This window comes from Massilia soli, from assembly GCF_016809835.1.
In the GTDB taxonomy this organism is placed as follows: Bacteria; Pseudomonadota; Gammaproteobacteria; order Burkholderiales; family Burkholderiaceae_D; genus Telluria_A; species Telluria_A soli.
Map to the genome: position 1 here is coordinate 1 of NZ_JAFBIL020000011.1, position 56790 is coordinate 56790.

Genomic DNA, 56790 nt, shown 5'->3' on the forward strand with positions numbered 1-56790 from the left:
AATTACGCCAAAACAGAAATTGGCCCTTGCCGCTTAACCTCTACTTTTAGCATGCTCTAAAAATGGGGGGATTACCACCCAGACACAAAGGGGCGAAGCCCTTGCCCAGCTCGATGCAAAAATCCTCGGCGAGCATATTAAATTAGGTAACATCACACCGGAAGCCGTTGCGCGGCGCGCGTGGGATGTTGGAAAAGCGATTGTCAGACCAGTGACCGCCCCCTGGGCAAAGGGGGACTACGTCGAATCGATCACCCGCGGTGCTACCGAGGTCGGCACCATTGGCTTAGGGTGGATAAATAGTAGCAACGCTGCGAAAGCAAAGAAGGCAGCTGAGGCGGCGAAAACAGGAAGAGCCAGTGCTGCAGCGGGGGCGAAAGCTGCAAGTGTTGCCGACGCCGCACGACCTGCCCAGACTCTGTCCAGCTACTTCGATGGCGTTCACATCGCACGCGCGAAGAGTCGTGTGTCTACGAAACCGAATACTGCTTTTTTTTGGTCTGGCAGAAGTGAAGATTTAGCAGGTAACAAGGTTGGCGGCGCCGAACGGGCTGCCGAGATTGCCCGCGACAACAAGGGGATTACACTCGAGACGTTGATTGAAGAACGAAAAATTGAAATGTCAAACTGGGACCCAAATAATCCGGTTGCTGTAAAGCAATGAGAGGATATATCAGCCGAGTACGCCACCGGAGTATCTGGCGAAGTGTCAGCTGTGATTGGAAATGACCTGCGTCCTGGCAATCGGATGAACAAGGAATTGCCGGCACTTATTAAAAATCCCAACGTGACAAAAATAACGACAATAGATCCAGTGACTGGCATTAAAACTGTAGTTTTCCCTTGATAAATTAAATGATATCAATCACTAAAGCAACGCCGAGTTCGATTACCGTGCTAGTTGACAACAAGACGGTCAAAGTATCCGGTGAATCGTTTCTGCGCGGTCACGGGTCACCTGACTTTATCATCGATATCGGTAGCATCAAAAAGTGGGATGCCCCGTTTGACATGGTTGCCATCACTGAGAGTGAACGCGCGGTCATTGTCGATTATTTGCTTAAGGAGTTGACAGCACGCCAGTGGTACGTAACTGCGGAATAGATCGGATGGTTGAACTCGCTAAGCGGCAAGAATCGCTCCAGAGGCAAAAATTTGATGATCAACCTTAGAGCATAAAGCAATCGAAACACCGCATTGCTCTGAAAGCCCAGATCATCGACAAGATAAATAGAGCGAATAATACGCATTCCTTTTACGCAAACACTACGCCTGTAGTTGATTCGCCGATTCGCGTTGAAATCAACGAATCCATGGACCTGGACGTGACGCCATTTACTATCACCATAAGCGTGAGGGATTGCTGGATACTGCCTATGATTCAGATTGCAAGAGCGGTTGCTGATATTTCAGCAACCCTTCAAAGGCTCTCGTTGGAACAGACGGAAATGATTATGAAAGACGGCATTGCGTATGTCCTGATTGACTTTGAAGAAGAAAGCGATTGGGCGCTAAGGTTACATACAAATGAGTTCTTTATAAATTGAATTTATAAGATTATTGCGATTTTCCAACGGGCTGAGACGTCATGTCCCAGCTACGTCAGATTTGCAAGTGGCGAAGTGACCTCTGATCGACGGTCATTAGGGCGGATCTGACGAAGAAGTGACGCTTCGTGAAGACTGTGCCATAATACGGGCCACCCGGGAGGTTAGCTCAGGGGTAGAGCACTGCATTCACACTGCAGGGGTCACAAGTTCGAAACTTGTACTTCCCACCAAAATTCGTTTGAGATCAAAGGCTTGCCACTCACGTCGCAGGCCTTTTTTACATTTTAGGACGAAGTACGGAAAAAGTACGGAAAACTTCGACGGACGTAAGCGGACAATCTGGGTGGTCGAGCGGCACCATCGACCGCGGCGCGAAGTTCATGATGGAACTAGAATGGCGTTAGGCGGCCGACGTTGTCCGGCGATCGATACCAGACCGGCGGACATTTTGCATGATCGTAGCGGGAAGATTGTTCGACATGCGAACAGCATGACTCAACTGCTCGGCTGTGCCCTGAGTAGTATCAAGTGGATAAGTACCAGACTGCGTTTTCGCAGCGTTACTCTGGTCTCGCCCAGCGCTGCGCGCAAGGCCGACCCAACGGCACTCCCAGCGCTGCGCGCAAGGCTGACCCCAACCGCACGCCCGGCGCTGCGCGGAAGGCTGCCCCAACGGCACGCCCTAAGCTACGCGCAAGGCTGCCCCCAACGGGACGCCGAGCGCTACTCGCTCGGCTACGACGGGCCAGCACTGGCTTTTCCGAGGACTTAAGGAAACATGCGGTGGTACTCTCGAAAAAGAGGCCGACCGCTTCTCACTCTGAATAGGACGGTTCAACTTAAGTCAGAGGTGTTCAATGGCGCAAGCCACCGTATTAAAGGCCAGTACCGGCATCTTATCCGTGTAACCAACGCCGTTAGTCGCGATCCCGAACGGGACGTTCTCGTCCTGCTGTTGGGTATCCATACGGGTCTCCGTGTGAGCGAGATCGCTCAGGTAGAGGTAGGCGATTTTTGTCTTTCCCTCTGGCCTGATCCGGCTCGAGGTTTCATTGAGGGCCGCGATTACGAAGGGCTGTCGCCAGCGGTGTGTACCCCATCAACCGCGATCTAGTGGCCGCCCCGGATGCATAACTATCCCTTCGCATAGAGCGACGATGGCGGATGAGCGATGACCCGAAGCGCTACCGTGGTCTGCGGCCAGATAGCAAGCTGATCCTCACGTTCAAGGGTTACAAGTTCTCGCTGAACTGCAAGCGTCGGATCAACCAGTCTGGCTCACAGGTTGATTACCTGGCCTGCGAGTCACTGCAAGCCCACATCTCGAAACTCTGCAAGGACGCGGGCATTCGTGGTGGCAGCAGTCACTCAGGCCGGCGCACAATGGCCTCAAGGCTGCTCGCGCAGGGACACGGATTGGGCACAGTGCAGCTGATGATCGGCCACGCTGAACTGGACCATGTTGACCCCTATCTTGAGGTAGACAAGAAAAGGCTACGCCAAGCATTCGCGGACGTATTGTGAGGGAATTTTGGTGATACATTGTATAAACAATGCGCTTGACATGGCACTTTGGATGAATCTACAATGTATCAACATTTGGAGGTTTTATGGAATTATCGGTTCAGAAATGGGGCAATAGCGCAGCGGTGCGTTTGCCCACTGAGTTGCTGGGCATGCTCAAGGTAACTTTGGGCGATAAGCTTAGCGTCAATGTGCAGCCTGATGGAGTGCTGCTGAAAGCCGCGCGCCCATCGTATTCGCTGGCTGATCTGGTGGCGCAATGTGATCTTTCCGCGCCGGAGCCAGCCGATTTGGCGGCGTGGTCCCGCGTCAAGCCTGTGGGACGTGAAGCGTGGTGAGCCGTAGTAAATTTGGGCGCGGCGACATTGTGATGGTCAAGCTCGATCCGACTGAAGGGCACGAGCAAAGGGGCATGCGGCCTGCGCTGGTGCTGTCTACAAGCGCGTTCAACGCGCTGGGCGTGGTACTGGTTGCACCGGTAACGCAAGGCGGCGACTTCGCCCGACATGCAGGCTTCGCAGCATCCTTGAGCGGTGCAGGCACAAAGACGCAAGGTGTAGCGTTGGTCAACCAGATTCGCATGTTGGACTTGGAAGCAAGGAAGGCAAAGCGAGTTGAGACTGTACCGGAGTATGTGGTTGAAGATGCGCTGGCTCGCTTGCGCGCAATTACCGACTAGAGGAAAAAGTATGTCACTCGTCGCCTTAGAATTGCCTTTGACCCCTTCAAACCCGGGGCGATTCACTTCCCACCAAAATTCGCGTTCCGTTCAATGGCTTGTCACATTCGTGGCAGGCCATTTCTGTTTCTGGATCATGTACGTGTTGTTCAAGCTGAGCCAGCACCGTGTCAGCCAGGAAATTGCAAGTGCTATACTAGACCGTCCCCGTTTCCGATATCGCTAGTGCAGGGGACGCGAGTTCGAAGCGTGTACTTCCCATCAGGTTTCGATTTAAGGCTTGCATCTTCGGACTGCAGGCCTTTTCATTTTTATAGCATGGCAGTAAGCCGGCGATGCCCAGTCCCCAGCAATAGGGGGCAGGCATCGACCCGCGATTCAGCTTTTGGAGGCAAGGTAGTGAGCATTTTCAGAACAAAGAACCTAGACAAAATGGTGGCGGCCAGCAAGGTCCCAGGCGGACTCAAGAAGGTCCTCGGGCCCATCGACCTGGTATTAATGGGCATCGGCGCGATCGTCGGCACCGGCATCTTCGTGCTCACCGGCACCGGCGCGGTCGCGGCCGGCCCAGCGCTCACCTTGTCATTCGTCATCGCGGCGCTGGCATGCGGCTTCGCCGCGCTCTGCTATGCAGAATTCGCCTCGACCGTCCCGGTAGCCGGCTCGATCTACACCTACACTTACGCCACCATGGGCGAGCTGGTCGCCTGGATGATCGGCTGGGACCTGCTGCTGGAATACGGCCTGGCCACTTCCGCGGTCTCGGTCGGCTGGTCCGGCTATTTCCAGTCGTTGCTGTCAGGCTTCGGGATTGCGCTGCCGACCGTGCTCACCGCCGCGCCAGGCGCTGTGCCCGGCGTGGAAACCTGGTTCAACTTGCCGGCACTGGTGATCATGCTGGTGCTGACGACCATGCTGTCGTGGGGCGTGCGCGAGTCGGCGCGGCTCAACAACGTCATGGTGCTGATCAAGGTTGGCGTGGTGCTGCTGTTCATCCTGGTCGGCGCGCGCCACGTCCAGCCTGCCAACTGGCAGCCATTCATGCCTTACGGGATGAACGGCGTGATGAGCGCCGCCGCACTGGTGTTCTTCGCGTTCATCGGCTTCGACGCGGTGACCTCCGCCGCCGAGGAAGTCAAACGCCCGGAGCGCGATCTGCCGATCGGCATCATCGGCTCGCTGGCGGCCTGCGCGATCCTGTACGTCGTGGTGTCCGCCATCATGACCGGTATCGTTCCGTTCAAGCAGTATCTTGGCATTGACCACCCGGTCTCGCTCGCGCTGCAATACGCCGGCGAAAACTGGGTGGCCGGCTTCGTCGACATGGGCGCCATCCTCGGCATGACCACCGTCATCCTGGTGATGGCCTATGGCCAGACTCGCGTGCTGTTTGCGATGTCGCGCGATGGATTGCTGCCGAAGAAACTGTCGAGCCTGCATCCGAAATACGGCACGCCATTCTTCGCAACCTGGGTCGTGGGGATTGTGTTCGGCCTGATCGCGGCCCTGGTCCCGCTCGGTGTGCTGGCCGAATTGATCAACATTGGCACGCTGGCCGCGTTCACCCTGGTATCGATTGCGGTGATGGTGCTGCGCGTCAAGCGTCCGGACTTGCCCCGGGCGTTCCGCTGCCCATGGGTGCCGGTGGTGCCGCTGCTGGCCATCGCGTTCTGCCTCGTCCTCATGGCGTTCCTGAGCGTGACCACCTGGATCGCGTTCGGCATCTGGCTGTTTATTGGCCTGGTCATCTATTTCGGCTATGCACGCCGCCGTTCGCTGCTGCACGAACTCGGGAACTAAAGCCAGGTTCGCCAACTCTGTCTAGGGTGGCGTACTTCCGGAGTGGATCATGAACGGCCCTCGCAAGCTCGATGGAAAGCGGATTGCCGTGATGGCAACCGACGGGTTCGAGAAGGTCGAACTCACTGCATCTGTCGACGCGTTGAAGCAGGCGGGCGCGCAGGTTGATATTGTTGCCTTGCATCCTGGCCGGATCCGCGGCATGAACGTGCACCAGCCCGCCGATCTGGTGCAAGTCGACAAGACCGTCAACGAGGTGAGCGCCACCGACTATGACGGCTTGCTGATCCCGGGCGGCTACATCAGTCCCGACCTGCTGAGGCAATCAGCGCTGGTGCGCGCATTCATGCGCGCGATGAGCGCGCTTGGCAAGCCGGTGGCGCTGCTGTCGCAAGCGCCGTCGGTACTCACGTCGTCCGGCCTGGCCCCGAGCCGCCGCTTGACCGCGTCGCCCGGCATGCGCGACGACCTCGTCAATGCAGGCGCGATCTGGCTTAATGAACCCGTCGTTCGCGACGGCGCCTGGCTCACGAGCCGCGGACCGCAGGATATCGACGCCTGCATCCGGGAGCTGATTCCCTTCTTCGAGGGTGCGCAGGCGCCCACCGTGGCGTCCGAAAAAGCCCTGTCCGATCCACCGCTGGAAGAGCCGTCCGGAACGCCGGGCCAAACACTGCACTGGTTGTCGACCCCGTCCGTTGGGGCTATGCTTGGCCTGGCATTGCTGGGTGTCGGCGTGGTGGCGGCCAATCGCGGCCGCCGCCGGAAGCTGGCCGAGGTTGCCGGGCCGGAACCGCCAGTGGCCTAGCTGGAGGAGACAACATGGAACGCAAGCGTATCGGATTGTTAACCGGCGGCGGCGACGCGCCCGGTTTAAACGCGGTCATCCGCGCCGTCGTGTTGTCGGCCGAACGGCGCGGGTGGGAGTGCTTCGGCATCCACGATGGTTTCAACGGGCTGCTTGCTCCCGAGCACTGCAGCGGCCAGCCAGTACGCCGGCTCACTGCCGGCGACGTCCATGGGATTGGCCACCTGGGCGGTACCATCCTCGGCAGCTCAAACCGCGGCAACCCCCTGCGCTTTCCGGTGCGTGGCGCCGATGGCAAGGTCAGCGAGCTTGACCGCTCCGATGACGTGCTCGCGCTGTGCAAACAGCTTGGCTTCGACGCCCTGGTGATCGTCGGCGGCGATGGGTCGATGGGCATCGCCAACCAGCTGCACCAGAAGGGCTTGCGGGTGATCGGCGTGCCTAAAACCATCGACAACGACCTGGACCGTACATTTTCGACCTTCGGCTTCGACACCGCCGTTGGTTTCGCCACCGAGTGCATCGACCGCCTGCACAGCACCGCGCAGAGCCATCATCGCGTGATGGTGGTCGAAGTCATGGGCCGCTACGCCGGGTGGATCGCCCTGCATGCCGGCATGGCGGCGGGCGCGCACGCCATCCTGATCCCGGAAATTCCCTTCGACATCGATAAGGTGGCCGATGCGATCCTCGAGCGCGAGGGCGGCGGCAAGCATCATTCGATCGTCGTCGTGGCCGAAGGCGCCCAGCCGATCGGCGGCGAAAGGGCCTTGCTCGCGCCGGCTACCGACGGACATTCGGAGCGCCTCGGCGGCATCGGCGCGCAGGTCGCGGCGCTGCTGGAACGGCGCACCGGCAAGGAATGCCGCTCGCTGGTGCTCGGGCACCTGTTGCGCGGCGGCAGCCCATCGGCATTCGACCGCGTCTGCGCGTCGCGCTTCGGCGCGGCCGCGGTGCGCGCCATCGTCGATGGCCACGGCGGCGTGATGGTCTCGCTCGACTACAGCTCGATCAAGCTGGTCGCACTGGCAGATGTGGCCGGCCATACCAAGTGCGTGCCGGTCGAGGGCGACACCGTGTCGACCGCGCGCGAACTCGGCATTGCTTTCGGTTAGACTTTTACCAACCACGGCATCCGTCACGCGCTGAGAGCAAGCATGCCTGCTTGAGCGAGCGCGCCGTAGAATGGCTGGGCATATTTATCAGGTCCCTCAATGGAAATCGAACTGAAACTGCTGGTCAGGCCGCAGGACGTGGCCCTCTTGCGCGAACTGCCCTTGCTGCAGCAGTACGCTGCGGGGCCGGTGCGCGAATTGCAGATGTTCGATACCTATTTCGACACGGCGGGCCACCAGTTGAAGGCGGCGGGCGCGGGCCTGCGCGTGCGCCGGGTCGACGGCAACCATGTCCAGACGCTGAAGGCCGGCGGCGATGCCAGTGCGGGCCTGCACCGGCGCTATGAATGGGAATCCAGCGTTCCCGGCGAACAACCGGACCTGGCGGCGCTGCGCGCTCTGGTCGACCGCAAGGCGCCGTGGAGCAAGTTGCTGCGCACATCGTCGATCGCCAGCAGCCTCGCGCCCATCTTTCAGAGCAAGGTCACCCGCACCCTGTGGGACTTGCGCCTGCCCGGCGGCGACCGCATCGAGTTTGCCCTCGATGTTGGCAAGCTGGAATGCGGCGACGAGGCAGTGCCGGTCAGCGAGCTCGAACTCGAACTGGTCTCGGGCAACGCCATCCACCTGTTCGACCTGGCACTCGCCATTCACGAGACCACGCCGATGCAGATCGGCACCTTGAGCAAGGCGGAGCGCGGTTATGCGCTGTGCCACCCGCACCCGGCAATGGCCACCGGCGCGCTGCCGGTGCAAATGGCAAAGCGCAGCAATGTCGAGCAGGCCTTCAAAGCGATTGCGTTCGGCTGCCTCACCCAGGTCCAGGCCAACGCCGAGGGGGTCGTGCGCGGCTACAATGCCGAAAGCCTGCACCAGTTGCGGGTCGGGCTGCGGCGCCTGCGCGCGGCGCTGGATGTGTTCAAGGACATCGTGCAGTTGCCTGCCGACCTGCAGCTGGATCTTGACTGGCTGGCAAACGAGCTTGGCAATGCGCGCGACTGGGATGTGCTGGCCGGATCAACCTTGCCGCTGTTGTCGAACGATGTGCAGGCGGCCGGGCCATTGCTGGACGTGACCCACGCGGCGCTCGACATCGCGCGCGACGCCCACCTTGGCGCCGCGGCCGCGGTCAATTCGCCGCGCTACACACGGATGATGCTTTCGCTCGGGCGCTGGATGTTCGGCAACGGATGGCGCGACCCCGGCAAGGGCAAAGGCAAAGGCCGGCTCGACGCGCCGGTGCCTGCATTTGCCAGCAAGGTCTTGCGCCGCGCACACAAGCGCCTGAAGCGGCGCGGCCGCGCGCTGGCGCAAGGCGATCCGGAAACCCGCCACCGGGCCCGCATCGCGGCCAAGAAAGCGCGATACGCAACGGAATTGTTTGCCTCGCTGTACCGCGGCAAACAGCTGCGGCCATTTCTTAAGGCGCTCACCGCCTTGCAGGATGAACTCGGCAAGGCCAACGATGCGGCGGTGGCCGAGCGCCTGCTTGGCCACATGGAAAACCAGCGGCAAGACCTTGCGGGAGCAATCGCCCGGGTACGCGGCGCGCTGGCGGAACGGGCAGTGGGCGGTGACAGACGGCTGCGCGCATTATGGAAGCGCTACGCCGCGGTCAAGCCGCCGCGCTAACGCCACTGGCTGCCGTACGACGATGCGCGCAGCTGCGCGCGCAGTTCGCCGGCCACCTTTCTGCGCATGTCATCGGAGACGTAACAGCCCACCTCCAGGCTGACCCCGCGCGACTCGATCCGGATCAGGCGCTGTTGCCGGCTCGGCAGGCTGATGCGGGTGAAGTAGGGGTCGAGCCGCACCTGTTCGCAGGCGCCTGCCTGCACCCGCTCGACCAGCAGGCAGCCATCGCTGAGTGCGATATGTTCGTGATCGAGCGCGTGGCGCGCGTAGTACAGCAGGGCGACGGCCAGGCCGCCGGATTCAAGGACCGCGTAAGCGAGCACCATCCACATGCCGCGCGCGGCGAACGCGCTGGCGATGGTGAAGGTAAACAGGCATAGCGTACCGTAGGCGATGGCGACCTGGCGCGGCGACATCGAACAGTTGCGCTTCAAAAACCATTCGTGCTGTAAGCGAGCCATGGGAGAGGATGGAGCAACAAGATGACCTGAGGCCAGTATAATCGCGCGCCCGGGAACCCGGCGCGCACACCGCCGCCCTCCGAATCCCTCAGGCCGGACCGAGCCGGGCGGTGGCGCCGTCGACGAAGGTGGCCGAATAGCTGCGCTGCTGGCGCGCGCCGCCGGTACCTGCGACCAGCCCGAACAGCATCTCCGCCGCCGTCTGCGCCATGCTCAGCAGCGGCTGGCTCATCGTGGTCAGGTTATAGCTGATCCAGCCGGAGGCGGCGATACCGTCGAAGCCGGTGACCGACATGTGCCCAGGCACATCGATGCGGAAGTCATGCCGCGCCGTGTCGAGGCAGCCGATGGCGGTCAGGTCGTTGCCGCACACGACGACATCGGGTATGCCGCCGAAGCGGTCGAGGATCTCGCGCAGGCCGCGTGCGCCGCCGTTGTAGTCGAGGCCGCCAGCGACGGCCATCGGCGCGGCCAGGCCCAGTTCGGCCAGCCGTCCGGCCATGCCGCGCTTGCGTTGCTGGGCGATGGGCGACTGCGCCGGGCCGTCGATCATGGCAAAGCGCTTGTGTCCGGCGGCAGCCAGACGGGTAACCATTGCGCGCGCCGCTTCTTCCTGGTCGCAGACCACGCTGTTGACGTCGCACCCGGCCACGCTGCGGTTGAACAGCACGATGGGTACGCGGCGCCGTTCGAATTCGGCCACCTGCTCAGCCGTCAGCCGCGCCGCGACCACCGCGCCGTCGACCTGGTGTAGCCAGACTTCGGCCAGGGTGAGGTCGATCTCGCTTTCGGATTGCAGGTTGAACAGGATGATATGCATGCCGCGCAGGCTGAATTGGCGGCTCAGTTCGGCAAGGACATCCGAATAATGCTGGGAAATGGCGCTCGGGACGATCACCGCCACCAGGTTGCTGCGCCGGGTGATCAGGCTGCGGGCGGCGGCGTTCGGCGTGTAGTCGAGGTCTTGGGCTGCCTGCATGACGCGCGCGTAGGTCGCTTTGGACACGCTGGCGCCGGGTTTGAAGCAGCGCGATACCGCCGACTGCGACACCCCTGCCAGGCTTGCCACGTCGTAGGACGTCACCCGGCGCGCTTCGCGCAGGATGATGGCCTTGATGTCGGCGATGGTATGGCTGGGCGTTGCTGTCAAAGTCGTCATCAGGGGCTGGCTGCTGGGTCAACCCGGGGCTCCGGGTGACCCAGTGTAGCGCAAGAACTTGCCGTAGCGCAATAAATTACCGTTCCGTCTTGGTGCGTTCTTACAAGCTGATGTTGCAAGATGGATACGTACCGTAAGGACTCTCCGCTCCCGGCGGCGACACCCCATACTTGTCCAGGTCCTTGGCCAGTGCCGGCAGCCAGAAGGCGTTTCGTGCGCGCGACTCGGTCCCGGCCACGGTGCCGGAAACCGTCAGCTCGACCCGGACCCAGTTGGCGCGGTCGCGCGGGTAGCGCAGCGACACCGTGGTCATGCCGAACGCATCGGTCTTGCCGTTGCTAACCACCGACAAGGGAATGCCGGGTTCCAGCACGCCATTGCCGTTGCTGTCGAAGGCCCCGTCGTACAGCCCGCGGCGCGCCACGTCTTCATTCGCGCAATCGGTGATCGGATTGTTGAGCACCCACATTCCCGGTTCCTGCAGCGGCGGGTTGTACTGCTGCCAGGCATAATTACCCTTGCGGTACATGGTCGGCCAGGCCGCCACCGAGATGACCACATCCTTGACCGGGCTACCGGCGCTGTCGGACACGAACACCGAGAAATCCTTCTGCAGCACCGCGGGCGAGTACTCGACCAAGGTGTTGCCGGTGCCAAACTGGATCGACAGCGCCTTCTTGTTGACGGTCACGGCGGTCGTCGCGGTCGCCGCTGGCAAGGCTGCCAGGCGGGCCTGGATCAGCGTGCCGTCCTTGCCGCCGTCAGCGGGGCCGGCCACGAAGGTCGCGCGGGCGATGCCGTCGCTGCCGGTGATGGCGGTGAAAGGCGACAACAGGTTGCCGCCGCTCGGATCGGCCACGATCGAGAATTGCACCAGCGCGCCCTTGACCAGGTTATTTGCCGGCGTGCCGTCGCGCACCACCGCAATCAAGCTGCTGCGCTCGCCGCTGCCGATGACGGCGACATCGGTTTGCAGGTTGACCTTCGACGAGGCGGCCAGCGGCGCGACGAATTCCAGCCGGGTCGATGCTGCCGCGCCGCCCGACACCACGGCATCGACCGTGCTGATGCCGGCGTTGTCGGAGCGGATGTAGGTGCGCGTCATGCTGCCGCCGTTGATGGCCAGCATGCCGGTCAATGCCTGGGTACAGCCAGGGTCGCTGAACAGCGCGCCGCGCGAGGCGGTCAAGGTCACGCTGCCGGCCTGCGACGTCATGTAGCGGCCGTCCAGCGGCGAGCAGATGCCGACCTGGATTTCCTTGAGCGTTTCGACGCCGCTGTCGCCAACGCTCACCGATGGCAAGAGCACCAGTTCGCTGCCCGACACGCGCACCGGCTTGGCCATGCTGGCGCCGAGCGCCGATACCGTCACTTGCTCGTCGCCGCGTTGCGATGCCTGCAGTTTCATCCGCACCTGGCCGCGGCTGTCGCTGACGGCGCTGGTATTGGCCAGCAGGTTGCCGTTCTTGACGCTGGCGGTGACGGTCTCGCCGCCGATCGGGCGGCTGGCCGAATCGACCAGGGTGGCGACCAGCTCGGCCGATTCGCCGAGGTTCAGGTGGCTCGGCCCGGCCATCGACAGGCGGGTGCCAACCACGGTCACCAGCGCTGTGGTGCTCTGGGCGCCGACTTTCGCCGTCACCTTGATCGCCCGGTTCAGGCGCGAGCCGCCGGTGCCGAGCACCGCGCTGGCCTTGCCGCTGCTGTCGGTCTTGACGGCGCCGACGGCCAGGAAGCCGGAATCGGCGGCGAAAGTGATTGGCGCATCGGCAACCGCGGTATTGTCCGCGGTCTTGACCAGCGCCGTCACCTTGACCTCGTCCTCAGGCAAGCCGGCCGAACCGAGTTCGCTGTTACTGAACACCAGGCTGATCGAGGCGGCCTTGCTGGCCGGGTCGGGCGGCGGCGGCGGGGTTGGCGCCGGTTCCGGCTGGGCAGTGCCGCCGCAGCCAGCGGGATTGGAAAGGGAGCAAGTATTCGGGCCGGCGGTGCCGCCGCCGCCGCAGCCAGCGAGCATAAGTCCGGCCAGCAAGATGCAGGCGCTATAGTGGTGTGTCCTCACAATGTTCCCCTGTTCAATGGTGGCTACCAGTCTGGAAGCGTAGCTTTTTAACCGTGGAAACTTTTTGATCCGAAGCAATCTTCTCGCGCGGCAGTAAAATGGCTGGCTCGCCGCGCAACAAATCTGGTAACATACCGCCCCTCTTGAACAGGAAGGGTCACATGGCAATTGCTTGCGGAGTCGACTTCGGCACCTCCAATTCCACCGTCGGCTGGATTGGCGAGCGCGCGCCCGCGCCATCGCCCGCCGGCCCGGCATCGGCGCTGCTGATGCTGGAAGACGGCAAGCCAACTTTGCCGTCGGTGGTGTTCTTCAATGCCGAGGATGAAGAGGTCAGCTACGGCCGCGCCGCGCTGGCCGGCTACCTCGCCGGCTATGAAGGGCGCCTGATGCGCTCGCTCAAGAGCCTGCTCGGCACCAGCCTGATCGACGGCCAGACCGAAGTGGCGGGGCGCTCGCTGCCGTTCCGCATGCTGCTGGCGCAGTTTATCGGCGAGGTCAAGCGCCGGGCGGAACTGGCAGCAGGGCGCGAATTCACCTGCGCCGTATTTGGCCGGCCGGTGTATTTCATCGATGACAACCCGGTAGCCGACCAGCTGGCGGAAGACACGCTGGCCGAAGTCGCCCGCTCGGTGGGTTTCCAGCACGTCGCTTTCCAGTACGAGCCGATCGCCGCCGCCTTCGATTACGAATCCCAGATCAGCCAGGAAGAACTGGTGCTGATCGCCGACATCGGCGGCGGAACCTCGGACTTTTCGCTGGTGCGCCTGTCGCCCCAGCGCGCGCTGAAGGCCGACCGCCGCGACGACATTCTCGCCACCGGCGGCGTGCACATCGGCGGTACCGACTTCGACAAATACCTGAGCCTGGACGCGGCGATGCCGCTGCTCGGCTACAAGAGCCTGCTGAAGAACAACAGCGAAATCCCGTCCAGCTACTACTTCAACCTGGCCACCTGGCACACCATCAACCAGGCCTACACGCGCAAGGCTGCCGCCCAGCTGGAAGACCTGGTGCGCGATGCGCAGGAGCCGGCCCGGCTGGTGCGGCTGCAAAACCTGATCGAAGACCGCTCGGGCCACTGGCTGGCGATGAAGATGGAAGAGGGCAAGATCGCATTGTCCGGCGCCGCCACCGCGACGCTCGAACTCGACCGCCTGTCGCCGCCCGACATGCTGACCGTGCAGCGCGACCGCTTTGAAGCGGCGACCGGCCATCTGGTATTGTCTTGCGAACAGGCCGTGACCACGATGCTGGCGCAGGCGGGCGTGGCGCCGGAAGCGGTCGACACCGTCTTCTTCACGGGCGGCTCCAGCGGCGTACCGATGCTGCGCGCGCGCCTGGGTGCGCTGTTGCCGAAGGCCCGCAAGGTCGAAGGCGACCTGTTCGGCAGCATTGGCGCAGGGCTGGCCCTCGATGCAGTACGCAAGTTTGGATAGACGATGATACAAAAACCGATCGTCATGATCGACTTCGAAACCACCGGGCTGTCGCCGGCGATGGGCGACCGGATCACCGAGGTGGCGGCGCTGCGCATCGTCGGCGGCCGTGTCACCGAGCGCTATGTGTCGCTGATCAATTGCGGCGCGCGCATCCCATCGTTTATCACGGCGCTCACCGGGATCAGCCAGGACATGGTCGACAATGCGCCGCCGGTGGCGCGCGTCATCCCCGATCTGCTGGACTTCATCGGCAACGACATGCTGTCGGCCCACAATGCCAGTTTCGACGAGAAGTTCCTGAAAGCGGAGAGCGAGCGGCTTGGCCTGGCCACGGCGCACAGCGGCCTGGTCTGCTCGCTGAAACTGTCGCGCCGCATCTTTCCCGGCATGCCGAGCTACAAGCTGGGGCAGCTGTCAGGCCAGCTCGGCATCCGCTTCCGCAGCGCCGCCCACCGCGCCGAATCGGACGCCGAAGTCGCCGCGGAAGTGCTGAGCCACATCGGCAGCCACCTGGGGGCGACTTACCGCCTGCCGTCGGTCGAGCCGCAGCTGCTGGTGTCAGTCAACAAGCTCGCCGCCGCCAAGGTGCAGGCGTACTTACATAAATACGCGCAGGAAAATACTGCTCCCCACGTATCCTGAGTCGCATTACAATGTCGGCAATATGAGTCGCCAACTGGTCAATCGCATCCTGCTGTCGTTGTTGCTGCTGCTGTCGCAGCAGATGGCGTTCGCGCATGCCTTGTCGCACTGGACCGGCACGCTCGATGTCGCCAGCGCCGAGCGCCATGCCTACGACGGCGACAGCAAGCTGTCGTCGGCGGTGGCCAAGGACCAGACCTGCGACCATTGCCTTGCGCTGGCCCAGCTGGCCGCGCCGCTGGGCGCCGCGCCGCGCACCTTCGTTGCCGGCGGCAATGGCGTCACCGCATTTATCTCCACCGACACCGGCACCCATGGCGCCCGGGTCGTCTGCGGGTTCAACCCGCGCGCCCCACCTCAAGCCTGACAGCGTTGCCCCTTCACAGCGCCCGGCGGCCGCATCGGCCCGCCCGGCGCTCGCCTGTCATATTGTTTTGCTTGAGGTAATCCATGAAATTCCAACGTACGCTGGCCGCCGCTGCGGTCCTGTCCGCTATATCGTCGCTGTCCCACGCCCAGACCATGCCGCAAGGCGAACAAGCGGCCATCCCGAAGGTCGTCGTCACGGCCACGCCATTCCGTGCCGCTGAAGGCGACCAGATCCTGACGCCGGCAAAGATCCTGGCCGGTGACGAACTGCGCGACAAGGTCGGCAGCTCGCTGGGCGAGACCTTGTCGCAGGAACTGGGCGTGTCGGCGTCCGGCTTCGGACCCGGCGCGTCGCGCCCGATCATCCGCGGGCTCGAAGGTTCGCGCGTCAAGATGCTGGAAAACGGCATGGCGGTGTCCGACGTGTCGGGCTTGTCGAATGATCACGCGGTGGCCGCCGAAGGCGCCACCGCGCGCCAGATTGAAATCCTGCGCGGCCCGGCTTCCTTGCTGTACGGCTCGGGCGCGATTGGCGGCCTGGTGAACGTCGTCAATGAACGGATCCCGACGCACCTGGAAGAGAAACTGGCGGGACAGGCCGAACTACGCTACGGCACGGTCGATGATTCGCGCAACGCGTCCGGTTCGGTCGATGGCTCGGCCGGTGCGATCGGCTTCCACGTCGACGGCAACGTGCGCCGCGCGCACGATTACACGATTCCGGGTCCGGCCGCGCTGGGCGAAGACGCGCCGCCGCGCCGCCGGCTGGGCAATTCCTTCACCCGCCAGGAAACCGGCGGCGCCGGCGCCTCGCTGGTCGGCGCCTGGGGCCATGTCGGCGCATCGGTCTCGCTGCTGGACAGCCTGTACGGCATTCCAAGCGGCGAAGGCGCGCGCATCGACCAGTCGCAGACCCGCTATGACATCGACAGCATGGTGAAATCGCCTTTCAGCGGGATGGAAAGCGTCAAGTTCAAGCTCGGCTTCACCGACTACGAGCATACCGAGCTCGATGCCGACAGCGATCCGGAAGTGAAGTTCACCAACCGTTCGCTGGAGTCGCGCCTGGAGCTGACCCACAAGCCTGTGTCCGGATGGCATGGCACCTTCGGCGTCCAGACCGAGAACAGCCATTTCGCCGCCATCGGCGCCGACGGCGGCCATGAAGAGCACGAGGACGGAGCCGCCGAGGAAGAGCACGGCAGCCACGTGACGGTGCCGGCCACCCACTCGACCTCGGTCGCGGGCTTCCTGGTGGAAGAGCGCGAGTTCGGCAAGTTGCGCATGAGCGCGGGCCTGCGCCTGGAATCGGTCAAGCGCCGTCCCGACGGCTTGCTGAAGCGCGACTTCAACCTGACGTCGTACTCGGTGGGCGGCATGTACCCCGTTGCGCCTGGCTACAGCGCCGGCCTGACCCTGTCGGTGGCCCAGCGCGCGCCGGCAACGGAGGAGCTGTACTCGGAAGGCCCGCACCACGCCACCGAAACCTTCGACATCGGCAATCCGAACCTGAAAAAGGAAACCTCGCACAACATCGAGCTGACCGTGCAGAAGACCACTGGCCTGGTGCGCTGGAAAGCCAACCTGTTCGAAAACAAGGTCAACGATTTTGTCTACGGGCGCGTGACCGGCGTGCTGGTCGAGGAAGACGGCGAAGCGCTGCGCGAGCGCCTGTTCGAGCAAGCCGACGCCCGTATCCGCGGCGCCGAAGCCGAAATCGGCTACAACCAACTGGGCCAGGGCCTGTCGATGCGCGCCTTCGCCGACACCTCGCGCGGCAAGCTCGAACGCGGCGGCAGCCTGCCGCTGCAGCCTGCCAAGCGCGTCGGCTTCGACATTGGCTACAAGAAGGGCACGATCCGCACTGGCCTGTCGGTGATGCGCGCGATGGAGCAGGACCGCCTGGCCAGCTTCGAAGCGACCGCGACCCCGGCTTACACGCAGGTCGGCGCCAACTTGTCGTACACGCAGAAATACCGCAACCACGACCTGACCTGGTTCCTGCTGGCGAAGAACTTGCTGGACGATGACATCCGCCTGTCGACCTCGCTGTTGAAGGACCTGTCGCCGCTCCCGGGACGCAACTTCGTGTTCGGCGTGCGCACGCGCTTCTAAACGCGCCGCACGGCCCGCAACGCCGCAAAGCGTTGCTTGCCGAAACCAACCCCGTTGTGAGAGATCATTCCGGGGTTTTTTTACGTCCGCATATCGCGTCACGCCGATAGCACGCTTGTGCGCAGTCAAACCGGCGCATTCTTCACGAATTAAGATTTTATCAATAGTTATCTGTATCGCCTGGCGACTGCCGCCGCCCAATCCTGCAAGTTCACGGCCACGTGCCGGAGGATGCGAATGAACCGCCAGAATATCTCCCGTGAGAACTACCAAACCTATGTGTGGTTCAGGCATGCAGCCGAGGCCGGCGACGCCTATGCGCAGTTCAACCTGGGACTCATGTACAAAAAAGGCGATGGCATCGAGCGCGACTACGCGCGCGCCTTCCGCTGGCTGCGCCAGGCCGCCCTGCAGGGGCTGGCGTTCGCCCAGAACCACCTGGGCGCGCTGTATTACAACGGCCGCGGCGTCCAGAAAAGCGATGTCGAGGCAGTCTACTGGTTTCGCCACGCGGCCGAACAGGGCGACGCCTCGGCCCAGCAAAACCTCGGCCAGATGTACAAGAAAGGCTGTGGCGTCGAGCAAAGCCACGAACTGGCGCTGGCCTGGTTTTACCGGGCGGCCGAGCAGGGCGTCGCCAGCGCGCAGAGCCTGCTCGCCGAGTGCTATCTGTATGGCCGCGGCGCGGCCATCAATTATCCGCTCGCGATGGCCTGGTTCCGCAAGGCCGCCGTGCAGGGCGACCCGATCGCCCAGCTGCACCTGGGCATGATGTACAAGCGCGGGCTTGGCGTCGACGCAAGCGCCGCGCAGGCGCTGTGCTGGTTCCGCCAGGCCGCCGCGCAAGGCACCGCCGGCGCCCAGCGCGAGCTTGGGCTCGCCTATGCCGACGGACTTGGCGTGCGGGCCGATCCGCTGCGTGCCTGCGCCTGGCTGCAGCGCGCCGGCGACCAGGGCGACAAGGAGGCGCAGTACAAGCTGGGCACGATGCTGGCCAACGGCCAGGGCGTCGAGCAAGACGAAGCGCGCGCGCTGGTGTGGTACCAGCGCGCCGCCGAGCAGGGCCACCTGATGGCCCAGTACAACCTGGGCAGCATGTACGCCAACGGCCGCGGCACCGAACGCGACGAGCAGAAAGCCCTTGACTGGTACCGCCGCGCCGCCGAACAGGGCGCGCCGAACGCCCAGTTCAACCTCGGGGTCATTTACGCCACCGGGCAGGGCGTGTCCAAGGACGAAGTCAAGGCGGCCCAGTGGTACCGGATCGCCGCCGAGCAGGGCGACCCCAGCGCGCAGAACAACCTTGGCGTCATGTACGCCAACGGCCAGGGCGTGCCGCAGGACGACCACCTGGCGGTGTTCTGGTACGGCCAGGCGGCCGAGCAGGGCCACGCGCTGGCCCAGTACAACCTGGCCGGCATGTACGGCAGCGGCCGCGGCGTCGCGCGCGACGCGGTGCGCCAGTACATGTGGATGCTGCTGGCCGCCGATGCGGGCGACCAGACCGCCAGCGCCAACAAAAGCATCGTCGCGCGCCGCCTCACACCGGCCGAAATCGGCTCGGCCCTCGACATGTCGCGCCGCTGGGTAATGGAGCACGGCCGGCTCACGCACCTCGAACGCGGCCTGTAAGTACGCGCCACGCTTCGAATTCCATCCGCCGCCGGTGCAACGCCGGAGGTCGCCAGAGGCGGCAATTCGCGCTATCATCTTGTCGGCAAATCCCAGCCTTAAGACTCTTCACCGAAAGATGCCACTACCTATGCAAATGAGACACGCATCCATTCTTGTTGGCCTGCTCGCCGCATTCGGCGGACCAGCCATGGCGCAAGTCTGCGCCCCTGCAGGCGTACCGATCGCCTACCCGGTGACCAAAAAGGTCGACCAGCAGGACAACTACCACGGCACCACCATCGCCGATCCGTACCGCTGGCTGGAAGACGACAACAGCGCAGAAACCAAGGAATGGGTCGACGCGCAGAACAAGGTCACCCAGGCCTACCTCGGCCAGATTCCGGAGCGTGAAAACATCCGCCAGCGCCTGACCAAGCTGTGGAACTACGAGCGCTTCAGCGTGCCGTACAAGGAAGGCGGCCGCTACTTCTACACGCGCAACGACGGCCTGCAACCGCAGTCGGTGCTCTACACCATGAAAACCCTGGGTGACACGCCACGCGTGCTGCTCGACCCGAACACACTCGCAGCCGACGGCACCGTCGCGCTGGCAGGCGCCGCAGTCAGCCCGGACGGCAAGCTGTTGGCCTACGGCACCGCCGCTTCCGGCTCCGACTGGAACGAATGGAAAGTGCGCGACATCGAGACCGGCAAGGACCTGACCGACCACCTGAAGTGGGTCAAGTTCTCGGCCACCGCCTGGACCAAGGATGGCAAGGGCTTCTTCTACAGCCGCTACGACGAGCCGAAGGAAGCGACCAGGCTGACCGGCGTGAATTACTTCCAGAAGCTGTACTACCACAAGGTCGGCACCCCGCAGAGCGCCGATACGCTGGTGTACGACCGTCCCGACCAGAAGGAATGGGGCTTCCGCGCCGAAGTCACCGACGACGGCAAGTACCTGTTGATCACCGCCACCAAGGGCACCGCGCCGAAGTACCGCGTGTTCTACAAGGACCTGAGCCAGGCCGATTCGAAAGTGGTCGCGCTGGTCGACGAGTTCGAAGCATCGTACGACTTCATCGACAACGATGGTCCGGTGATGTACTTCGTCACCGACAAGAACGCGCCGCGCAAGCGTATCGTCGCCATCGACGTCCGCAAGCCCGAAGCGGCCAACTGGAAGCAGATCGTCCCGGAAGCGAAAGAAACCCTGATGGGCGGCAGCCTGCTGAACAACCAGCTGGTCACCGAATACCTGGCCGATGCGCGCAGCATGGTCAAAGTGTTCGACCTCAAGGGCAAGGCGGTGCGTGAAATCGCGCTGCCGGGGATTGGTTCGGCATCGGGCTTCAATGGCAAGCGCAAGGACAACGAAACGTTCTACTCGTTCACCGGCTTCACCAACCCGACCACCATCTACCGCCTCGACCTGAAGAACGGCAAAAGCACGGTATTCCGCCAGCCGAAGGTCGACTTCGACCCAAGCCAGTACGAAACGCGCCAGCAGTTCTACACCAGCCGCGACGGCACCAAGGTACCGATGTTCATCGTGTCCAAAAAAGGCCTGAAGATGGACGGCAGCAACCCGACCTACCTGTACGGCTACGGCGGCTTCAACATCTCGCTGACCCCGGCGTTCTCGCCAGCCAACCTGGCCTGGATGGAAATGGGCGGCGTCTACGTGGTGGCCAACCTGCGCGGCGGCGGTGAATACGGCGAGCAATGGCACGTTGCCGGCACCAAGCTGCAAAAGCAAAACGTGTTCGACGACTTCATCGGCGCGGCCGAATGGCTGATCGCCAACAAGGTGACCTCGCCAGCGAAACTGGCGATTGGCGGCGGCAGCAACGGCGGCCTGCTGGTCGGCGCGGCGATGACGCAGCGTCCGGAACTGTTCGGCGCGGCGATCCCGCAAGTGGGCGTGATGGACATGCTGCGCTTCCACAAGTTCACCATCGGCTGGGCCTGGACCTCGGACTACGGCTCGGCGGATAACGCGGACGAGTTCAAGGCGCTGGTCAAGTACTCGCCACTGCACAACCTGAAGGCGGGCAGCTGCTACCCGGCGACGATGGTCACGACGGCTGACCACGACGACCGCGTGGTGCCGGCCCACAGCTTCAAGTTTGCCGCCGCTGCGCAAGCCGCGCAGGGCGGCGCCGCGCCGATCCTGATCCGCATCGACACCAAGGCCGGCCACGGCGCTGGCAAGCCGACCGCGAAAGTGATTGAAGAAGTGGCCGACCGCTGGGGCTTCCTGGCGCGCGCGTTGAAGATGAACGAGCCGGCGCAAGTCGCCGCCAAGTAATCGGCGACCCGTCGGGTAAAAAAAGCGCACGCGGCTCCGGCCCGTGCGCTTTTTCAGTTTCTGGAGAACGGGCGGTGTATATTCATGGTCCCGCGGCGCCCGCCCGTGTACGGCCATGCCTGTACGTACGAGGCGCCGGTTGACCGCTTCAAGGACCTTCATGACACCGACATCACCCCTGGCCGTTGTTGGCCTCACGCTCGCGCTGGCGGCGCCGCTCGCCTGGGCCCAGTCGCCTTCAACGCCTGTAACTGCGGAAGCCGATCCGGTCGCCGCACTGGTGGGCCAGCTCGACCTGGAGAAGTACAAGGCGACGATCAAGGGCCTGACCCGGTTCGGCGACCGCCGCCAGGGCACCGAGCGCAATCGCCAGGCGCTGGACTGGATCGAGGCGCAGCTCAACGCGTACGGCTGCAAGACCGAACGCCTGCAATACGAGTACACCGAAGCGGCGCCGCGCCCGGCCGGCACGCCAGCGCCGCCGCGCCCGGCGCCGAAGACGGGCGGCGGGCGTGGCGGTCCTCCGGGGCAAGGCGGCAGTACGCTGTTCGGCAACCGCGCGCCGACCGGGGTCAATTCCGATCCGATGCTGCAGGCCGACGCCCGGCTGCGCGCGCTCAATGCCGAGCAGCCGCCGGTGGGGACGTCCAGGCGCGAGAACATCTACTGCACCAAGGTTGGCACAACCCATCCGCACGAAATGTACATCGTCAGCGCGCACATGGACGGCCTCGGCTACGGTGAGGCCGCCAACGACGATGGCTCTGGCACCGCGCTGGTGATGGAGCTGGCGCGCATCCTGAACGCCCCGGGCGTGCACACCGGGCGTTCGATTCGCTTTGCGATCTGGAACAACGAGGAAACAGGCCTGAATGGCGCCCGCGCCTATGTCGAGCAGCGCAAGGACTTGCAGGGGATTGAATCGCCGAAAGGGTCGGGCAAGTTTCCCGAACCGACCTGGCTGGGCGTGATCCAGCACGACATGATGCTGTGGGATCACGGCATGCCGATTCCCAAGCTCGACGCCAAGGGCAAGGCGGTGCTCGACGACAAGGGACAGCCGATCTACGTGTCGCCCGAGGAGCAGCGCGCCGAAGCGGACGTCAATATCGAATTCCAGTCGGCGTCGAAGCAGGCCGAGGCGTCATCGAAACTGGCATGGGTCCTGCACGCGGCTAATGGCAAGTACGCCAGCCCCTATCCGGCGATGGTAGGCCCGCACATGACCAATACCGATTCGGTGCCGTTCATGGACCTGGTACCGGCGGTCTCGCTGCGCGAAAACGAGCGCGGCATGCACATCGGCGCCGGGTGGAATCCCAACTGGCACCAGCCGAGCGACGTCTTCAGCACTTACTCGGACAAGGACTTCATGCTGGGGCTAAATGCGGCCCAGACCACGCTGGCCGGTGTGGCGCAGCTGAGTGGCGCGACGGTCAAGCCCTAGCATTCCTCGCAGGTCGTCCAATGCCGCACGGAAACCGACGACCTCGTTTTGCTGCTTGACGGCATACTATTGCTTCAACAATCAGGAGGGAGCAAGCCATGCAAAGCAGCACAGGAACCCCGGGCGGCGTAATGGACCAGGACGCACTCGATTTCATCCGCAGCGTGTTCGGGCTGGTGCGGTCGGGGGACGACGCTTCCTTGCGCGCCATGGTTGAAAAAGGCCTGCCAGTCAACTTCCGAAACGAAAAAGGCGACAGCCTGATCATGCTGGCGAGTTACCACGGGCACCTGGACACCTGCAGGGTGCTGCTCGACGCAGGGGCGGACCCGAATGTCGCCAACGACCAGGGGCAGACGCCGCTGGCGGGCGCCGCCTACAAGGGCTACCTCGAGATTGCGGAGCTGCTGCTGGCGCACGGGGCCAACATCGAAGGCGCCAGTCCCGACGGTAAAACGCCTTTGATGATGGCGGCGATGTTCAACCGCACCGCCATCGTCGAGCTGCTGCTCGCGCGCGGCGCCTCGGCGCAAGCGGTCGACAGCCGCGGCATGACAGCGCAATCGCTGGCCGCGACGATGGGCGCCGCCGACACCCTCGCGCAGCTCACGGTATAGAAACAGCCTCCCGAGATCAACGGCAACGGCAAAGTTCCAAAATCGGGGACAGACCACCATTTTAGAATCTTCTAAAATGGTGGTCTGTCCCCGATTTTGGAAGATTACCTGTGGACTACGACTAGCAAGGCTTTGGCCTCGGTTTTGCTGGTGTTGCGGATGACGTGGTTCTGGTCCGCCGGGTAGCGCGCCGTGCCGCCGAGCTTGAGCTTGCGCTTGCTGGTGCCGACTTCGACTTCGACCGAACCGTGCGTGACCGTCAGGTGCTCGTTGGTGCCCGGATCGTGCGCCTGCGAGGCCAGCTCGCCGCCCGGCGCCAGGGTCAGCTCGTACCATTCGTACTTGCCGGCCATTTCCATCGGCCCCAGGATGCGCAGCGTGTAGCCGGCGTGCGCGCCGGGCAGGGTGGGGGTCTCGTGGGCGTCCAGCACGCGGATCGTTTCGACTTCGCGGGTGTCCGATGCCAGCAAATCGCCAATCGGCACACCCAACGCGTTGGCAAGGCGCCACGTGATCGCAATGGTCGGATTCGCCTTCTCGCGTTCGATCTGCGATAACATCGACTTCGACACCCCCGCTATCCGCGACAGGTCCTCCAGCGTCAGGCCGCGCGCAAGGCGCAGCCGCTGCAAGGTCGCCCCCACTTCAGGAGGGGAATTGGTCGACAGGGATGTATTCATCAGCACACTTATGTAAGTTGCAAGTTGATGGATTGCCCAAACTGTTGCTTGCCAACTTCAGGCAGCTTGGGTAATATCCATTATATTGAATTTGAGTTCGACATATCGGATTAATGCCAAATGATCGAACAGGTGCAAAATCTGGACCCACGGTACAGCATTGTGCAACAGTCGGTCAAGCGACCGGCACCACCACGACGAGGATAATGATGAGCGAACAAGCCAAAAACGCGTTTTTCAGCGGCCTGCAGCAGAACCTGGACACGCTGCGCGAGCAGGGTCTGTACAAGCCTGAGCGTGTGCTGGCCTCGCGCCAGGGCGCCGAAGTGGTGGCCGACGATGGCCGCACCCTGATCAACATGTGCGCTAATAACTACCTCGGCTTGTCGGGCGACCTGCAGACCCAGCAGGCATCGATCGAGGCGACCGAAAAGTACGGCTACGGCCTGTCGTCGGTGCGCTTCATCTGCGGCACCCAGACCGTGCACAAGCAGCTGGAAAAAGCGCTGTCCGATTTCCTCGGCACCGAAGACACCATCCTGTACGCCGCCGCGTTCGACGCCAACGGCGGGGTGTTCGAGCCGCTGTTCGACGAGAACGATGCGATCATCTCGGACGCGCTGAACCACGCTTCGATCATCGATGGCATCCGCCTGTGCAAGGCGGGCCGCTACCGCTACGCCCACAACGACATGGCCGACCTCGAAGCGCAGCTGCAGGCAGCGACCGCCGCCGGCAAGCGCCACAAGGTCATCGTGACCGATGGCGTGTTCTCGATGGATGGCACCATCGCCCAGCTGGACAAGATCTGCGACCTGGCCGACAAGTACGGCGCGCTGACCATGATCGATGAATGCCACGCTTCCGGCTTCATGGGCAAGACCGGCCGCGGCACCCACGAACACCACAACGTGATCGGCCGCATCGACATCATCACCGGCACCCTCGGCAAGGCGCTGGGCGGCGCGATGGGCGGCTTCACCGCTGCGCGCAAGGAAGTGATCGACACGCTGCGCCAGAAGTCGCGTCCCTACCTGTTCTCGAACACGCTGGCGCCATCGATCGCCGGCGCCTCGCTGTCGGTGCTCGATCGCCTGTCGAAGTCGACCGAACTGCGCGACCGCCTGCACGAGAACACCGCCTTCTTCCGCGCCGAGATCGAGCGCATCGGCTTCACCATCAAGCCGGGCACCCACCCGGTGGTGCCGGTGATGCTGTTCGAGGCGCCGGTGGCGCAAAAATTCGCCGCCCGGATGTATGAGCTGGGCGTGCTGCTGTCGGGCTTCTTCTACCCGGTTGTGCCGATGGGCCAGGCGCGCGTGCGCGTCCAGCTGTCGGCGGCGCATACCCGCGAGCAGCTTGAAACGGTACTCAAGGCCTTCGAACAAGCCGGGCGCGAGCTGGGCATTCTCAAGAACTAAGAACAACAGGATTATCATGGAACGCATTCTCATCATCGGCGCCAACGGCCAGATCGGCAGTGAACTGGTCGAGGCGCTGGCCTTGCAGCACGGCGCACAGAACGTCATCGCTTCGGACATCGGCGCGACCAACGTCTACAAGGCGGCGCGCTACACCCAGCTCGACGTGCTCGACAAGGCAGGCCTGGCGAAGTTCGTCGCCGACGAAGCGATCACCCAGGTGTACCAGCTGGCGGCGCTGCTGTCGGCCACCGGCGAACAGGCCCCGCTGAAGGCGTGGACCCTGAACATGGACGGCCTGCTCAACATCCTCGAAGTGGCGCGCGAGCGCGGCGAAGCCGGCAAGCCGCTGCGCGTCTTCTGGCCGTCGTCGATTGCCGCCTTCGGCCCGAATACGCCAGCCGACAATACGCCGCAGTACACGGTGATGGACCCGACCACGATCTACGGCATCAGCAAGCTGGCCGGCGAGCGCCTGTGCGAGTACTACTTCACCAAGTACGGCGTCGATGTGCGCAGCATCCGCTACCCTGGCATCATCAGCTTCAAGTCGCCACCGGGCGGCGGCACCACCGACTACGCCATCGCGATCTTCCACTCGGCGCTGCGCGGCGAGCGTTACGACTGCTTCCTCGGTCCTGAGACCACGCTGCCGATGATCTACATGCCCGACGCGATCCGCGCAACCATCGAGCTGATGGACGCACCGGCGGAAAAAGTTCAGATCCGTTCGTCGTACAACGTGGCAGGCCTGTCGTTCAATCCAGCCGAACTGGCCACCGCGATCACGCGCGCGCTCCCTGAATTCACCATCGCCTACGCGCCCGACAGCCGCCAGGCGATTGCCGACACCTGGCCAAAGAGCCTGGACGACAGCCGCGCCAGCAGCGACTGGGGCTGGAAAGCCAGCATCGGCCTCGAACAGATGGTCGCCGACATGCTCGACAATATCGACGTCGGCCTGACCAAAGCTGCCTGACCTGCATCACCCAAAACGACAAGACATAAAGAGACAAACCAATGGACATGAGCGTATTCGACCTATTCAAGATCGGCATCGGGCCTTCGAGCTCCCACACCGTGGGACCGATGGTCGCCGCACGCCGCTTCCTGGTCGAATGCGGTTCGCTGGACAATGCGGTTGGCGTTGAAGCGGCCCTGTACGGATCGCTCGCGCTGACTGGCGTCGGACACGCCACCGACAAAGCCGTCATCCTCGGCCTGATGGGCGAAACCCCGCAGGATGTCGATCCCGACGCGGTCGAAGACCAGCTGGCGGAAGTGGAACTCGATGGCAAGCTAAGCCTGCTGGGCAAGCGCGAGGTGCCGTTCAACCGCGCCACCGACTTGGTATTCCACAAGCGCACAAGCCTGCCAGAGCACCCGAACGGCATGCGCTTCACGCTGAAATTCGCCGACGGCAGCCAGGTCGAAAAAGTGTTTTACTCGGTTGGCGGCGGTTTCATTCACGCCGCCGGCGAGGCGGAAGGACGCCCGGATGCTGCCCCGGCGGCCCCGGTGCCGTTCCCGTTCGACACGATGGAACAGCTGCTCGCGCTGGGTAAAAGCGCCGGGCTGTCGATCCCGCAGATGCTGCGCGCGAACGAGCGCGTGCACCTGTCCGACGAAGAACTCGATGCCGGCATCGACAAGATCTGGCACGTGATGCGCGACTGTATCGCGCACGGACTGGTTACCGGCGGCCAGCTGCCGGGAGGACTGAACGTCAAGCGGCGCGCGGCCACGTTGTGGAAACAGTCGGAAGACAAGGGCGGCGACCGCACCAACGACCTGCCGCACGATGCGCTGCACTGCGTCAGCCTGTACGCGATGGCGGTCAATGAAGAAAACGCTGCGGGCGGCCGTGTCGTCACGGCGCCGACCAATGGGGCCGCCGGCATCATCCCGGCCGTTTTGCGCTACTACGCCGAGGACTGCCGCCCGACCGATCCGGTCAAAGGCATCCGCGACTTCATGCTGACGTCGGCCGCGATCGGCATGCTGTGCAAGAAAAACGCATCGATCTCCGGCGCTGAAGTGGGCTGCCAGGGCGAAGTGGGCGTGGCCTGTGCGATGGCCGCGGCCGGACTGGTGGCGGCCCTGGGCGGCAGCAACGAGCAGATCGAAAACGCCGCCGAAATCGGCATCGAGCACCACCTCGGCATGACTTGCGACCCGATTGGCGGACTGGTTCAGATCCCGTGCATCGAGCGCAACGGCATGGGCGCGATCAAGGCCATTACCGCGGCGTCGCTCGCGCTCAAGGGCGACGGCACCCACTTCGTCAGCCTCGATTCGGTCATCGAAACGATGCGCCAGACCGGCGCCGACATGCAGGACAAGTACAAGGAAACCTCGCTGGGCGGCCTGGCCATCCACGTCGTGACCGTGAACCACCCGGCCTGCTAGGGCCGTTGCGAGTTGGGTGGGAACCCACATTGCGTCACCGGGCTATAATAAACGTTCGATTGCAGTGCTTTGTCATCCAGCGTTAGCCCATACGGACGTTCCCACCTATGCATTACGTGTCTACCCGCGCTGCGTCAGCGGCCGAATCGCAAGCTCCCCAGCAGTTCTCCGACATCCTGCTGGGCGGCCTGGCCCCGGACGGCGGCCTGTATCTCCCTTCCGAGTACCCGCAGGTCAGCGGCGCCGAGCTCGATGCGTGGCGCAAGCTGACGTATGCCGACCTGGCCTACGAGATCCTCAAGAAGTTCGCGACCGATATTCCCGACGCCGAATTGAAGGCGCTGACCGCCAAGACTTACACGGCAAAGGTCTACCGCAATGCCCGCGAAGGAGAAGCCGCGCGCGACATCACGCCGCTGCGCATCCTTGAGCAGGAGGGCGACAAGACCTTGATCCTGCAAGCGCTGTCGAACGGCCCGACGCTGGCCTTCAAGGACATGGCGATGCAGCTGCTCGGCAACCTGTTCGAGTACACGCTGGCGCAGAACAACGCGGAGCTGAACATTTTCGGCGCGACCTCGGGCGACACCGGCAGCGCGGCCGAATACGCCATGCGCGGCAAGAAAGGCATCCGCGTCTTCATGCTCTCGCCGCACAAGAAAATGAGCGCTTTCCAGACCGCGCAGATGTTCAGCCTCCAGGATCCGAATATCTTCAACATCGCCGTCGAAGGCGTGTTCGACGATTGCCAGGATATGGTCAAGGCGGTCTCCAACGATCTCGATTTCAAAGCCCGTCAAAAGATCGGCACCGTCAATTCGATCAACTGGGCGCGCGTCGTCGCCCAGGTCGTGTACTACTTCCGCGGCTACCTCGCCGCCACTGACAGCAATGAGCAGAAGGTGTCGTTCACTGTCCCATCGGGTAATTTCGGGAACATCTGCGCCGGCCACATCGCGCGCATGATGGGCCTGCCGATCGACAGGCTGGTCGTCGCGACCAACGAGAACAACGTGCTCGACGAGTTCTTCCGCACCGGCGTCTATCGCGTGCGCAAGGCGTCCGAGACCTATCACACCAGCAGCCCGTCGATGGATATCTCCAAGGCGTCGAACTTCGAGCGCTTCATCTATGACCTGGTCGGCCGCGACGCCGGGCGTGTTCGCGCGCTGTTCCACAAGGTGGAAGTCGACGGCGGCTTCGACCTGTCGGGCAAGCCGGGCAGCGATGGCGACGAATTCAAGCTCGTATCGAACTACGGATTTGTCTCGGGCTGCTCGAGCCACGCGAACCGGATCGATACGATCCGCGAAGTGCTGGACGACTACGGCATCACCATCGACACCCACACCGCCGACGGCATCAAGGTTGCGCGCGACTATATCGCGCCTGGCGTGCCGATGATCGTGCTGGAAACCGCGCTGGCGGCCAAGTTCAACGAGACGATCCTGGAAGCGGTCGGCATGGACGCGGAGCGCCCGGCTGGTTTCGAGGACATCGAATCGCTGCCGCAGAAATTCATCGTCATGCCGCCGGATGTAGAGAAGATGAAGGCCTACATCGCGCAACACACAGGACTGTAAGCATGAAGCCTTCCCCAAAGCCCATGCTGGCGGTAAGCGAAGCCCTCGACTTCCTGATGGCGGCGGCGCGTCCGGTCGCCGATACCGAGGTGGTGCCGACGCTTGAGGCGAACGGCCGCGTGCTGGCAGAGGCGCAGGTGTCCACCCTCAACGTACCTTCGGCGGACAACACGCAGATGGACGGCTATGCCGTGCGCGCCGCCGATTGCGAAAGCGGCGAGGCCACGTTGACCGTGAGCCAGCGCATTCCGGCCGGGCAGGTTGGGGCGTTTCTCGCGCCAGGCCAGGCAGCACGCATCTTCACCGGCGCGATGATTCCGGACGGCGCCGATGCGGTCGTGATGCAGGAGCAGTGCGAAGCCGTGGCGCCCGACCGGGTCATCATCCGCCACACGCCAACCTCGGGCGAGTGGATCCGCCGGGCCGGCGAAGACATCACCGCCGGCTGCGAAATCCTGCCCGCCGGCACCCGCCTGCGCAGCCAGGAGCTGGGCCTTGCGGCATCGGTCGGCCTGGCCGGCGTGACGGTCGTGCGCAAGTTGCGGGTCGCCGTCTTCTTCACCGGCGACGAGCTGGCCATGCCCGGCGAGCCGCTGGCGCCGGGCGCCATTTACAACTCGAACCGCTTCACGCTGCGGGCACTGCTTGAGAATCTTGGCTGCGCGATCACCGACTTCGGCATCGTTCCCGATACCTTGGCTGCGACCCGCGACACCTTGCGCAGCGCCGCCCGGGATCATGACCTGATCATCACGTCCGGCGGCGTATCGGTGGGCGAGGAGGATCACATCAAGCCGGCGGTCGAGGCGGAAGGGCGCCTGAACATGTGGCAGATCGCCGTCAAGCCAGGCAAGCCGCTGGCGTTTGGCGAGGTTCGGCGGGACGAAGGCACCGCCTTCTTCCTTGGCCTGCCCGGTAATCCGGTGTCGAGCTTTATCACCTTTTTACTGTTCGTGCGTCCGTTTATCCTGCGCCTGCAAGGCGTGCAGGGCGATGTCGCGCCACGCGCTTTCAGCATGCGCGCCGATTTCAACTGGACCAAGGCCGACCGCCGCAACGAATTCCTCCGCGCGCGCGTCAATGCCAGCGGCGGGCTTGACCTGTTCCCCAACCAGGGATCGGGCGTCCTGACCTCGACGGTGTGGGGCGATGGCCTCGTCGACAACCCGCCGTCGAACCCGATCGCCGCTGGCGACACGGTACGATTCATCCCATTTAGCGAATTACTGCACTAGGAAATACTATGGAAATTACGCTGCGATTTTTTGCCAGCGTGCGTGAAGCACTCGGCACCGCGGAAGAGACTGTGACGCTGCCACCCGGCGTGGCCACGGTCGGCGCGGTACGCGAATACCTGATGGCGCGCGGCGGCGCATGGGAACAGGCGCTTGGCGCCGAGCGCCCGCTGCGCACCGCCTTCAACCATGTGATGTGCCCTGCCGATACGCCGCTGGAAGCCGGTGGCGAAGTCGCATTCTTCCCACCCGTGACCGGCGGCTAATCGTCGGGCGTGTCGCGGCACAGCGCGCCGGCTTGGCCCTTGCGCGCACTGCGATAGCGTGCCGCGGTGAAAACCGCAGCGGTCACCACGGCCCACAGCAACGACTCGGTCAACACCCGGCCGGCCTCGCGGCCCTTGAGCAATCCAACCGCCACCAGCAGGACGAATGACGCGCCGGCGACCACGAAGTAGCGCCTGATCCAGAACGCGGTGCTTTTCATCGAACGCTCCCTACAGAGATTTCAGGAAACTGCGGATCGCGTCGGTGACGCGCTGCGGCTGGTCGATCATCGCGAAGTGACGGGCGCCCGGGATGCCGACCACGTTCACTGTCGGCGCACCGGACAGCAGCTGCGCGTAGTAAGCCACTTTGTTGTCCAGGCCCGCGTTCGGGTCATTGGCATCGAGCTCGAAGAACGGCGCCATGACCAGCACAGGCGCCTTGATTTTTCCGAGCCCCGGACGCAGGTCCTGCGACATCACGGCCGCCATGTATTGGACAGTCGCTGCCGGGTCGCTGCGCGAGGTCAGCTTGGCCAGTTCATCGGCACGGGCCATGTCGACCACGTCGATGCTGCGCATGTATTGCCGCTGCTGCATGGCGAATGCCGCCGGGGTCAGTCCGGACATGCGCCGGATGATGCCGTCCGCCAGCGCCGGGCGCTGCTCGGCCGGCATGTCCTCGGTGCCCGGGAAGACCGGCAGGCCATCGATGGTGACCACGCCGCCGATCAGGTCCGGATGATTCTGCGCCAGTTCCAGCGCGATGGTGCCGCCCATGCTGTGCCCGACCAGCACGGGCTTGCCAAGCTTGCGGCTTGAGATCAGCTGCGCGAGCGCCGCTTGCGTCGCTTCGAGCTGGTTGCCGGGGGCTGGCGCGCGGCCATCGAAGCCCGGCAGCGTTACCACGTACAGCACATGATCATCGCGGAACGTGCGGATCGCGTCCTGCCACACCCAGCTTCCACTGGCCAGGCCCGGGATCAGGATCAGCGGCCGTCCGCGCTTGCCGTGGCGCTCGACGGCCAGCGCGCCGACCTCGAAGCGTTCGACGGCCGCTTCGGTGGCGGCGAAGCGGTTGCGCGGTTCCGGCACTGCGTCCTGCGCCGCGGCGCCGGCTGAGAGCATCGATGCGAGAAGTAAGGCGGCGAGTTTCATGCTGGCTCCTGGTCTGGGGTGAAGATGGCTTCAATCGGTTGTGAGAATAGTTTGGCAATCGCAAACGCGAGCGGCAGGCTGGGGTCGTAGCGCCCGGTCTCGATGGCGTTCACGGTCTGGCGCGACACCTGCAGCAGGTCGGCCAGGTGCGCCTGGCTCCAGCCGCAGTCGGCCCGCAAGGCGCGTATCTTGTTGTTCATCGGTTTGCCAGCCCCCGAATGCAGGTGACCAGCCCCCATAGGCCAAACATGACGGGAAGGACCATGAACATGGAGAGCCTCGGATAGCCCGCGTTTTCGAGGAAGCCGTAGGTGAAGGTCAGGCCGCTGGTGACGGCGGCGGCGATGGCCATGTTCTCCAGCGTGTGAAGGCGGATGAATTCGTCGACGCGGCCGAAGTGGCGCGCGATCGCCCAGATCACCAGCAGCACGCCGACCATGGGACTGGCCAGCGCCAGGGTGCGCGCCAGGCCCTCGGCCATCGGGCGCCCGAGTTTGCTCGCTGCCACCAGCAGCAGCATATACACGAACATCGCGCCGAAGAATTCACGAAGATAAACACGATTGATCCGCTTCTCATGCATGGCATCTCTCCTTTGTAAAGTATGCTTTACATATTAGCCAGGGCTTTTTCGGTTGTCAAGCATCCTTTACATCTCCTTGATCGAATGGTTCTGGACTAAAATGGCGCTCCTTCGATCTCAAGCCGTTCAGATGCCAACCACGTCCACCCGCACCAAACGCGTCGCCATCATCGGCGGCGGACCAGCAGGCCTGATGGCGGCCGAAGTACTCGGTGCGCGCGGGGTGCAGGTCGACTTGTACGATGCGATGCCGTCGGTGGGCCGCAAGTTTTTGCTGGCGGGCAAGGGTGGCATGAACATCACGCACTCCGAACCCTACCAGGCGTTCGTATCGCGCTATGGCGCACGCGCCGAGCAGGTGGCGAGCTGGCTCGAAGGCTTCGATGCCGCGGCGGTGCGCGACTGGATCCATGGCCTCGGCGTGGAGACCTTCGTCGGCAGTTCCGGCCGCGTGTTCCCCACCGATATGAAGGCCGCGCCGCTGCTGCGCGCGTGGCTGCATCGTTTGCGCGAAGCGGGCGTGCGCTTCCACATGCGCCATCGCTGGCTCGGGTGGCGCGGCGATAAACTGCTGATCGCAGCCCCTGAAGGCGAAATCGAAGTTGAGGCCGACGCCGTGGTCCTCGCGCTCGGCGGCGCAAGCTGGGCGCGCCTCGGGTCGGACGGCGCATGGGTGCCGCTGCTGCAGGCGCGGTCAGTCGGCGTCGCGCCGCTGCGCCCCGCCAACTGCGGATTCGATGTGGACTGGAGCGAGCATTTCAGCAGCCGCCACGCGGGCGAGCCGTTGATCACGGTCGCAGTCAGCGCACGCGGCCCCGATGGCCAGGTCGTGCGCAGGCAGGGACAGTTCGTGGTCACCGGGACGGGCGTCGAGGGCAGCTTGATCTACGCGCTGTCGGCACCCTTGCGCGATCAGATCGAGGTTCAGGGCAGTACCACCATCTGGCTCGACCTGCTTCCCGACCTGGCCGCCGAGCGGGTGCTCGCCGAGGTTTCGCGTCCGCGCGGGGCGCGCTCCATGTCGAGCCACTTGCAAAGCCGCCTGGGCATCAAGGGCGTCAAATCGGGCCTGCTGCATGAGTGCCTGCCGAAGCAGGCCTTTGCAGATCCAGCCGCGCTGGCGGCCGCCATCAAGCACCTGCCGCTGACACTGCGCCGCCCACGCCCGATCGACGAGGCGATCAGCAGCGCCGGCGGCGTGCGTTTCGATGCGCTGGATGGGCAAAGCGGCATGCTGCGCGCGCTGCCGGGTGTATTCGTTGCGGGAGAAATGGTCGACTGGGAAGCGCCGACCGGGGGATACCTCCTGACCGCCTGCTTCGGCAGCGCGCGCGCCGCTGCGAACGGCGCGCTGGCCTGGCTGGATACTAACGGAAGCTGACGTCGCCGGAGCCGGTCTTGCTGATGCTGCGGTTGCCAGGGTTGCCGTAGACCGTCACGTCGCCGCTGCCGCGCAGGCTCACCGCCGCCGTTTCGCGCGCCTGGACGATCGATGTTCCCGAGCCCATCAACTCGATATTGGCTTCCCTGGCCGCCAGGTGGCGCGCATTCAGGTCGCCCGATCCGGTCTGTTCGACCTTGAAGTCGTCGGTCGAGCCGACCACGGTCATCTGCCCCGAGCCAACCACTTCGACAGCCACCTTCTCGCTGGCGCCGCCGTTGACTTCGACTTCGCCGCTGCCGTGGATGCCGGCGGTGACTTCGCGATAGCGGCCATTGAACTTGAGGTTGCCCGATCCGTGCAGCTCGACGTTGGCCTTGTCGCCGATGAAGCCGTTGACGGTGCTGGCGCCGCTGCCGTTGATGCTGATGCTTTCGAGCGAAGGCAGCACCAGCGTCACTTGCAGCGGGTTGCGATGGTGCAGCAGCATGCCCTTGGTGGCGATTTCAAGCGTATTGCCCGATTGCTCGGTTTCGACGTTGCCGAGCAGGCGCTTCTCGCCGCGCACCGTCAGCGATGGCACGGCGCCCTGGCGCAAGGTCAGGTCGATCGGCCCGGTCAGGTCGACGAGGGTGATGTTGGCAGCGACCGGGCGGGTTTCGGTGTGGAGCTCGCGGCCCGCAGGGTTCGAAGACCCTGCGGTGCCCTGGGCGCGCAGCATGGTGTAGGACATGGCGATCAGGGCGAATGCCAGTACCAGCATGCCGAATCCGACTTTTAATAATGTACGCATAGCGATTCCGATCTGGTCAGGCGCCCTTGAGCAGGGACAGGTTCATCTCGATGTAGCGCCGGATGCCGATGAAGGTGTAGCGGGTCACGACGAGGCTGAGCAGGAACAGCACGATCCCGCCGATCACCATCGCCAGGCCGACCGCGGTCTGGGTGGCGCGCGAGTCGGGGTCCATCCCGGTGTAGACCTTGATGCCGCGCTCGGCCACGGATTCGGCGCCGCGGATCACGCGTTCGGAGCGGTTGATATCGTCCGATACATCCACATCGACCGAGGCGTCGGCGTCAGGGCCGTCGGCCTGGTAGTTCTCGTCGACGTGCACGCCCATCGAGTCGATGGTGACCTTGGCCTGGCGCCGTTCGCCGTCGTCGCCGCGGCCGCTGATGACGAAGTGGCGCAGCGGGCCGTCCAGTACCAGTTCGCTGGCGCCAGCCAGGCCGCTGGCCGTCACCGCCACGCCGCCGAGATACAGCGCCAGGCCGCAGGCATACAGCGTCGCCAGCAGCGACGCATAGACAATCGCCGGCACCACCATGAACAGGTTGAAGATCGCCAGCCCCAGCACCGCGACCATCAGGCGCACCAGGTTGGCGGGGTTCTTCTTTTCTTCGAAGGCGCGCATGTGGGTGTTGGCGCGCAGCGTCATCGCGATCTTTTTCGGATCGTCGAGGCCTTTTGCAACCTCTTCTTCGGACAGGCCGGCGGCCACGCCGTCGACGAAACGCTGCTCGTAGTAGGCCAGCGTCTTGGCTTGCGCCTCGACCGGCAGCCCTGCCATGGCGCGCTTGAGCGCGTCGAGATATTCAAGTTTGCCCATGAGTTGCTCCAATCTGTTGCCGTCAGCCGTGGGCAAAGGCCACGACGGCGTGATGGGTCAGCGGTGACCGTGCCCCGCCGATGAGTTCCGGTGCGACGATCACGGCTGTGCTTGCGGCGATGAATGCCAGCAGTGCCAGTGCGCGAAAGACGAGTGTGATGTTCATTTGTAAATCCATCATGGAATGCCTGTGTCGATGATGTGACTTTACGCAAATGGCCCGCCACCCGCCATGGATGTGCGACAGGCTGCATATTTCGCGGGGCAGGAGGCCATATCAGGCGATGGCTGTGCGCTGCAGCACAGCGAGCACAGCCGCCGAGCCGCTGCGGACCGCGCCTTCCAGGGTTGCCGGATAGGCGCCAGCGGTGTAATCCCCGGCGAGATACACGCCTGGCAACCCGGTTTCGTTGCCCGGGCGAACCAGGCCCGGGGTGCAGGCGAAGGTGGCGCGCTTTTCCGTGATGACCTTGGTCCATGACGGCGCCGCCAGCTCCGCGCGCTGCAGGGCGCTCGCCAGCTGCTGGGCCAGCGCCGCGCCGAGCGCTTCCTGGCCGAGTTCGACGGCGCCGCCAGAGGCGCTGATAACGACCGCCAGCAATCCTGCCTGGCAGTGGTCGAGCTGGCCCCGGTCGAAGACAAACTGGCCGAATGCTTGCGATTCCGGAAACTCTTCCAGCGCGTAGAACGGCAGTCCAAGGCGCACGCCGGCGTCGTATTGCAGGTAGCAGGTGGTGATCGGTTCGTAGTCGAACTCGGGGATCGGCGCCGCGCCATGTCCGTCAAGCAGGGCGGCGGCCGCCGGCGGCGCTGTGGCGATGACCACCGCATCGAAGTGCGGCGATTCGGCGCCGGCGCGCAGCTGCCACCGGCCGCCGCCAGATTGCAGCGATTCGACGCGCACGCCTGTATGCACATGTCCGCCGCGCGCTTCGATAAAGCTGGCTGCCGCGGCGGGGAACAGCGCGCTGAGCGCAAGGCGCGGCACCAGCATGTCGGATGCCGCGCGGTGCGCGCCCAGGCTGTCGCGCAAAACGTTCAGGAAAACCTGCGCCGACGCGCGCTCGGGCGGCGTGTTGAGCGCGGCGAGGCACAAGGGGCGCCACATCAGCGCGGTCAGGCGTTCGGTCTGGTCGAAGCGTTCCAGCAGCTCGCTGACGCTGCAGTCGTTGTACAAGGTCCACTCCATCCAGCGCGCGCTGGTGGTAAAGCGCGCCAGCGCCATCTTGTCCTCGCGCGCCAGTCCCTTGGCGCGCAGCAGGGCGATCACCAGGTGCAGCGGGGCGGGCAGGCGCGGCGCCACAAAGTCCATTCCCGATCCGGGCGGGTAGCGCATTTGCAGGGGCAGGTGGAGCAGGGCGTCGGCCGGCTTGATGCCGACAAGCCGCAGCAGGCGCAGGGTTTCCTTGTACGCGCCCAGCATGATGTGCTGGCCGTTGTCGAGCAGTTTGCCGTTCACCTCGACGCTGCGGGCGCGCCCGCCGAGCATGCGGGCCGCTTCGAACAGCGTGACCTCGCAGCCGGCGTGCGCCAGTTCGACGGCGGCGGCGCATCCGGCCCAGCCGCCGCCGATGACGGCGACCCGGCCCGGCGTCTTAGCTGCGGACATAGGTCTTCCACGCCAGCCAGAGCTTCCGGATCGGCGTGAGCGAGATCCGCTGGTTCAGCACGTGGTAGTTGTCGCGTTCGATCTCGTCGAGGACAGTGCGGTAAATGGCCGCCATCATCAGGCCAGGGCGCTGCGCGCGCCGGTCTTCCTTCGGCAGCAACGCCATCGCCTCGTCATACATCCGGTAGGCGCGCGCGACCTGGAAGCGCATCAGCGCCTCGAACTTGTCGCTGTGGCGCGCGTTGAGCAGGTCCGCCGCGGTCACGCCGAACTGCTGCAGTTCGTTGATCGGCAGGTAGATGCGGCCCTTGCGCGCGTCTTCGCCGACGTCGCGGATGATATTGGTCAGCTGGAAGGCGAGGCCGAGCTTCTCGGCATATTCCAGGGTGCGCGGATTGGTCACGCCGAAGATGCTGGCCGACAGGATGCCCACCACGCTTGCCACGTGCCAGCAGTAGCGCTGCATGGCGGGGTAGTCGAGGTAGCGGCTCTGGTCGAGGTCCATCTCCATGCCGTCGACGATGGCCTGGAGGTGTTTCTGCTCGAGCTGGTAGACCGCCAGGTGCGGCTGCAGCGCCAGCATCACCGGATGGGTCGGCGTGCCCTCGTACATCTTCGATACTTCGGTGCGCCACCATGCCAGCTTGATGCGCGCGATCGACTGGTCGGTGCATTCGTCGACGGTGTCGTCGACCTCGCGGCAGAACGCGTACAGCGCGGTGATCGCGCGGCGGCGCTCCTGCGGCAGGAACAGGAAGCTGTAGTAAAAACTCGAACCGCTTTGAACGGTTTTTTGGTGGCAGTATTCGTCGGGAGACATGGTCAAAAAAGCAAGGGAGCGCGACAGGAAGCCGCTATTCTAGCCGATGGGTGTTAGCGAAACCGCCTGTGCTTGATATTTCCTTACATCCGCAGCGCACGCCACAGCATCAGCGCCCAATCGGCCGGTTTCAGCGTCGGCCTGCGGGTAAATACGTCATAGCCGGCGTGTTCGATCTTGTCGAGGATGCGCAGCCCGCCCTGGACCACCAGCCGCAGCTCCCAGCCGATGCGGCCGGGCAGGCGTTTGGCGAGCGGCGCGCCGCTGTCCATCAGGGCGCGCGCGCGCGCGACCTCGAACGCCATCAGCGCGCGCCAGCGCTGGTCGGCCAGCTGCTGGTCGAGCTGGGCCGGCGCGACCCCGTGCGCCGCGAGGTCATCGAGCGGGATATATATACGGTCTTTCTTGCGGTCAATGGCGACGTCCTGCAGGAAGTTGATCAGCTGGAGCGCCGAGCAGATGGCGTCGGAGTCGCGTACGTTGCGCGCGCCGGCCTGGCCATACAGGTACAGCATCAGCAAACCGACCGGATTGGCCGAGCGGCTGCAATAGTCGAGCAGGGCCTCGAAGCCGGCGTAGCGGGTCGTGACGATGTCTTGCCGGAACGCCGACAGCAGGTCGCGAAACGGCTGCAGCGGCAGCTTGTAATGGTCGATGGTGCGCGCCAGCCGCGCGAACATCGGGTCGCTTTGCAGTTCGCCGACCTCGATGCCGTCCAGCGCCCGTTTATAGGCCGCCAGCGACGCCAGGCGTTCGGCTGGGGTCGCATCGCCTTCGTCGGCGAGGTCGTCGGCGCTGCGGGCGAAGGCGTAGATCGCCTCCACCGCCGGGACCAGCCTTTTTGGCATCAGGATCGAGGCGACCGGAAAGTTCTCGTAATGATCTACAGGCATGAAAAATTAAGTGACGCGAAAGTCATTAGCAATTAGAATCTTGCAAAGTCATACTTAATAACCAGAAAGTCAGTTAGCTGTTCGGGTATAAAAGTAGTACTATCTTGTCGCTTCAGCAATTGGTGGCCAAGCGCCACCGCATAGTAAAGGAAATTACCGTGTTCGCCCCGAAAAACCTGCGCCCGACAGTCTCCGCCGTATTCGGCGCTTTGCTCTCCACCTCCTTGCTGCTGTTGCTGGGGGCGTGTTCGAAGGATGAGCCGAAACAGGAAGACGTGCGGCCGGTACGGGCAATCGTGGTCGGCAGCAGCGACATCGACGTCAGCGCCGAATTTGCCGGCGAAGTGCGTCCGCGGGTCGAGTCGCGGCTCGGCTTCCGGGTCGGCGGCAAGATCATCGCGCGCAAGGTTGATGTCGGCACGGTCGTCAAGCGCGGCCAGGTGCTGATGCAGCTCGATCCGCAAGACCTGCAGCTGACCCAGGCGCAAGCCCGCGCCACCTTGCGCGCCGCCGAAACCCAGCGCGACCTGGCGCGCGACGAGTTGAAGCGCTACGCAGAGCTGCGCAAGCAGAATTTCGTCAGCCAGGCCGTGCTCGATGCGCGCAAGACGGCGTTCGCGGCGGCGCAGGCAAACGTCGATGCGGCGCGCGCCGGGTTCTCGGTGCAGTCGAACCAGGCGGGCTACTCGACCCTGGTGTCCGATACCGACGGCGTCGTCACCGCCATCAGCGCGGAAGTCGGGCAGGTGGTGTCGCCCGGCACGCCGGTGGTCAGCGTTGCCAACACCAACGACAAGGAAATCGTCATCTCGCTGCCCGAGGACAAGGTCGACGCGATGCGCAAGGTGAGCAACGTGACGGTACGGATGTGGGCCAATCCCGCGGTCGCCATTCCGGGCAAAATCCGCGAAGTCTCGCCGGTGGCCGACCCGGCCACCCGTACTTACCCGGTGCGCGTATCGATTCCGGGCGCCGGCAGCGACGTCAAACTGGGCATGACGGCGCGCGTGCAGTTCGCCTCAAGGTCGGCTACGCCGCAAATGCGCCTGCCGCTGACAGCCCTGTTCAACGAGAAGTCGTCGACCGCCGTATGGGTCGTCGAGAAGGGCGCCGTCAGGCTGGTGCCGGTGCAGGTTGGCGGCACCTCGGGCAACGACGTGGTGATTGCCAGCGGCATTACGCCAGGGCAGACCGTGGTTACCGCCGGCGTGAATAAGCTGAAGAACGGGCAGAAAGTCAAACTGCTGGCCGCCGGCATGGTACCTGGCGCAGCTGGCGGGGCAGCCAAATGAGAGGCTTTAATCTGTCACGCTGGGCGCTCGAGCACATCCCGCTGATCCGCTACCTGATCGGCGCGCTGCTGATCGGCGGTATCCTCAGCTACAGCAATCTCGGCCAGGACGAAGATCCGCCGTTCACCTTCCGCGTGATGGTGGTGCGGGCCATCTGGCCTGGCGCGACCGCGGTACAGATGGCCGAGCAGGTCACCGACAAGCTGGAGCGCAAGCTCCAGGAAACCCCGTACGTCGACAAGATCAAGAGCTATTCGAAGCCGGGAGAGACCTTCATCATCGTGCAGCTGCGCGAATCGACGCCGCCGGGCGAGACCAGCGCGTCGTGGTACCAGGTCCGCAAGAAGATCGGCGATATCCGCGGCACCTTGCCCGCCGGCGTGGTCGGCCCGTTCTTCAATGACGAATTTGGCGACACCTACGGCTCGATTTTCGCCCTGAGCGGCGACGGCTTCAACTACGCCGAGATGAAGGACTACGCCGACTTCGTGCGCCAGCAGCTGCTGCGGGTGCCGCTGGTGGCCAAGGTCGAACAGTTTGGCGTGCAGGACGAGAAGATCACGATCGAGTTCTCGCACAAGAAGTTCTCTCAGCTGGGCGTGCCGTTCGAGGCGATCGTCAACCAGATCGCCACCCAGAACGCGATCGAGGCCAGCGGCGTGATGGTGACGCCGACCGACAACCTGCAGGTGCGCGTGACCGGAGCGCTGCAAAACGTCCAGGACCTCGAATCGCTGCAGCTGCGCGCCAATGGCGCCACGTTCCGCCTCGGCGATTTCGCCAAGGTCAAGCGCGAATACAAGGACCCGCCGCAGGACAAGATGCGCTTCAATGGCCAGGAGGTGATCGGCCTTGGCGTGTCGATGGAAAAGGGCGGCAACATCATCAACATGGGCAAGGGGCTCGAAGAGACGGTCGCGCGCATCAAGTCGCAGCTGCCGGTCGGGATCGAGCTTGAGCGCGTGTCCGACCAGCCGCGCGCGGTCACGGCGTCGGTCGGTGAATTCATCAAGGTGCTGATCGAGGCGGTGCTGATCGTGCTGGCCGTGAGCTTCATCGCGCTTGGCCTGCATACCAAGCCGTTGCGGATCGACCCGCGTCCCGGCCTGGTGGTGGCGCTGACCATTCCGCTGGTGCTGGCGATTACCTTCCTGCTCATGAGCGTGTTCAGCATCGACCTGCACAAGATTTCGCTCGGCGCGCTAATCATCGCCCTTGGCTTGCTGGTCGATGACGCCATCATCGCGGTCGAAATGATGGTCCGCAAAATGGAGGAGGGCATGTCGCGCTTCGACGCGGCCACCTTCGCCTACACGTCGACGGCGATGCCGATGCTGACCGGGACCCTGATCACGGCAGCGGGCTTCCTGCCGATCGGCCTGGCCAAGTCGGCCGCCGGCGAGTACACGTTCTCGATGTTCTCGGTGAACGCGATCGCGCTGCTGGTGTCGTGGCTGGTGGCGGTCGTGTTCACGCCCTACATCGGCTTCCTGCTGCTCAAGGTGAAGCCGCACGCGGCGACGGCGGGCGAGAGCGAGCATGACGTATTCAATACGCCGGCCTACCTGCGTTTTCGCCGGGTGGTGGCGTGGTGCGTCGAGTGGCGCTTCGCGACCATTGCGATGACCCTGGCGGTGTTCGGGCTTGGCGTGTTCGGTTTCAAGTTCATCGAAAAGCAGTTCTTCCCCGATTCGAGCCGCCCGGAGCTGATGGTCGAGATGTGGCTGCCGGAAGGCACCGCGTTCAGCGCCACCGAAGCGCAGGTCAAGAAATTCGAGGCCTTCATCGCCAAGCAGAAGGATGTCGAGAGCGTGACCAGCTATGTCGGCACCGGCAGCCCGCGCTTCTACCTGCCGCTCGACCAGATCTTCCCGCAGTCGAACGTGGCCCAGCTGGTGGTGCTGCCGGCCAACCTGAAGGCGCGCGAAGAGCTGCGCCTGAAGATCGTCGAGGTATTCGAGAACGACTTCCCGGAAGTGCGCGGACGCGTGCGCCTGCTGCCGAACGGGCCGCCGGTGCCGTACCCGGTGCAGTTCCGCGTCGGTGGGCCTGACATCGCCACCACGCGCGCGCTGGCCGACCAGGTCAAGGAAATCATGCGCGCCAATCCGAACGCGCTGGGCGTAAACGACAACTGGAACGAGTCGGTCAAGGTGCTGCGCCTCGACCTCGACCAGGCCAAGATGCGCGCGCTGGGCGTGACATCGCAGGCGGTGATGCGGGTGGCGAACACGATCTTGTCAGGCACGCCGGTAGGGCAGTTCAGGGAAGACAACAAGCTGATCGACATCGTGATCCGCCAGCCGGTGGAGGAACGCGCCACGCTGTCGGCCCTCAACGAGACCAACGTGCCGACGGCATCGGGTCGTTCGGTGACGATCTCTCAGGTGGCGCGCGTGGCCTTTGTGTGGGAGCCGGGCGTGGTCTGGCGCGAAGGCCGCGAGTGGGCCATCACCGTGCAATCGGACGTCGTCGACGGCATCCAGGGGCCGACGGTGTCGGACCAGGTATCGAAGGCGCTGGCCGACCTGCGCGCCAAGCTGCCGCCGGGTTACACCATCCTGGTCGCAGGCGCGGCGGCCGACAGCGCGGCGGCGGAAGCGTCGATCGCGGCGAACGTGCCGCTGGTGCTGTTCATCGTGTTCACCCTGCTGATGCTGCAGCTGCATAGCTTCTCGCGCTCGGTGATGGTGTTCCTGACCGGACCGCTGGGAATCGCGGGCGCGGCGATGGCGCTGCTGCTGCTTGGACGCCCGTTCGGCTTTGTCGCGAACCTCGGCGTGATCGCGCTGTTCGGCATGATCATCCGGAATTCGATCATCCTGGTCGACCAGATCGAGCGCGATATCGCCAATGGGGCCGAGCCGTGGAATGCGGTGATCGATTCGGCGGTGCGGCGCGCGCGGCCTATCGTGCTGACGGCCGCCGCCGCGGCGCTGGCGATGATTCCACTGACGCGCTCGGTGTTCTGGGGCCCGATGGCGGTGGCGATCATGGGCGGGCTGGTGGTGGCGACGGCGCTGACCTTGCTGTTCCTGCCGGCCTTGTACGCGGCGTGGTTCCGGGTCAGGAAGCCAATCTAGCGTCGTTCCCGCGCATCCTCGGCGGACCCGCGGGAACGACGTTTCCAGGGGCGATTCAAAATTCGCCCTGTGGTGTCAGAAAATCCAGTAAAATACCGGGTTGATGTTGTAGCCCCTAACAAAGGCAGTGCAGGGCGGCCGGTTTGACCTTCGGACGCCCTTTGTTTTTGTCGGTGCGGCCAACGATCCCGCGAGGATGGCGAAATTGGTAGACGCACCAGGTTTAGGTCCTGACGCCAGCAATGGTGTGGGGGTTCGAGTCCCCCTCCTCGCACCACACGAATAATTATTTTTTGGACGATTTTAACAATGGCAACTGCAGTCGAAACCCTGGGTAAACTCGAACGTCGCATGACGATCTCTTTTCCGCTGACTGACGTCCGTACGGAAGTTGAAAAGCGCTTGAAGAAGCAGGCCAAGACGGCCAAAGCCCCTGGCTTCCGTCCAGGCAAGGTTCCGATGAAAATGGTCGCCGCTCAGTACGGCTACCAGATCGAATCGGACGTGCTGAACGACAAAGTCGGCCGCGCTTTCAATGAAGCTGCCAACGAGAACCAGCTGCGCGTCGCTGGCTTCCCGAAAATCGAGCCGAAAGAAGACAGCCCGGAAGGCACGCTGAGCTTCGACGCGACGTTCGAAGTCTATCCGGAAGTCGTCGTCGGCGACCTCGACAAGGTTGAAGTCGAAACCATCAAGTCCGACGTGACCGATGCCGAGATCGACAAGACCATCGACATCCTGCGCAAGCAGCGCGTGCACTACCACGTCAAGGGCGAAGCTGGCCCGCACGGCGACGGCGGCAAGGCCGTTGCTGAAAACGGCGACCGCGTCACCGTCGACTTCGTCGGCAAGATCGACGGCGTTGAGTTCCCAGGCGGTAAAGCGGACGACTACACCTTCGTGCTCGGCGAAGGCCGCATGCTGCCGGAATTCGAAGCGGCGACCATCGGCCTCAAGGCTGGCGAGAGCAAGACCTTCCCGCTGGCATTCCCAGAGGACTACCACGGCAAAGATGTGGCCGGCAAAACCGCCGAGTTCACGATCACCCTGAAGAACCTGGAATGGGCGCACCTGCCGGCAGTCGACGAAGAATTCGCGAAGTCGCTGGGCATGGAAGACGGCGACCTGGAAAAAATGCGTTCGGACATCAAGGTCAACCTGGAGCGTGAAGTTGCTGGCCGCATCAAGGCACGCAACAAGGAAGCCGTCATGGACGCGCTGCTGAAGGTTACCGAACTGGACGTGCCAACCGTGATGATCCAGCAGGATTCCGAGCGCCTGGCCGAAATGACCCGCAACGACATGGCGCAGCGCGGCATGGACGTCAAGAACATGCCTTTCCCGACCGAGCTGTTCGCTGAAAAGGCAGAGCGCCGCGTCAAGCTGGGCCTGATCCTGTCGCAACTGGTCGGCGACAACGACCTGCAGGCCAAGCCTGAGCAAGTCAAGTCGCAGATCGAAGATTTCGCACAGAGCTACGAAGATCCAAAAGAAGTGCTCAAGTACTACTACAGCGATCGCCGCCGCCTGGCCGACATCGAAGCTCTTGTATTAGAAGAAAACGTCGTCAACTATGTGCTCGGCAAGGCAAAAGTCGTCAGCAAGGACGTTGCCTTTGACGAATTGATGGGAAGCAACACCCAGGCTTAAGAATTGTTTTAAGCTCCCCTAACACAGAGGAAAAGACAGGTATGAATCATAATCCGGCATTGGATACACAAGCACTCGGCCTCGTGCCGATGGTCGTGGAGCAGAGCGGCCGCGGCGAGCGCGCCTACGATATCTACTCGCGCCTGCTGAAGGAGCGCGTGATTTTCCTGGTCGGCCCTGTCAACGACCAAATGGCCAACCTGATCGTGGCCCAGATGCTGTTCCTGGAGAGCGAGAATCCGGACAAGGATATTTCGCTCTACATCAACTCTCCTGGCGGCTCGGTCTCGGCCGGCCTGGCGATTTTCGACACGATGAACTTCATCAAGCCGGACGTCTCCACGCTGTGCACCGGCCTGGCGGCCTCGATGGGCGCGTTCCTGCTGGCAGCCGGCACCAAGGGCAAGCGTTTTTCGCTGCCTAACTCGCGCATCATGATTCACCAGCCGTCCGGTGGTTCGCAGGGCATGGCGTCGGACATCGAAATCCAGGCCAAGGAAATCCTGTACCTGCGCGAGCGCCTGGCCCGCATCATGGCCGAGAACACCGGCCAGAGCGTGGAACAGATCCACAAGGACACCGACCGCGACCGTTTCATGTCGAGCGACGAAGCTGCCGAGTATGGCCTGATCGACAAAGTGTTGAGCAGCCGAGCGTAATGCGGGAAGGTTCTCTGCCACGCTGTTGCTGAAAAAACGCCCGGGCGCCACAACGTTCGGGCGTTTCGTTTTTATTTCGGGTAGCATGGCAGTTAACCGCGTACTTGTTGCGCACTCGTATTAGAGTTACCTTTTAGCAATCGAATAGAAATCTGCCCCATGTCAGACAAAAAATCATCCAGCGGCGAAAAACTCCTCTACTGCTCGTTCTGCGGCAAGAGCCAGCACGAGGTGAAGAAACTCATTGCAGGACCATCCGTGTTCATCTGCGACGAGTGCATCGACCTGTGCAATGACATCATCCGCGACGAGACCTCGAATGTGGAGACGGTAGCGGGCGCCAAGAGCGACCTGCCGACCCCGCACGAGATCGCCGAGTTGCTGGACCAGTACGTCATTGGCCAGCAAACCGCCAAGCGCATCCTGTCGGTGGCGGTCTACAACCATTACAAGCGCCTCAAGCACCTGGGCAAGAAAGACGACGTCGAACTGGCAAAGAGCAACATCTTGCTGGTCGGTCCTACCGGCTCGGGCAAGACCCTGCTGGCACAGACCCTGGCGCGCATGCTCAACGTGCCGTTCGTCATCGCTGACGCGACGACCTTGACCGAAGCGGGCTACGTGGGCGAAGACGTCGAGAACATCATCCAGAAGCTGCTGCAAAGCTGCAACTACGAAGTCGACAAGGCCCAGCGCGGCATCGTCTACATCGATGAGATCGACAAGATTTCGCGCAAGTCGGACAATCCGTCGATTACCCGCGATGTCTCGGGCGAGGGCGTGCAACAGGCGCTGCTCAAGCTGATCGAAGGCACCATGGCATCGGTGCCGCCGCAAGGCGGGCGCAAGCACCCGAACCAGGACTTCGTCCAGATCGACACGACCAACATCATGTTCATCTGCGGCGGCGCGTTCGACGGCCTGGTCAAGATCATCCAGAACCGCTCCGAAAAGAGCGGCATCGGCTTCTCGGCCAGCGTCAAGAGCCAGACCCAGCGCGCCAGCAGCGAAGTGCTGCTGGAAGCCGAACCGGAAGACCTGATCAAGTTCGGGCTGATCCCTGAACTGGTCGGCCGCCTGCCGGTCGTGGCCACCTTGTCCGAGCTGACCGAGGAAGCGCTGATCCAGATTCTGATCGAGCCTAAGAACGCGCTTATCAAGCAATACACCAAGTTGCTGGAAATGGAAGGCGCGGAACTGGAGATCCGTCCGGCGGCGTTGCATGCAATTGCACGTAAAGCACTGGCGCGTAAAACCGGTGCGCGCGGATTGCGTTCCATTCTCGAACACGCTTTGCTCGATGTTATGTACGACCTGCCAAATCAGCAAAATGTCGTGAAGGTCGTGATTGATGAAAATACGATCACGAACGGTGCCAAACCATTACTGATTTATAGCGAAACGCCTAAAGCTTCGGGCGAAAATTGATAAAACAGGGCGTGCACGCAACAAAAAGGGTTTGATCTTCTAATTCTTGGCGGTACAATTTACCTCAATAAAAGAAGCAGGCTTCAATCGAAAAGCCACTCGCAGCCAGCTTGCTGCGCGGTGGCTTTTTTAATTATTGAACCGATAAATTCTTTTATGGCATTGCCGGCTGTTTGCAAATAGTTGATTAATTAATCAAATCATTTTTTTGTAATATTAATTGTCCGGTCTTGTGTTTTGGCGACACTGTGCCAATATTGTGTGAGACGCTTTTTATAAGGTATGCCATGACAACTTCTAAACTAACCGAGCAAACGACGCTGCCATTGTTGCCGTTGCGCGATGTAGTCGTGTTCCCGCACATGGTGATCCCGCTGTTCGTGGGCCGGCCGAAGTCCATCAAGGCGCTCGAGGCCGCGATGGAGCAGGGCAAGAGCATCATGCTCGCCGCTCAAAAGGCTGCCGCCAAGGACGAGCCATCCGCGTCCGACATTTATGAAATCGGTTGTGTGGCCAACATCCTGCAGATGCTTAAGCTCCCCGACGGTACCGTCAAGGTCCTGGTCGAGGGTTCCCAGCGTGCGCGCATCAATCACGTCAGCGATGCGCCGACGCACTTTGTCGCGGATCTGACCCCGCTTTCTTCCGAAGTCGGCGACGACTCCGAAGTTGAAGCGATGCGCCGCGCGATCGTCCAGCAGTTCGACCAGTACGTCAAACTGAACAAAAAGATTCCCCCTGAGATCCTCGCTTCGCTGGCAGGGATCGACGACGCCGGCCGCCTGGCCGATACCGTCGCTGCCCACCTGCCGCTCAAGCTCGAGCAGAAGCAGGTCATCCTCGAGATCTTCAACGTCGCCAAGCGCCTCGAGCACCTGCTCGGCCAACTGGAAGGCGAACTCGACATCCTGCAGGTCGAAAAGCGCATCCGTGGCCGCGTCAAGCGCCAGATGGAAAAGTCGCAGCGCGAGTACTACCTGAACGAACAGGTCAAAGCCATCCAGAAAGAACTGGGCGAGGGCGAAGACGGCGCCGACATCGACGAGCTCGAGAAGAAGGTGATCGCCGCCAAGATGCCGAAAGAGGCACTCGACAAGGCCACCAACGAGATCAAGAAGCTCAAGCTGATGTCGCCGATGTCCGCCGAGGCGACCGTCGTGCGCAACTATATCGACACGCTGGTCAACCTGCCGTGGAAGAAAAAGTCCAAGGTCAACAACGACCTGGTCAACGCCGAGAAGGTGCTTGAGGGCGACCACTACGGCCTCGACAAGGTGAAAGAACGCATCCTGGAATACCTCGCGGTCCAGCAACGCGTCGACAAGCTGAAGGCCCCGATCCTGTGCTTCGTGGGTCCTCCGGGCGTGGGTAAAACCTCGCTGGGCCAGTCGATCGCCAAGGCCACGAACCGCAAGTTCGTGCGCATGGCCCTCGGCGGCGTCCGGGACGAGGCTGAAATCCGCGGCCACCGCCGTACCTACATCGGCTCGATGCCGGGCAAGGTGCTGCAGTCGCTGTCGAAAGTCGGCGTGCGCAACCCGCTATTCCTGCTCGACGAAATCGACAAGATGGGCGCGGACTTCCGCGGCGATCCGTCGTCGGCCCTGCTCGAGGTGCTGGATCCGGAACAGAACCACACGTTCTCGGACCACTACATCGAAGTCGACTTCGACCTGTCGGACGTGATGTTCGTGGCGACCTCGAACTCGTACAACATTCCGCCGGCGCTGCTCGACCGCATGGAAGTGATCCGCCTGTCGGGTTACACCGAGGACGAGAAGACCAGCATCGCCCAGCGTTACCTGCTGCCGAAGCAGATCAAGGCCAACGGCCTGCGCGAAGAAGAGATCAAGGTTGAAGAGTCGGCAGTGCGCGACATCATCCGCTACTACACCCGCGAAGCCGGCGTCCGTTCGCTCGAGCGCGAAATCTCGAAGATCTGCCGCAAGGTGGTCAAGATGCTGCTGCTCAAGGCGTCGGAGAAGAAGGTCATTATCAACGGCAAGAACCTGGACAAGTTCCTGGGCGTGCGCCGCTATGACTTCGGTGTGGCTGAGAAAGAAAACCAGATCGGCCAGGTGGTCGGCCTTGCATGGACCGAAGTGGGCGGCGATCTGCTGACCATTGAAGCCGTGACGATGCCGGGCAAGGGCGTTGTGGTGCGCACCGGTACGCTGGGCGACGTGATGAAGGAATCGATCGAAGCGGCCCGCACGGTGGTGCGTTCGCGTTCGAACCGTCTCGGCATCAAGAGCGACGTGTTCGAGAAGAGCGACATCCACATCCACGTGCCGGAAGGCGCGACGCCGAAGGATGGTCCTTCCGCGGGTATCGCCATGACGACCGCGCTGGTCTCGGTCTTCACCGGCATTCCGGTCCGCGCCGACGTGGCCATGACCGGCGAGATCACGCTGCGTGGCGAAGTACTGCCGATCGGTGGCTTGAAGGAAAAGCTTCTGGCGGCGCATCGCGGCGGCATCAAGACCGTGATCATTCCTGAGCAGAACGTGAAGGATCTGGCGGACATTCCTGACAACGTCAAGAACAAGCTTGAAATCGTTCCGGTGCGCTGGATCGACAAGGTTCTTGAAGTTGCGCTGGAACGCCAGCCGCAGGCGATCGTGGAAGTGGCGCCCGTCGCCGTGACCGCGGCGCCGGCAGCCGATGGCCAGGCCGACGTCGTCAAGCACTAAGCCGGCTTCCTCCGGCTGGTAAAGCAAGCGCCCTCGTGGCGCTTGTTTCATTTTGGCTTGACACGGCGGAGGGCCAGCTTGTCTAATACGCGCTGCGCAATTTTTGGCGCACTTTTCAAGTAATGAGGCACATGTGAACAAAACAGAACTGATTGAAGAAATCGCCAAGTCCGCGGACATCACCAAGGCCTCGGCCACACGTGCACTCGATGCAATGATTGAAGCAGTCACCGCCAGCCTGCAGAAGAACGACACGGTCACGCTGGTCGGCTTCGGCACCTTCTCGGTAGGCGAGCGCGCAGAGCGCGTCGGCCGCAATCCGCGCACCAAGGAAGCCATCAAAATCGCCGCGCAGCGCGTTCCTAAATTTAAAGCTGGCAAAGCTTTGAAAGATGCAGTAAACTAATGGCCTTCGGCGTTGTGACAAACGCCGGATGTATTTGGTAGTGCGCGGGCGGTTAGCTCAGTTGGTAGAGCGGAGCCCTTACAAGGCTTAGGTCGGGAGTTCGAGCCTCTCACCGCCCACCATCAAGTACAAGTTGTATCGTGTTTTCCTGGAGCGGTAGTTCAGTTGGTTAGAATACCGGCCTGTCACGCCGGGGGTCGCGGGTTCGAGTCCCGTCCGCTCCGCCAGGATTAGAGTAGTAAGTGTGTTTCCCCTGCGGGAAACGCGGTTTGGATCTCGAAGGGATTCCCTTGCAAGGGAATCCGCGGCCGGCGGAACGTCGGCGAGTCCCGTCCGCTCCGCCAGGATTAAACGCACCGTATTAGGAGCGGTAGTTCAGTTGGTTAGAATACCGGCCTGTCACGCCGGGGGTCGCGGGTTCGAGTCCCGTCCGCTCCGCCAAGAACAAAGAAGAAGGCGAACGAGAGTTCGCCTTTTTTTCTATGTGCTCGTTGCATTTAACTTAATTTCGAAGTGGCTGATCCATGTTTGAATTTATCCGCACCCACAAGCGCTTGATGCAGGTCTTCCTGATGCTGCTGATCGTCCCATCGTTCGTACTGGTCGGCGTCAGCAGTTATCAAAGCGGCGATGCCGCGACGGCAGTTGCCATGGTCGATGGCCGCAAGATCACACAGCAGGAATGGGAAGAGGCGCAGCGCCAGCAGATCGACCGATATCGCCAGCAAATGGGCGACCAGTTCGACCAGAAGCTGTTCGACACGCCTGAAGCACGCCAGGCTGTCCTCGATAACCTGGTTGCCGAACGCGCACTCGAAGCGGAAATCAAACGCAGCCACCTGACCGTCAACGACGCCACGCTGGCCCAGACCATCGCCGGCATCGACGCTTTCAAAAAGCCGGACGGCAGCTTCGACATGGAGCAGTACAAGGCCGTGCTGGCCGCGCAGGGCATGTCGCCGGCGATGTTCGACGCGCGCATGCGCCGCGACATGGCGCTGCAGCAGCTCAACAACGCAGTGGCCGGCAGCGCCTTCGTGCCGCGCACCGTCGCCAAGCGCCTGTCCGACGTCAACGACCAGGAACGCGAAGTGCAGGAAATGATCTTCCCGGTGTCCGACTTCGTCGCCCAGGTCAAGGTCACCGACGAGATGGTCAAGGCCTACTACGACAAGAACGCCGCGCTGTTTGCCGTTCCTGAGCGCGCCAAGGTCGAATACGTCGTGCTGGACGCGGCTGCGGTTGAAAGCCAGGTCACGGTCAGCGACGCTGAAGTGTCCGACTTCTATAGCAAGAACCAGAAGCGCTTCGGCTCGCCCGAGCGCCGTACCGCCAGCCACATCCTGATCAATGCGCCAAAGAGCGCCAGCGCTGCCGACAAGGCTGCCGCCAAGCAGAAGGCCGAAGCCATCCTGGCCGAAGTGCGCGCCAATCCGGCCAACTTCGCAGCGATCGCCAAGGCCAAGTCGCAGGATCCGGGTTCGGCCGAAATGGGCGGCGACCTGGGCGTGGTAGAGAAGGGCGCGTTCGTGCCATCGGTAGAAGACGCGATCGCCAAGCTCAAGAAAGGCGAGATCAGCGGCGTGGTGGAATCCGAGTACGGCTTCCACATCATTACCGTCACCAACGTCGTACCGGCCGCCATCAAGTCGCTGGACGAAGTTAAAGGCGAGATCACGGCTGAACTGAAGGCCGGCAAGATGTCGAAGAAGTTCTCGGAACTGGCGGAAGTGTTCACCGACACCGTCTACGAGCAATCGGACAGCCTGAAGCCGGTCGCCGACAAGCTGAAGCTGACCGTGCAAACCGTCGACAACCTGGCACGCACACCGGTGGCGGAGCTGGCTGACGCGCCATACAACAACGCCAAGTTCCTGCAGGCGGTGTTCGCAGACGACTCGCTGAAGAACAAGCGCAATACGGAAGCCATCGAGGCGGCGCCAAGTACGCTGATCGCCGGCCGCGTGGTCGAGTTCAAGCCTGCGTCGAAGCGCCCGCTGGAAGAAGTCGCCGCGGCGATCCGCCAGCGCGTAACGGTTGAAGAAGCAGTCAGCCTGGCGCGCAAAGCGGGTGAAGCGAAGCTGGCTGCCGCCAAGACGACGGGCGACACGGCAGGATTCGCAGCGCCAGTCGTTGTTTCGCGCACCAAGCAGCCGACCATCAACCCGACCGCCGCACTGGCAGTGTTGAAGGCCGATGTCAGCAAGCTGCCGGCATATGTAGGCGTTGAAGTCCCAGGCGCAGGTTACGGCGTGTACCGCATCGGCAAGGTCTCGATGCCGGCGGCGCCTGACGCGACACGCCGCGCAGCCGAAGCCGAGCAGCTCGCGGGCGTGGTTGGCCAGCAGGAGATGTTCGGCTTTATCGAAGCGCTGAAGCAGAAGGCCAAGGCGAAGATCACGGTGGAGCAGCCGGCCAAGGCCGCGGCAGCCAACTAAGCTGGCACGCACATGAAAAGACCCGGTCAGCGCAAGCTGCCGGGTCTTTTTTTTCGTCTGGTGGTTTGAACGCTCGGCGTCATCCGCCGCAGCGCCTGCCTTAGCCGCGCAAGCGCCTGGCCGCGATCAGAAACTGTTCAACCGAAATATCCGGCAACTCCACCACCTCAGCCTCTTTGAACTGCACGAAGTTGCGGTCAATCGAGCGCAGGTAAGCCGGGTCGTAGTGCTCCACCAGCAGTTCGTCGACCAGTTCCGGCATCCGCCCGGTATTGGCCAGCTGGTGCCAGCTGTCGATCTTTTCGCGCCCGTGCAGCTTGACCAGGCAATCGAGCTGCGCGTTGAGCGTGTCAGGGCTCTGCGTAAAATGCTCGTAGTCTTCCATCAGCAGGCGCACACGGTCAGGCCGCGACAAGGTCAGCGACACGCACGGCGACTGGCGCATCTTCTCCATCACCGCGTCGGGCACCCGCAGCTGCCCGACCTTCTTGCTTTCGGATTCAACGAAGACCGGCAGCGCCGGATCGAACTCGCGCAGCTTTTGCCAGATCATCGACTCGAACATCTTTTGCGATGGCTGCGGCTGGCTTGGCAAATTGCCCAGCACTGAACCGCGGTGCGCCGCCAGCTGCTCCAGGTCGAGCACCTGCGCGCCAATCCGCGACATCAGTTCCAGCAGGCGGCTCTTGCCGCTTCCCGTGGTCCCGCAGATCACCTTGAAAGTGTGCGGCGGCGTCTCCGCCAGCTTCTCGCTGACGTGCGCGCGGTACGCCTTGTAGCCGCCATCGAGCTGGATGACCGGCCAGCCGATACGCGCCAGCACGTGGGCCATCGAGCCGCTGCGATTGCCGCCGCGCCAGCAGTACACCAGCGGCTTCCATTCACGCGGCTTGCCGGCGAAGTGTTGTTCGAGGTGGCGCCCGATATTGCGCGCGACCAGCGCTGCGCCAACCTTCTTCGCTTCGAACGCATTGACTTGCTTGTACATCGTGCCGACCCGTATGCGCTCTTCGTCGTTCAGCACCGGGCAGTTGATCGCGCCGGGAATATGGTCGAGCGCATATTCGCTCTCGCTGCGGGCGTCGATGATGGTGTCGAATTCGCCCAGCTGGGGCAGGATGTCGCGAAAGTTAAGTAAGGCGGGATACTTCATTGGGCCTTTACGAGTGGCTTGAATTTTGGCCAGATGTTAGCCAGGATGATCGGATGCGCATCGGCATTCGGGTGCAGGCGGTCGGCCTGGAACAGCTTCGGCTGCTCGGCCACGCCTTCAAGCATGAACGGCACCAGCGGCGCCTTGTATTTGACCGACAGCTTGGCGTACATATTGAAGAATTGCTCGGTATAGGTACGGCCGTAATTCGGCGGCATGCGCATGCCGACCAGCAGCACCTCGGCGTCGTTCTTCTTCGACAGATCGACCATCGCGCGCAGGTTGTCTTCCGCCGAGGCGACCGGCAGCCCGCGCAGGCCGTCATTGGCGCCCAGTTCGATCACGACGACCGACGGCTTGTGCTGCCGGAGCAGCGCAGGTAGCCGGGCGCGCCCGCCGCTGGTGGTTTCGCCGCTGATGCTGGCGTTGATGATTTTTGCGTCAATACGCTCGGCCTTCAGCTTCTTCTCGAGCAGGGCCACCCAGCCGCTACCGCGGTTCAGGCCATATTCGGCAGATAAGCTGTCGCCAAGCACAAGCACGGTTTTTGGTGCAGAATAGGCGCTCGCCGAAGCGGCAAGCATCAACAGGCCGCTGACCAACAGTTTATTGAGACTAACAAGCATGCGTGACATTCCAGAAGCTTCCCATAGTGTCGTGAACAACGTTGCCGGATCGACGGCGGCGATTGAAGTCATTAATTTATCAAAGCGGGTGGCTGACGCCAGCGGCGAGCTCACCATCTTGCACAGCGTTGATTTTACAGTGCAACCGGCCGAGACGCTCGCGATTGTCGGCGCGTCCGGTTCCGGCAAGTCAACTTTGCTCGGCCTGCTGGCTGGCCTGGACACCCCGTCGACCGGCAAAGTCATTCTCGATGGCAGCGATATCTTCGCCCTCGACGAGGATGGCCGCGCATCGCTGCGCAAGGCCAAGCTGGGTTTCGTGTTCCAATCTTTCCAGTTGCTGGCGCATTTGAATGCGCTGGAAAACGTCATGCTGCCGATGGAACTGCGCGGCGAGGCCGACGCGAAGGAAAAAGCGACCGCGATGCTGGGCAGGGTCGGGCTGTCGAGCCGCCTGAAGCATTATCCGAAATACCTGTCGGGTGGCGAACAGCAGCGCGTGGCGCTGGCGCGTGCATTCGTGACCGAGCCGCCGCTGCTGTTTGCCGATGAGCCGACCGGTAGCCTCGACGCTGCCACCGGCGAGGCGGTGATCCAGCTGATGTTCGAGTTGAACCGCGAGCGCGGCTCGACCCTGGTGCTGGTCACGCACGACCCGTCGATCGCGGCGCGCTGTGGACGCACCATTACGATTGCGGCTGGCCGGCTGGTTTAGGCCGTTCCGCCACCATCCGGTTTAACACCCGCCGGATTGCCGCCGGCAGCTCGCTGGCGGTCAGGCCGATCGGCCCGCAGCCTTCCGCCACCAGGCGGTCGGCGGCTTCTCCATGCATCCATACCGCCGCCAGCGCCGCATCGCGCGCCGGCCAGCCTTGCGCCAGCAGGCTGCCGCACAATCCGGCCAGCACGTCCCCGGTTCCTGCACTGGCCAGCCCCGGATTCCCGGTCGGGTTGATGAGCGCTTCGCCGTCGGCCATCGCTATCACTGTGCCCGATCCCTTCAGCACCACGCAGGCATCGAAGCGCGCCGCGATCTCGCGCGCCGCTTCCAGCCGGTCGCCCTGCACGACGCCCGCCGTGACGCCGAGAAGGCGCGCAGCTTCCAGTGGATGCGGCGTCAGTATTGTATGAGCGGTGCGGGCCGCCAGGCGCGCCTGCAGGTCGGGACTGGCGGCGATCAGGTTAATTGCGTCGGCGTCGAGCACCAGCGGGTTGTCGCCGTCCAGCGCCTTGCCGAGCAAGCGGATCGCCGTGGCCGAATCGCCCATGCCGGGCCCGGCGACGATGGTGCTGCCGGCGAAGTTGAAGCTGGCCGCATCGCGGAACATCAGTTCGGGCTGGCCGCTGTCGAAGGCAGGCCCGTGATCGACCGACGCCACGAAGACCCGGCCGGCGCCTGACAGCAGCGCGGCCCTCGCCGCCAGTATCGGAGCGCCGGCCATGCCATGCGCGCCGCCCACCACCGCAACGTCGCCGAAGGTGCCTTTGTGCGAATCGTGCAGGCGTGGTGCGAACGCCAGGCCGAACATCGCCGGCTCGTTCATGTGGACGCTCGCACCGGGCAGCAGCGCCTCATCGATACCGATCCGGTCGACGATCACGTGACCGGCGTGATCGCGGCCGGCGAGCGTGTGCAGGCCCGGCTTGTCGCCGATGAAGGTGATGGTGTGCGTGGCGCGAACCGCCACGCCGTCCGGCCCGATCACGGCGCCGCTGTCGGCATCGAGCCCGCTGGGTACGTCGAGCGCCAGCACCGGGCACGCCAGCGCGTTGACCGTGTCGATCATGGCGCGCGCCGCACCTTCGACGGGCCGTGCCAGTCCAATGCCAAACAGCCCGTCGACAACCAGCGCCCACTGGCGGCCTGCCGGTATGTGGTTCAAGGCGCCAGCGGCGTCGGCACGGCCCAGCTGCACCAGCGTGACACCCACCCCCGACTGCGCCAGGCTGGCCGCTACCTCAAGCGCATCGCCGCCATTGTTGCCCGGACCCGCGAGCACCAGCGCCTGGTGCGCGACCGGTTCGGCGCCGATGATGCCGAGGGCGATGCGGGCGGCGGCGCGTCCTGCCCGCTGCATCAAGGTGCCCGGCGGTAGCTGCGCCGCAGCCGCGCGTTCGGCCTGGCGAATTTCCGCGACGCTGTAAAGTGCTCCCATGCTGCCTCCGATGCTTGCTGAAACGTCAAAGCTGTATTTTCCATAAAATTACAGGCGGGCGCACTACAATATACGTCCAAACGCATTTGCAGGGGACACGCATGGATTGGCAATTCTGGATCGACCGGGGCGGAACATTCACGGATATCGTCGCGCGCCAGCCCGACGGACGCATCGTGACGCACAAGCTGCTGTCGGAGAATCCCGA

53 protein-coding genes and 5 tRNA genes (1 of these 58 only partly in view) are annotated in these 56790 nt (G+C 63.2%); 40 read left to right on the forward strand and 18 right to left on the reverse strand.

Annotated elements, in window-relative coordinates; genetic code table 11:
• Positions 1-211 precede the first annotated feature (211 nt).
• The 4 genes from I4X03_RS21940 (at position 212) to I4X03_RS21955 (ending at position 1780) form a co-directional block, all read left to right on the forward strand.
• Positions 212-664, forward strand: coding sequence for a hypothetical protein (locus I4X03_RS21940; protein WP_223470911.1), 453 nt, complete (start codon positions 212-214; stop codon positions 662-664).
• A 191-nt stretch (positions 665-855) separates the two neighbouring features.
• Positions 856-1104, forward strand: a complete 249-nt coding sequence (locus I4X03_RS21945) for an Imm74 family immunity protein (RefSeq protein WP_223470913.1) — start codon at positions 856-858, stop codon at positions 1102-1104.
• Between the two features lie 272 nt (positions 1105-1376).
• Positions 1377-1547: a hypothetical protein gene (locus I4X03_RS21950; protein WP_223470915.1), complete on the forward strand. Its 171-nt coding sequence runs from the start codon at positions 1377-1379 to the stop codon at positions 1545-1547.
• Positions 1548-1705: 158 nt separating this feature from the next.
• A tRNA-Val gene (locus I4X03_RS21955) sits at positions 1706-1780 on the forward strand.
• Between the two features lie 614 nt (positions 1781-2394).
• On the opposite strand, the gene I4X03_RS23130 is transcribed toward I4X03_RS21955, so the two are convergent.
• The gene (locus tag I4X03_RS23130; protein ID WP_267874102.1) at positions 2395-2517 is read right to left on the reverse strand and encodes a hypothetical protein; all 123 of its coding nucleotides are present in this window, start codon (positions 2515-2517) and stop codon (positions 2395-2397) included.
• A gap of 197 nt (positions 2518-2714) precedes the next feature.
• Between I4X03_RS23130 and I4X03_RS21960 the strand changes: the two genes are divergently transcribed.
• From I4X03_RS21960 to I4X03_RS21990, 7 genes are all read left to right on the forward strand, one after another.
• Complete coding sequence (locus tag I4X03_RS21960; RefSeq protein ID WP_223470917.1) at positions 2715-3074, forward strand: tyrosine-type recombinase/integrase; 360 nt, start codon at positions 2715-2717, stop codon at positions 3072-3074.
• A gap of 86 nt (positions 3075-3160) precedes the next feature.
• Positions 3161-3412: an AbrB/MazE/SpoVT family DNA-binding domain-containing protein gene (locus I4X03_RS21965; RefSeq protein WP_223470925.1), complete on the forward strand. Its 252-nt coding sequence runs from the start codon at positions 3161-3163 to the stop codon at positions 3410-3412.
• Complete coding sequence (locus tag I4X03_RS21970; protein ID WP_223470927.1) at positions 3406-3753, forward strand: type II toxin-antitoxin system ChpB family toxin; 348 nt, start codon at positions 3406-3408, stop codon at positions 3751-3753. The genes I4X03_RS21965 and I4X03_RS21970 overlap by 7 nt, the downstream gene beginning before the upstream one ends.
• A gap of 399 nt (positions 3754-4152) precedes the next feature.
• Entirely contained in the window at positions 4153-5553 is a 1401-nt protein-coding gene (bcaP, locus tag I4X03_RS21975; protein WP_370660546.1) for a branched-chain amino acid transporter BcaP, read from the forward strand.
• 49 nt (positions 5554-5602) lie between these two features.
• Entirely contained in the window at positions 5603-6361 is a 759-nt protein-coding gene (locus tag I4X03_RS21980; RefSeq protein WP_223470930.1) for a type 1 glutamine amidotransferase domain-containing protein, read from the forward strand.
• A 14-nt stretch (positions 6362-6375) separates the two neighbouring features.
• The gene (locus I4X03_RS21985; protein ID WP_223470932.1) at positions 6376-7476 is read left to right on the forward strand and encodes a 6-phosphofructokinase; all 1101 of its coding nucleotides are present in this window, start codon (positions 6376-6378) and stop codon (positions 7474-7476) included.
• A gap of 99 nt (positions 7477-7575) precedes the next feature.
• Positions 7576-9108, forward strand: a complete 1533-nt coding sequence (locus I4X03_RS21990) for a CYTH and CHAD domain-containing protein (RefSeq protein ID WP_223470942.1) — start codon at positions 7576-7578, stop codon at positions 9106-9108.
• Here I4X03_RS21990 and I4X03_RS21995 read toward each other — a convergent pair.
• From I4X03_RS21995 to I4X03_RS22005, 3 genes are all read right to left on the reverse strand, one after another.
• Positions 9105-9545 (reverse strand): DUF2244 domain-containing protein, encoded by a 441-nt coding sequence (locus I4X03_RS21995; protein ID WP_223470944.1) that lies wholly within the window; start codon positions 9543-9545, stop codon positions 9105-9107. The two genes, I4X03_RS21990 and I4X03_RS21995, sit on opposite strands and share 4 nt — an antisense overlap.
• Before the next feature lie 115 nt (positions 9546-9660).
• Positions 9661-10731 carry a LacI family DNA-binding transcriptional regulator gene (locus I4X03_RS22000; RefSeq protein ID WP_223470946.1) on the reverse strand — a complete coding sequence of 357 codons (1071 nt, stop codon included), beginning with the start codon at positions 10729-10731 and terminating at the stop codon, positions 9661-9663.
• Between the two features lie 100 nt (positions 10732-10831).
• Complete coding sequence (locus I4X03_RS22005; protein WP_223470948.1) at positions 10832-12793, reverse strand: Ig-like domain-containing protein; 1962 nt, start codon at positions 12791-12793, stop codon at positions 10832-10834.
• A 161-nt stretch (positions 12794-12954) separates the two neighbouring features.
• Between I4X03_RS22005 and I4X03_RS22010 the strand changes: the two genes are divergently transcribed.
• The 8 genes from I4X03_RS22010 (at position 12955) to I4X03_RS22045 (ending at position 23350) form a co-directional block, all read left to right on the forward strand.
• Positions 12955-14232 (forward strand): Hsp70 family protein, encoded by a 1278-nt coding sequence (locus I4X03_RS22010; protein WP_223470950.1) that lies wholly within the window; start codon positions 12955-12957, stop codon positions 14230-14232.
• A 3-nt stretch (positions 14233-14235) separates the two neighbouring features.
• Positions 14236-14877, forward strand: a complete 642-nt coding sequence (locus tag I4X03_RS22015; RefSeq protein ID WP_223470952.1) for a 3'-5' exonuclease — start codon at positions 14236-14238, stop codon at positions 14875-14877.
• 22 nt (positions 14878-14899) lie between these two features.
• A complete protein-coding gene (locus I4X03_RS22020) occupies positions 14900-15244 on the forward strand; it encodes a hypothetical protein (protein WP_223470954.1) in 345 nt (114 codons plus the stop codon).
• A gap of 83 nt (positions 15245-15327) precedes the next feature.
• Positions 15328-17361, forward strand: a complete 2034-nt coding sequence (locus I4X03_RS22025) for a TonB-dependent receptor (RefSeq protein WP_223470956.1) — start codon at positions 15328-15330, stop codon at positions 17359-17361.
• Between the two features lie 237 nt (positions 17362-17598).
• Positions 17599-18993 carry a tetratricopeptide repeat protein gene (locus I4X03_RS22030; RefSeq protein WP_223470958.1) on the forward strand — a complete coding sequence of 465 codons (1395 nt, stop codon included), beginning with the start codon at positions 17599-17601 and terminating at the stop codon, positions 18991-18993.
• A 190-nt stretch (positions 18994-19183) separates the two neighbouring features.
• Positions 19184-21286, forward strand: coding sequence for a prolyl oligopeptidase family serine peptidase (locus I4X03_RS22035; protein ID WP_223470959.1), 2103 nt, complete (start codon positions 19184-19186; stop codon positions 21284-21286).
• A 160-nt stretch (positions 21287-21446) separates the two neighbouring features.
• A complete protein-coding gene (locus I4X03_RS22040) occupies positions 21447-22733 on the forward strand; it encodes a M28 family metallopeptidase (protein WP_223470961.1) in 1287 nt (428 codons plus the stop codon).
• Between the two features lie 98 nt (positions 22734-22831).
• A complete protein-coding gene (locus tag I4X03_RS22045; RefSeq protein WP_223470963.1) occupies positions 22832-23350 on the forward strand; it encodes an ankyrin repeat domain-containing protein in 519 nt (172 codons plus the stop codon).
• 104 nt (positions 23351-23454) lie between these two features.
• On the opposite strand, the gene I4X03_RS22050 is transcribed toward I4X03_RS22045, so the two are convergent.
• Positions 23455-24030: a helix-turn-helix domain-containing protein gene (locus I4X03_RS22050; protein ID WP_223470966.1), complete on the reverse strand. Its 576-nt coding sequence runs from the start codon at positions 24028-24030 to the stop codon at positions 23455-23457.
• Positions 24031-24239: 209 nt separating this feature from the next.
• On the opposite strand from I4X03_RS22050, the gene kbl reads away from it, so the two are divergent.
• The 6 genes from kbl (at position 24240) to moaD (ending at position 30944) form a co-directional block, all read left to right on the forward strand.
• Positions 24240-25451: a glycine C-acetyltransferase gene (gene kbl, locus I4X03_RS22055; RefSeq protein ID WP_223471202.1), complete on the forward strand. Its 1212-nt coding sequence runs from the start codon at positions 24240-24242 to the stop codon at positions 25449-25451.
• Between the two features lie 16 nt (positions 25452-25467).
• Positions 25468-26430, forward strand: coding sequence for an NAD-dependent epimerase/dehydratase family protein (locus tag I4X03_RS22060; RefSeq protein ID WP_223470968.1), 963 nt, complete (start codon positions 25468-25470; stop codon positions 26428-26430).
• Positions 26431-26471: 41 nt separating this feature from the next.
• The gene (locus tag I4X03_RS22065) at positions 26472-27860 is read left to right on the forward strand and encodes an L-serine ammonia-lyase (RefSeq protein WP_223470975.1); all 1389 of its coding nucleotides are present in this window, start codon (positions 26472-26474) and stop codon (positions 27858-27860) included.
• 107 nt (positions 27861-27967) lie between these two features.
• Positions 27968-29443, forward strand: a complete 1476-nt coding sequence (thrC, locus tag I4X03_RS22070; protein WP_223470977.1) for a threonine synthase — start codon at positions 27968-27970, stop codon at positions 29441-29443.
• A gap of 2 nt (positions 29444-29445) precedes the next feature.
• Positions 29446-30678 (forward strand): molybdopterin molybdotransferase MoeA, encoded by a 1233-nt coding sequence (locus tag I4X03_RS22075; protein ID WP_223470987.1) that lies wholly within the window; start codon positions 29446-29448, stop codon positions 30676-30678.
• Between the two features lie 8 nt (positions 30679-30686).
• The gene (gene moaD, locus I4X03_RS22080; RefSeq protein WP_223470989.1) at positions 30687-30944 is read left to right on the forward strand and encodes a molybdopterin converting factor subunit 1; all 258 of its coding nucleotides are present in this window, start codon (positions 30687-30689) and stop codon (positions 30942-30944) included.
• On the opposite strand, the gene I4X03_RS22085 is transcribed toward moaD, so the two are convergent.
• From I4X03_RS22085 to I4X03_RS22100, 4 genes are read right to left on the reverse strand one after another with little or no spacing between them, the layout of a single operon-like run.
• Positions 30941-31165 carry a hypothetical protein gene (locus I4X03_RS22085; RefSeq protein ID WP_223470998.1) on the reverse strand — a complete coding sequence of 75 codons (225 nt, stop codon included), beginning with the start codon at positions 31163-31165 and terminating at the stop codon, positions 30941-30943. The genes moaD and I4X03_RS22085 overlap by 4 nt on opposite strands.
• A 10-nt stretch (positions 31166-31175) precedes the next feature.
• On the reverse strand, positions 31176-32102 hold the full coding sequence (locus I4X03_RS22090) for an alpha/beta fold hydrolase (protein WP_223471000.1): 927 nt from the start codon (positions 32100-32102) through the stop codon (positions 31176-31178).
• Complete coding sequence (locus I4X03_RS22095) at positions 32099-32302, reverse strand: helix-turn-helix transcriptional regulator (protein ID WP_223471002.1); 204 nt, start codon at positions 32300-32302, stop codon at positions 32099-32101. Before I4X03_RS22095 ends, I4X03_RS22090 begins: the two co-directional genes overlap by 4 nt.
• Positions 32299-32685: a hypothetical protein gene (locus tag I4X03_RS22100; RefSeq protein WP_223471004.1), complete on the reverse strand. Its 387-nt coding sequence runs from the start codon at positions 32683-32685 to the stop codon at positions 32299-32301. The genes I4X03_RS22095 and I4X03_RS22100 overlap by 4 nt, the downstream gene beginning before the upstream one ends.
• Before the next feature lie 130 nt (positions 32686-32815).
• Between I4X03_RS22100 and I4X03_RS22105 the strand changes: the two genes are divergently transcribed.
• A complete protein-coding gene (locus tag I4X03_RS22105; RefSeq protein ID WP_223471006.1) occupies positions 32816-34066 on the forward strand; it encodes a TIGR03862 family flavoprotein in 1251 nt (416 codons plus the stop codon).
• Here the strand turns inward: I4X03_RS22105 and I4X03_RS22110 are convergent.
• From I4X03_RS22110 to hpnC, 6 genes are all read right to left on the reverse strand, one after another.
• Positions 34053-34859 (reverse strand): head GIN domain-containing protein, encoded by an 807-nt coding sequence (locus I4X03_RS22110; protein ID WP_223471008.1) that lies wholly within the window; start codon positions 34857-34859, stop codon positions 34053-34055. The genes I4X03_RS22105 and I4X03_RS22110 overlap by 14 nt on opposite strands.
• A gap of 16 nt (positions 34860-34875) precedes the next feature.
• Complete coding sequence (locus tag I4X03_RS22115; RefSeq protein WP_223471010.1) at positions 34876-35676, reverse strand: DUF1700 domain-containing protein; 801 nt, start codon at positions 35674-35676, stop codon at positions 34876-34878.
• Positions 35677-35698: 22 nt separating this feature from the next.
• The gene (locus I4X03_RS22120) at positions 35699-35842 is read right to left on the reverse strand and encodes a hypothetical protein (RefSeq protein WP_223471012.1); all 144 of its coding nucleotides are present in this window, start codon (positions 35840-35842) and stop codon (positions 35699-35701) included.
• A gap of 111 nt (positions 35843-35953) precedes the next feature.
• Entirely contained in the window at positions 35954-37285 is a 1332-nt protein-coding gene (gene hpnE, locus I4X03_RS22125) for a hydroxysqualene dehydroxylase HpnE (protein WP_223471021.1), read from the reverse strand.
• Positions 37272-38105, reverse strand: a complete 834-nt coding sequence (gene hpnD / locus I4X03_RS22130; protein WP_223471023.1) for a presqualene diphosphate synthase HpnD — start codon at positions 38103-38105, stop codon at positions 37272-37274. The genes hpnE and hpnD overlap by 14 nt, the downstream gene beginning before the upstream one ends.
• 83 nt (positions 38106-38188) lie before the next feature.
• On the reverse strand, positions 38189-38998 hold the full coding sequence (hpnC, locus tag I4X03_RS22135) for a squalene synthase HpnC (protein ID WP_223471025.1): 810 nt from the start codon (positions 38996-38998) through the stop codon (positions 38189-38191).
• A gap of 158 nt (positions 38999-39156) precedes the next feature.
• Between hpnC and I4X03_RS22140 the strand changes: the two genes are divergently transcribed.
• The 12 genes from I4X03_RS22140 to I4X03_RS22195 all read left to right on the forward strand — a co-directional run bounded on the left by I4X03_RS22140 (position 39157) and on the right by I4X03_RS22195 (position 52647).
• Positions 39157-40290: an efflux RND transporter periplasmic adaptor subunit gene (locus I4X03_RS22140; RefSeq protein ID WP_223471027.1), complete on the forward strand. Its 1134-nt coding sequence runs from the start codon at positions 39157-39159 to the stop codon at positions 40288-40290.
• Positions 40287-43373, forward strand: coding sequence for an efflux RND transporter permease subunit (locus I4X03_RS22145; RefSeq protein WP_223471029.1), 3087 nt, complete (start codon positions 40287-40289; stop codon positions 43371-43373). The genes I4X03_RS22140 and I4X03_RS22145 overlap by 4 nt, the downstream gene beginning before the upstream one ends.
• A gap of 190 nt (positions 43374-43563) precedes the next feature.
• Positions 43564-43650: transfer RNA gene (locus tag I4X03_RS22150), tRNA-Leu, on the forward strand.
• A gap of 32 nt (positions 43651-43682) precedes the next feature.
• Positions 43683-45023, forward strand: coding sequence for a trigger factor (gene tig, locus I4X03_RS22155; protein WP_223471031.1), 1341 nt, complete (start codon positions 43683-43685; stop codon positions 45021-45023).
• Positions 45024-45064: 41 nt separating this feature from the next.
• Positions 45065-45682, forward strand: coding sequence for an ATP-dependent Clp endopeptidase proteolytic subunit ClpP (clpP, locus tag I4X03_RS22160; protein WP_223471033.1), 618 nt, complete (start codon positions 45065-45067; stop codon positions 45680-45682).
• 159 nt (positions 45683-45841) lie between these two features.
• Positions 45842-47110 carry an ATP-dependent Clp protease ATP-binding subunit ClpX gene (clpX, locus tag I4X03_RS22165; RefSeq protein ID WP_131428374.1) on the forward strand — a complete coding sequence of 423 codons (1269 nt, stop codon included), beginning with the start codon at positions 45842-45844 and terminating at the stop codon, positions 47108-47110.
• Between the two features lie 287 nt (positions 47111-47397).
• Positions 47398-49803 (forward strand): endopeptidase La, encoded by a 2406-nt coding sequence (gene lon, locus I4X03_RS22170; RefSeq protein ID WP_223471035.1) that lies wholly within the window; start codon positions 47398-47400, stop codon positions 49801-49803.
• A 133-nt stretch (positions 49804-49936) separates the two neighbouring features.
• On the forward strand, positions 49937-50209 hold the full coding sequence (locus tag I4X03_RS22175; protein WP_223471203.1) for an HU family DNA-binding protein: 273 nt from the start codon (positions 49937-49939) through the stop codon (positions 50207-50209).
• A 46-nt stretch (positions 50210-50255) separates the two neighbouring features.
• Positions 50256-50331 (forward strand) — tRNA-Val (locus tag I4X03_RS22180).
• A 28-nt stretch (positions 50332-50359) separates the two neighbouring features.
• Positions 50360-50436: transfer RNA gene (locus I4X03_RS22185), tRNA-Asp, on the forward strand.
• 137 nt (positions 50437-50573) lie between these two features.
• Positions 50574-50650, forward strand: a tRNA-Asp gene (locus tag I4X03_RS22190).
• Between the two features lie 83 nt (positions 50651-50733).
• Positions 50734-52647, forward strand: a complete 1914-nt coding sequence (locus I4X03_RS22195) for a SurA N-terminal domain-containing protein (RefSeq protein ID WP_223471037.1) — start codon at positions 50734-50736, stop codon at positions 52645-52647.
• A 100-nt stretch (positions 52648-52747) separates the two neighbouring features.
• On the opposite strand, the gene mnmH is transcribed toward I4X03_RS22195, so the two are convergent.
• Positions 52748-53800 carry a tRNA 2-selenouridine(34) synthase MnmH gene (mnmH, locus tag I4X03_RS22200; protein WP_223471039.1) on the reverse strand — a complete coding sequence of 351 codons (1053 nt, stop codon included), beginning with the start codon at positions 53798-53800 and terminating at the stop codon, positions 52748-52750.
• Complete coding sequence (locus I4X03_RS22205) at positions 53797-54426, reverse strand: arylesterase (protein ID WP_223471041.1); 630 nt, start codon at positions 54424-54426, stop codon at positions 53797-53799. Before I4X03_RS22205 ends, mnmH begins: the two co-directional genes overlap by 4 nt.
• Between I4X03_RS22205 and I4X03_RS22210 the strand changes: the two genes are divergently transcribed.
• Positions 54425-55141 (forward strand): ABC transporter ATP-binding protein, encoded by a 717-nt coding sequence (locus I4X03_RS22210; RefSeq protein WP_223471043.1) that lies wholly within the window; start codon positions 54425-54427, stop codon positions 55139-55141. The two genes, I4X03_RS22205 and I4X03_RS22210, sit on opposite strands and share 2 nt — an antisense overlap.
• On the opposite strand, the gene I4X03_RS22215 is transcribed toward I4X03_RS22210, so the two are convergent.
• Positions 55113-56582: an NAD(P)H-hydrate dehydratase gene (locus I4X03_RS22215; protein WP_223471045.1), complete on the reverse strand. Its 1470-nt coding sequence runs from the start codon at positions 56580-56582 to the stop codon at positions 55113-55115. The two genes, I4X03_RS22210 and I4X03_RS22215, sit on opposite strands and share 29 nt — an antisense overlap.
• Before the next feature lie 101 nt (positions 56583-56683).
• On the opposite strand from I4X03_RS22215, the gene I4X03_RS22220 reads away from it, so the two are divergent.
• On the forward strand, positions 56684-56790 hold the 5' end (the start) of the coding sequence (locus I4X03_RS22220) for a hydantoinase B/oxoprolinase family protein (RefSeq protein WP_223471047.1). 3499 nt of this gene lie beyond the right edge of the window; the window shows 107 of its 3606 coding nt (coding positions 1-107); its start codon is at positions 56684-56686; its stop codon lies off the right edge, out of view.

Excerpts from the sequence above, each read along its gene's own strand:
- I4X03_RS22035 (WP_223470959.1), top strand. The coding sequence starts at position 19,184 with ATGGCGCAAGTCTGCGCCCCTGCAGGCGTACCGATCGCCTACCCGGTG.
- I4X03_RS22095 (WP_223471002.1), bottom strand. The coding sequence starts at position 32,302 with ATGAACAACAAGATACGCGCCTTGCGGGCCGACTGCGGCTGGAGCCAG.
- I4X03_RS22075 (WP_223470987.1), top strand. The coding sequence starts at position 29,446 with ATGAAGCCTTCCCCAAAGCCCATGCTGGCGGTAAGCGAAGCCCTCGAC.
- I4X03_RS22045 (WP_223470963.1), top strand. The coding sequence starts at position 22,832 with ATGCAAAGCAGCACAGGAACCCCGGGCGGCGTAATGGACCAGGACGCA.
- kbl (WP_223471202.1), top strand. The coding sequence starts at position 24,240 with ATGAGCGAACAAGCCAAAAACGCGTTTTTCAGCGGCCTGCAGCAGAAC.
- I4X03_RS22085 (WP_223470998.1), bottom strand. The coding sequence starts at position 31,165 with ATGAAAAGCACCGCGTTCTGGATCAGGCGCTACTTCGTGGTCGCCGGC.
- I4X03_RS22195 (WP_223471037.1), top strand. The coding sequence starts at position 50,734 with ATGTTTGAATTTATCCGCACCCACAAGCGCTTGATGCAGGTCTTCCTG.
- I4X03_RS22065 (WP_223470975.1), top strand. The coding sequence starts at position 26,472 with ATGGACATGAGCGTATTCGACCTATTCAAGATCGGCATCGGGCCTTCG.
- thrC (WP_223470977.1), top strand. The coding sequence starts at position 27,968 with ATGCATTACGTGTCTACCCGCGCTGCGTCAGCGGCCGAATCGCAAGCT.
- I4X03_RS22120 (WP_223471012.1), bottom strand. The coding sequence starts at position 35,842 with ATGAACATCACACTCGTCTTTCGCGCACTGGCACTGCTGGCATTCATC.
- I4X03_RS22000 (WP_223470946.1), bottom strand. The coding sequence starts at position 10,731 with ATGACGACTTTGACAGCAACGCCCAGCCATACCATCGCCGACATCAAG.
- I4X03_RS22205 (WP_223471041.1), bottom strand. The coding sequence starts at position 54,426 with ATGCTTGTTAGTCTCAATAAACTGTTGGTCAGCGGCCTGTTGATGCTT.
- I4X03_RS22060 (WP_223470968.1), top strand. The coding sequence starts at position 25,468 with ATGGAACGCATTCTCATCATCGGCGCCAACGGCCAGATCGGCAGTGAA.
- I4X03_RS22090 (WP_223471000.1), bottom strand. The coding sequence starts at position 32,102 with ATGAAACTCGCCGCCTTACTTCTCGCATCGATGCTCTCAGCCGGCGCC.
- clpX (WP_131428374.1), top strand. The coding sequence starts at position 45,842 with ATGTCAGACAAAAAATCATCCAGCGGCGAAAAACTCCTCTACTGCTCG.
- I4X03_RS22210 (WP_223471043.1), top strand. The coding sequence starts at position 54,425 with ATGCGTGACATTCCAGAAGCTTCCCATAGTGTCGTGAACAACGTTGCC.
- I4X03_RS22010 (WP_223470950.1), top strand. The coding sequence starts at position 12,955 with ATGGCAATTGCTTGCGGAGTCGACTTCGGCACCTCCAATTCCACCGTC.
- I4X03_RS22105 (WP_223471006.1), top strand. The coding sequence starts at position 32,816 with ATGCCAACCACGTCCACCCGCACCAAACGCGTCGCCATCATCGGCGGC.
- hpnC (WP_223471025.1), bottom strand. The coding sequence starts at position 38,998 with ATGCCTGTAGATCATTACGAGAACTTTCCGGTCGCCTCGATCCTGATG.
- moaD (WP_223470989.1), top strand. The coding sequence starts at position 30,687 with ATGGAAATTACGCTGCGATTTTTTGCCAGCGTGCGTGAAGCACTCGGC.
- I4X03_RS23130 (WP_267874102.1), bottom strand. The coding sequence starts at position 2,517 with ATGGATACCCAACAGCAGGACGAGAACGTCCCGTTCGGGATCGCGACT.
- I4X03_RS22020 (WP_223470954.1), top strand. The coding sequence starts at position 14,900 with ATGAGTCGCCAACTGGTCAATCGCATCCTGCTGTCGTTGTTGCTGCTG.
- I4X03_RS22110 (WP_223471008.1), bottom strand. The coding sequence starts at position 34,859 with ATGCGTACATTATTAAAAGTCGGATTCGGCATGCTGGTACTGGCATTC.
- I4X03_RS22030 (WP_223470958.1), top strand. The coding sequence starts at position 17,599 with ATGAACCGCCAGAATATCTCCCGTGAGAACTACCAAACCTATGTGTGG.
- I4X03_RS21985 (WP_223470932.1), top strand. The coding sequence starts at position 6,376 with ATGGAACGCAAGCGTATCGGATTGTTAACCGGCGGCGGCGACGCGCCC.
- I4X03_RS22040 (WP_223470961.1), top strand. The coding sequence starts at position 21,447 with ATGACACCGACATCACCCCTGGCCGTTGTTGGCCTCACGCTCGCGCTG.
- I4X03_RS21990 (WP_223470942.1), top strand. The coding sequence starts at position 7,576 with ATGGAAATCGAACTGAAACTGCTGGTCAGGCCGCAGGACGTGGCCCTC.
- I4X03_RS21980 (WP_223470930.1), top strand. The coding sequence starts at position 5,603 with ATGAACGGCCCTCGCAAGCTCGATGGAAAGCGGATTGCCGTGATGGCA.
- I4X03_RS21945 (WP_223470913.1), top strand. The coding sequence starts at position 856 with ATGATATCAATCACTAAAGCAACGCCGAGTTCGATTACCGTGCTAGTT.
- I4X03_RS22015 (WP_223470952.1), top strand. The coding sequence starts at position 14,236 with ATGATACAAAAACCGATCGTCATGATCGACTTCGAAACCACCGGGCTG.
- I4X03_RS22115 (WP_223471010.1), bottom strand. The coding sequence starts at position 35,676 with ATGGGCAAACTTGAATATCTCGACGCGCTCAAGCGCGCCATGGCAGGG.
- I4X03_RS21965 (WP_223470925.1), top strand. The coding sequence starts at position 3,161 with ATGGAATTATCGGTTCAGAAATGGGGCAATAGCGCAGCGGTGCGTTTG.
- I4X03_RS22050 (WP_223470966.1), bottom strand. The coding sequence starts at position 24,030 with ATGAATACATCCCTGTCGACCAATTCCCCTCCTGAAGTGGGGGCGACC.
- I4X03_RS22025 (WP_223470956.1), top strand. The coding sequence starts at position 15,328 with ATGAAATTCCAACGTACGCTGGCCGCCGCTGCGGTCCTGTCCGCTATA.
- hpnE (WP_223471021.1), bottom strand. The coding sequence starts at position 37,285 with ATGTCCGCAGCTAAGACGCCGGGCCGGGTCGCCGTCATCGGCGGCGGC.
- I4X03_RS21950 (WP_223470915.1), top strand. The coding sequence starts at position 1,377 with ATGATTCAGATTGCAAGAGCGGTTGCTGATATTTCAGCAACCCTTCAA.
- I4X03_RS22100 (WP_223471004.1), bottom strand. The coding sequence starts at position 32,685 with ATGCATGAGAAGCGGATCAATCGTGTTTATCTTCGTGAATTCTTCGGC.
- hpnD (WP_223471023.1), bottom strand. The coding sequence starts at position 38,105 with ATGTCTCCCGACGAATACTGCCACCAAAAAACCGTTCAAAGCGGTTCG.
- tig (WP_223471031.1), top strand. The coding sequence starts at position 43,683 with ATGGCAACTGCAGTCGAAACCCTGGGTAAACTCGAACGTCGCATGACG.
- mnmH (WP_223471039.1), bottom strand. The coding sequence starts at position 53,800 with ATGAAGTATCCCGCCTTACTTAACTTTCGCGACATCCTGCCCCAGCTG.
- I4X03_RS22145 (WP_223471029.1), top strand. The coding sequence starts at position 40,287 with ATGAGAGGCTTTAATCTGTCACGCTGGGCGCTCGAGCACATCCCGCTG.
- I4X03_RS22215 (WP_223471045.1), bottom strand. The coding sequence starts at position 56,582 with ATGGGAGCACTTTACAGCGTCGCGGAAATTCGCCAGGCCGAACGCGCG.
- lon (WP_223471035.1), top strand. The coding sequence starts at position 47,398 with ATGACAACTTCTAAACTAACCGAGCAAACGACGCTGCCATTGTTGCCG.
- I4X03_RS21960 (WP_223470917.1), top strand. The coding sequence starts at position 2,715 with ATGAGCGATGACCCGAAGCGCTACCGTGGTCTGCGGCCAGATAGCAAG.
- clpP (WP_223471033.1), top strand. The coding sequence starts at position 45,065 with ATGAATCATAATCCGGCATTGGATACACAAGCACTCGGCCTCGTGCCG.